At 39.3% G+C, this 57,671-nt stretch carries 57 protein-coding genes (1 of these 57 running past the window's edge); 2 read left to right on the plus strand and 55 right to left on the minus strand.

Going from position 1 to position 57,671, the window contains the following annotated elements; genetic code table 11:
• Positions 1-473 precede the first annotated feature (473 nt).
• The 36 genes from codY to AC1UFB_RS10155 all read right to left on the minus strand — a co-directional run bounded on the left by codY (position 474) and on the right by AC1UFB_RS10155 (position 36,728).
• On the minus strand, positions 474-1,253 hold the full coding sequence (gene codY / locus AC1UFB_RS09980) for a GTP-sensing pleiotropic transcriptional regulator CodY (protein WP_025908993.1): 780 nt from the start codon (positions 1,251-1,253) through the stop codon (positions 474-476).
• 34 nt (positions 1,254-1,287) lie between these two features.
• Positions 1,288-2,688, minus strand: a complete 1,401-nt coding sequence (gene hslU, locus AC1UFB_RS09985; RefSeq protein WP_025908994.1) for an HslU--HslV peptidase ATPase subunit — start codon at positions 2,686-2,688, stop codon at positions 1,288-1,290.
• Between the two features lie 15 nt (positions 2,689-2,703).
• Entirely contained in the window at positions 2,704-3,246 is a 543-nt protein-coding gene (hslV, locus tag AC1UFB_RS09990) for an ATP-dependent protease subunit HslV (protein WP_061784585.1), read from the minus strand.
• A gap of 18 nt (positions 3,247-3,264) precedes the next feature.
• Positions 3,265-4,167: a tyrosine recombinase XerC gene (gene xerC, locus AC1UFB_RS09995; protein ID WP_482589112.1), complete on the minus strand. Its 903-nt coding sequence runs from the start codon at positions 4,165-4,167 to the stop codon at positions 3,265-3,267.
• Positions 4,168-4,231: 64 nt separating this feature from the next.
• A complete protein-coding gene (gene trmFO / locus AC1UFB_RS10000) occupies positions 4,232-5,536 on the minus strand; it encodes an FADH(2)-oxidizing methylenetetrahydrofolate--tRNA-(uracil(54)-C(5))-methyltransferase TrmFO (protein WP_025908997.1) in 1,305 nt (434 codons plus the stop codon).
• A gap of 239 nt (positions 5,537-5,775) precedes the next feature.
• Positions 5,776-7,851, minus strand: coding sequence for a type I DNA topoisomerase (topA, locus tag AC1UFB_RS10005; protein WP_100346916.1), 2,076 nt, complete (start codon positions 7,849-7,851; stop codon positions 5,776-5,778).
• Positions 7,852-8,005: 154 nt separating this feature from the next.
• On the minus strand, positions 8,006-8,896 hold the full coding sequence (gene dprA, locus AC1UFB_RS10010; protein ID WP_061784588.1) for a DNA-processing protein DprA: 891 nt from the start codon (positions 8,894-8,896) through the stop codon (positions 8,006-8,008).
• A 61-nt stretch (positions 8,897-8,957) separates the two neighbouring features.
• Positions 8,958-9,860: a succinate--CoA ligase subunit alpha gene (sucD, locus tag AC1UFB_RS10015; protein WP_025909000.1), complete on the minus strand. Its 903-nt coding sequence runs from the start codon at positions 9,858-9,860 to the stop codon at positions 8,958-8,960.
• An 18-nt stretch (positions 9,861-9,878) separates the two neighbouring features.
• Positions 9,879-11,039 carry an ADP-forming succinate--CoA ligase subunit beta gene (gene sucC, locus AC1UFB_RS10020; protein ID WP_025909001.1) on the minus strand — a complete coding sequence of 387 codons (1,161 nt, stop codon included), beginning with the start codon at positions 11,037-11,039 and terminating at the stop codon, positions 9,879-9,881.
• 112 nt (positions 11,040-11,151) lie between these two features.
• The gene (locus AC1UFB_RS10025) at positions 11,152-11,430 is read right to left on the minus strand and encodes an EscU/YscU/HrcU family type III secretion system export apparatus switch protein (protein WP_025909002.1); all 279 of its coding nucleotides are present in this window, start codon (positions 11,428-11,430) and stop codon (positions 11,152-11,154) included.
• Entirely contained in the window at positions 11,427-12,944 is a 1,518-nt protein-coding gene (locus AC1UFB_RS10030; protein WP_100346915.1) for a hypothetical protein, read from the minus strand. Before AC1UFB_RS10030 ends, AC1UFB_RS10025 begins: the two co-directional genes overlap by 4 nt.
• 22 nt (positions 12,945-12,966) lie before the next feature.
• Positions 12,967-13,731, minus strand: coding sequence for a ribonuclease HII (locus tag AC1UFB_RS10035; RefSeq protein ID WP_100346914.1), 765 nt, complete (start codon positions 13,729-13,731; stop codon positions 12,967-12,969).
• 116 nt (positions 13,732-13,847) lie between these two features.
• Positions 13,848-14,714 (minus strand): ribosome biogenesis GTPase YlqF, encoded by an 867-nt coding sequence (gene ylqF / locus AC1UFB_RS10040; RefSeq protein ID WP_061784590.1) that lies wholly within the window; start codon positions 14,712-14,714, stop codon positions 13,848-13,850.
• 33 nt (positions 14,715-14,747) lie between these two features.
• The gene (gene lepB / locus AC1UFB_RS10045) at positions 14,748-15,299 is read right to left on the minus strand and encodes a signal peptidase I (RefSeq protein WP_482589116.1); all 552 of its coding nucleotides are present in this window, start codon (positions 15,297-15,299) and stop codon (positions 14,748-14,750) included.
• 120 nt (positions 15,300-15,419) lie between these two features.
• On the minus strand, positions 15,420-15,764 hold the full coding sequence (gene rplS, locus AC1UFB_RS10050) for a 50S ribosomal protein L19 (RefSeq protein WP_025909007.1): 345 nt from the start codon (positions 15,762-15,764) through the stop codon (positions 15,420-15,422).
• Positions 15,765-15,953: 189 nt separating this feature from the next.
• Entirely contained in the window at positions 15,954-16,688 is a 735-nt protein-coding gene (gene trmD / locus AC1UFB_RS10055; protein ID WP_025909008.1) for a tRNA (guanosine(37)-N1)-methyltransferase TrmD, read from the minus strand.
• Positions 16,688-17,206, minus strand: coding sequence for a ribosome maturation factor RimM (rimM, locus tag AC1UFB_RS10060; protein WP_061784591.1), 519 nt, complete (start codon positions 17,204-17,206; stop codon positions 16,688-16,690). The genes trmD and rimM overlap by 1 nt, the downstream gene beginning before the upstream one ends.
• A gap of 9 nt (positions 17,207-17,215) precedes the next feature.
• A complete protein-coding gene (locus AC1UFB_RS10065) occupies positions 17,216-17,602 on the minus strand; it encodes a YlqD family protein (protein ID WP_061784592.1) in 387 nt (128 codons plus the stop codon).
• A gap of 104 nt (positions 17,603-17,706) precedes the next feature.
• The gene (locus tag AC1UFB_RS10070; protein WP_025909011.1) at positions 17,707-17,937 is read right to left on the minus strand and encodes a KH domain-containing protein; all 231 of its coding nucleotides are present in this window, start codon (positions 17,935-17,937) and stop codon (positions 17,707-17,709) included.
• 11 nt (positions 17,938-17,948) lie between these two features.
• Positions 17,949-18,221 carry a 30S ribosomal protein S16 gene (gene rpsP, locus AC1UFB_RS10075; protein ID WP_025909012.1) on the minus strand — a complete coding sequence of 91 codons (273 nt, stop codon included), beginning with the start codon at positions 18,219-18,221 and terminating at the stop codon, positions 17,949-17,951.
• Positions 18,222-18,356: 135 nt separating this feature from the next.
• Positions 18,357-19,700, minus strand: coding sequence for a signal recognition particle protein (gene ffh / locus AC1UFB_RS10080; protein ID WP_100346913.1), 1,344 nt, complete (start codon positions 19,698-19,700; stop codon positions 18,357-18,359).
• 12 nt (positions 19,701-19,712) lie between these two features.
• Positions 19,713-20,045: a putative DNA-binding protein gene (locus AC1UFB_RS10085; RefSeq protein WP_025909014.1), complete on the minus strand. Its 333-nt coding sequence runs from the start codon at positions 20,043-20,045 to the stop codon at positions 19,713-19,715.
• 127 nt (positions 20,046-20,172) lie between these two features.
• Positions 20,173-21,168, minus strand: a complete 996-nt coding sequence (gene ftsY, locus AC1UFB_RS10090; RefSeq protein WP_061784593.1) for a signal recognition particle-docking protein FtsY — start codon at positions 21,166-21,168, stop codon at positions 20,173-20,175.
• 18 nt (positions 21,169-21,186) lie between these two features.
• Positions 21,187-24,747 (minus strand): chromosome segregation protein SMC, encoded by a 3,561-nt coding sequence (gene smc, locus AC1UFB_RS10095; protein ID WP_100346912.1) that lies wholly within the window; start codon positions 24,745-24,747, stop codon positions 21,187-21,189.
• A gap of 100 nt (positions 24,748-24,847) precedes the next feature.
• Positions 24,848-25,594 (minus strand): ribonuclease III, encoded by a 747-nt coding sequence (gene rnc / locus AC1UFB_RS10100; protein ID WP_025909017.1) that lies wholly within the window; start codon positions 25,592-25,594, stop codon positions 24,848-24,850.
• A 179-nt stretch (positions 25,595-25,773) separates the two neighbouring features.
• Positions 25,774-26,007 carry an acyl carrier protein gene (acpP, locus tag AC1UFB_RS10105; RefSeq protein WP_025909018.1) on the minus strand — a complete coding sequence of 78 codons (234 nt, stop codon included), beginning with the start codon at positions 26,005-26,007 and terminating at the stop codon, positions 25,774-25,776.
• A gap of 105 nt (positions 26,008-26,112) precedes the next feature.
• A complete protein-coding gene (fabG, locus tag AC1UFB_RS10110; RefSeq protein WP_025909019.1) occupies positions 26,113-26,853 on the minus strand; it encodes a 3-oxoacyl-[acyl-carrier-protein] reductase in 741 nt (246 codons plus the stop codon).
• Position 26,854: 1 nt separating this feature from the next.
• Positions 26,855-27,799, minus strand: a complete 945-nt coding sequence (gene fabD / locus AC1UFB_RS10115; protein WP_025909020.1) for an ACP S-malonyltransferase — start codon at positions 27,797-27,799, stop codon at positions 26,855-26,857.
• 29 nt (positions 27,800-27,828) lie between these two features.
• Positions 27,829-28,812 carry a phosphate acyltransferase PlsX gene (gene plsX / locus AC1UFB_RS10120; RefSeq protein ID WP_482589121.1) on the minus strand — a complete coding sequence of 328 codons (984 nt, stop codon included), beginning with the start codon at positions 28,810-28,812 and terminating at the stop codon, positions 27,829-27,831.
• Between the two features lie 21 nt (positions 28,813-28,833).
• On the minus strand, positions 28,834-29,397 hold the full coding sequence (gene fapR / locus AC1UFB_RS10125; RefSeq protein WP_482589123.1) for a transcription factor FapR: 564 nt from the start codon (positions 29,395-29,397) through the stop codon (positions 28,834-28,836).
• A 116-nt stretch (positions 29,398-29,513) separates the two neighbouring features.
• Positions 29,514-31,562 carry an ATP-dependent DNA helicase RecG gene (recG, locus tag AC1UFB_RS10130; RefSeq protein WP_482589125.1) on the minus strand — a complete coding sequence of 683 codons (2,049 nt, stop codon included), beginning with the start codon at positions 31,560-31,562 and terminating at the stop codon, positions 29,514-29,516.
• Positions 31,555-32,442 carry an L-serine ammonia-lyase, iron-sulfur-dependent, subunit alpha gene (gene sdaAA, locus AC1UFB_RS10135; RefSeq protein WP_025909024.1) on the minus strand — a complete coding sequence of 296 codons (888 nt, stop codon included), beginning with the start codon at positions 32,440-32,442 and terminating at the stop codon, positions 31,555-31,557. Before sdaAA ends, recG begins: the two co-directional genes overlap by 8 nt.
• 117 nt (positions 32,443-32,559) lie before the next feature.
• Entirely contained in the window at positions 32,560-33,222 is a 663-nt protein-coding gene (sdaAB, locus tag AC1UFB_RS10140) for an L-serine ammonia-lyase, iron-sulfur-dependent subunit beta (RefSeq protein ID WP_100346911.1), read from the minus strand.
• Between the two features lie 197 nt (positions 33,223-33,419).
• Complete coding sequence (locus AC1UFB_RS10145) at positions 33,420-34,451, minus strand: PTS sugar transporter subunit IIC (RefSeq protein WP_025909026.1); 1,032 nt, start codon at positions 34,449-34,451, stop codon at positions 33,420-33,422.
• A gap of 233 nt (positions 34,452-34,684) precedes the next feature.
• A complete protein-coding gene (locus tag AC1UFB_RS10150; RefSeq protein ID WP_482589128.1) occupies positions 34,685-36,349 on the minus strand; it encodes a DAK2 domain-containing protein in 1,665 nt (554 codons plus the stop codon).
• A 16-nt stretch (positions 36,350-36,365) separates the two neighbouring features.
• Positions 36,366-36,728 carry an Asp23/Gls24 family envelope stress response protein gene (locus AC1UFB_RS10155; RefSeq protein WP_025909028.1) on the minus strand — a complete coding sequence of 121 codons (363 nt, stop codon included), beginning with the start codon at positions 36,726-36,728 and terminating at the stop codon, positions 36,366-36,368.
• A gap of 251 nt (positions 36,729-36,979) precedes the next feature.
• Between AC1UFB_RS10155 and rpmB the strand changes: the two genes are divergently transcribed.
• Positions 36,980-37,168 carry a 50S ribosomal protein L28 gene (gene rpmB, locus AC1UFB_RS10160; RefSeq protein WP_025909029.1) on the plus strand — a complete coding sequence of 63 codons (189 nt, stop codon included), beginning with the start codon at positions 36,980-36,982 and terminating at the stop codon, positions 37,166-37,168.
• A 55-nt stretch (positions 37,169-37,223) separates the two neighbouring features.
• Here rpmB and spoVM read toward each other — a convergent pair whose 3' ends face one another.
• The 17 genes from spoVM to AC1UFB_RS10245 form a co-directional block, all read right to left on the minus strand.
• Complete coding sequence (gene spoVM, locus AC1UFB_RS10165; protein ID WP_062686209.1) at positions 37,224-37,304, minus strand: stage V sporulation protein SpoVM; 81 nt, start codon at positions 37,302-37,304, stop codon at positions 37,224-37,226.
• Between the two features lie 85 nt (positions 37,305-37,389).
• Entirely contained in the window at positions 37,390-38,043 is a 654-nt protein-coding gene (locus AC1UFB_RS10170; RefSeq protein ID WP_090752673.1) for a thiamine diphosphokinase, read from the minus strand.
• 88 nt (positions 38,044-38,131) lie between these two features.
• A complete protein-coding gene (gene rpe / locus AC1UFB_RS10175; RefSeq protein WP_025909031.1) occupies positions 38,132-38,782 on the minus strand; it encodes a ribulose-phosphate 3-epimerase in 651 nt (216 codons plus the stop codon).
• A 2-nt stretch (positions 38,783-38,784) separates the two neighbouring features.
• The gene (gene rsgA / locus AC1UFB_RS10180) at positions 38,785-39,666 is read right to left on the minus strand and encodes a ribosome small subunit-dependent GTPase A (RefSeq protein ID WP_062686210.1); all 882 of its coding nucleotides are present in this window, start codon (positions 39,664-39,666) and stop codon (positions 38,785-38,787) included.
• A gap of 13 nt (positions 39,667-39,679) precedes the next feature.
• Positions 39,680-41,641, minus strand: a complete 1,962-nt coding sequence (gene pknB, locus AC1UFB_RS10185; protein WP_062686212.1) for a Stk1 family PASTA domain-containing Ser/Thr kinase — start codon at positions 41,639-41,641, stop codon at positions 39,680-39,682.
• A gap of 5 nt (positions 41,642-41,646) precedes the next feature.
• Positions 41,647-42,390: a Stp1/IreP family PP2C-type Ser/Thr phosphatase gene (locus AC1UFB_RS10190; protein WP_328100914.1), complete on the minus strand. Its 744-nt coding sequence runs from the start codon at positions 42,388-42,390 to the stop codon at positions 41,647-41,649.
• A 4-nt stretch (positions 42,391-42,394) separates the two neighbouring features.
• Entirely contained in the window at positions 42,395-43,489 is a 1,095-nt protein-coding gene (gene rlmN, locus AC1UFB_RS10195; protein ID WP_062686216.1) for a dual-specificity RNA methyltransferase RlmN, read from the minus strand.
• 2 nt (positions 43,490-43,491) lie between these two features.
• A complete protein-coding gene (gene rsmB, locus AC1UFB_RS10200; RefSeq protein WP_025909036.1) occupies positions 43,492-44,832 on the minus strand; it encodes a 16S rRNA (cytosine(967)-C(5))-methyltransferase RsmB in 1,341 nt (446 codons plus the stop codon).
• Positions 44,825-45,763, minus strand: a complete 939-nt coding sequence (fmt, locus tag AC1UFB_RS10205) for a methionyl-tRNA formyltransferase (RefSeq protein WP_062686218.1) — start codon at positions 45,761-45,763, stop codon at positions 44,825-44,827. Before fmt ends, rsmB begins: the two co-directional genes overlap by 8 nt.
• Positions 45,764-45,772: 9 nt before the next feature.
• Positions 45,773-46,246 carry a peptide deformylase gene (gene def, locus AC1UFB_RS10210; RefSeq protein ID WP_061784601.1) on the minus strand — a complete coding sequence of 158 codons (474 nt, stop codon included), beginning with the start codon at positions 46,244-46,246 and terminating at the stop codon, positions 45,773-45,775.
• 69 nt (positions 46,247-46,315) lie between these two features.
• On the minus strand, positions 46,316-48,730 hold the full coding sequence (priA, locus tag AC1UFB_RS10215) for a primosomal protein N' (protein WP_062686222.1): 2,415 nt from the start codon (positions 48,728-48,730) through the stop codon (positions 46,316-46,318).
• Entirely contained in the window at positions 48,727-49,944 is a 1,218-nt protein-coding gene (gene coaBC / locus AC1UFB_RS10220) for a bifunctional phosphopantothenoylcysteine decarboxylase/phosphopantothenate--cysteine ligase CoaBC (protein WP_062686224.1), read from the minus strand. Before coaBC ends, priA begins: the two co-directional genes overlap by 4 nt.
• 150 nt (positions 49,945-50,094) lie before the next feature.
• A complete protein-coding gene (rpoZ, locus tag AC1UFB_RS10225; RefSeq protein WP_025909041.1) occupies positions 50,095-50,316 on the minus strand; it encodes a DNA-directed RNA polymerase subunit omega in 222 nt (73 codons plus the stop codon).
• On the minus strand, positions 50,317-50,931 hold the full coding sequence (gene gmk, locus AC1UFB_RS10230; RefSeq protein WP_025909042.1) for a guanylate kinase: 615 nt from the start codon (positions 50,929-50,931) through the stop codon (positions 50,317-50,319).
• A 13-nt stretch (positions 50,932-50,944) separates the two neighbouring features.
• Complete coding sequence (remA, locus tag AC1UFB_RS10235; RefSeq protein WP_025909043.1) at positions 50,945-51,205, minus strand: extracellular matrix/biofilm regulator RemA; 261 nt, start codon at positions 51,203-51,205, stop codon at positions 50,945-50,947.
• 56 nt (positions 51,206-51,261) lie between these two features.
• Positions 51,262-52,137 (minus strand): YicC/YloC family endoribonuclease, encoded by an 876-nt coding sequence (locus AC1UFB_RS10240; RefSeq protein WP_482589134.1) that lies wholly within the window; start codon positions 52,135-52,137, stop codon positions 51,262-51,264.
• 151 nt (positions 52,138-52,288) lie between these two features.
• On the minus strand, positions 52,289-54,967 hold the full coding sequence (locus tag AC1UFB_RS10245) for a calcium-translocating P-type ATPase, SERCA-type (RefSeq protein WP_062686226.1): 2,679 nt from the start codon (positions 54,965-54,967) through the stop codon (positions 52,289-52,291).
• 142 nt (positions 54,968-55,109) lie between these two features.
• Between AC1UFB_RS10245 and AC1UFB_RS10250 the strand changes: the two genes are divergently transcribed.
• A complete protein-coding gene (locus AC1UFB_RS10250) occupies positions 55,110-56,819 on the plus strand; it encodes an Rqc2 family fibronectin-binding protein (protein WP_482589136.1) in 1,710 nt (569 codons plus the stop codon).
• A 54-nt stretch (positions 56,820-56,873) separates the two neighbouring features.
• Here AC1UFB_RS10250 and pyrE read toward each other — a convergent pair whose 3' ends face one another.
• Both pyrE and pyrF read right to left on the minus strand, forming a co-directional pair.
• Complete coding sequence (pyrE, locus tag AC1UFB_RS10255) at positions 56,874-57,527, minus strand: orotate phosphoribosyltransferase (protein WP_025909047.1); 654 nt, start codon at positions 57,525-57,527, stop codon at positions 56,874-56,876.
• Positions 57,524-57,671, minus strand: the 3' portion of a protein-coding gene (gene pyrF, locus AC1UFB_RS10260; RefSeq protein ID WP_078989348.1) for an orotidine-5'-phosphate decarboxylase. 575 nt of this gene lie beyond the right edge of the window; only the last 148 of its 723 coding nucleotides appear in the window; its start codon lies off the right edge, out of view — the gene reads right to left on this strand; its stop codon occupies positions 57,524-57,526. The genes pyrE and pyrF overlap by 4 nt, the downstream gene beginning before the upstream one ends.

The following is a 57,671-nucleotide window of genomic DNA, read 5'->3' on the forward strand; positions in this document are numbered from 1 at the left end:
GAGGTAATTCGTGATCAATTACCTCTATTTGTATTGGTTTTGGATAGGGATCTGAGTAGTTACAAAAAAAGTATGCTTCTTGTCTATACCTAATAAGCAACTTTTGTACTACATTACTAAAATTTATCATTGAATTTACAAATCTATTTTAACACCTTCAAAATAAATCCGGGCGCTTTTTTCGACAAAATACACCAAATATAATTAATAAGTCTCTAATAAATGACATTAAAAGTAATTTAATTAATTCTTAAACACTAAAATAATCAAAGTTAATCGTTTTTTTGTATAGTCTTAAAGAATTATATTTATTTAAATTAACTAGTTCTTTATGGACTATTTATATTTTAATTAAAAATGGTAATAGTTCTATTAACTCGCATTTTATATAAAAGAGGTACTTTTTTAGGATGGCGATCTTAACAAAAAAAGAGACCTTTGACTGCTAATCAAAGATCTCTTTATTCTAACGATTAGTTTGATTTTAATTTTGCTAATTCAACAAGAAACTTGCTGTTTAATACTTTAATGTACGTTCCTTTCATTCCTAAAGAACGCGACTCAATTACACCCGCACTTTCAAGCTTACGAAGTGCATTTACAATTACAGAGCGTGTAATCCCTACACGGTCAGCAATTTTGCTTGCTACTAATAAACCTTCATTACCGTTTAGCTCTTCAAAGATATGCTCGATTGCTTCTAATTCACTGTACGATAGTGAACTAATTGCCATTTGAACAACCGCTTTGCTACGCGCTTCTTCTTCAATCTCTTCCGCTTTCTCACGAAGAATCTCCATACCGACTACAGTTGCACCATATTCAGCTAGAATTAAATCATCATCTGCAAAGTTACGATCTAAACGAGCTAATACTAGCGTACCTAACCTTTCCCCTCCACCGATGATTGGAACGATTGTTGTTAAACCAGCTTCAAAAAGCTCTTTGTTTTCAACAGGGAACGCTGTGTATTCACTATTAATATCTAAGTTTGAAGATGTTTCAGAAATGTTGAATAAGTTTTGTGTATACTCTTCTGGGAATTGACGCGCTTCTAACATGCCTTTCATGCGGTCATTTTCAATCTGTTGCTTAACTGCGATTCCTAATAACTTACCGCGACGACTAACAACAAATACATTCGATTCAATAACTTCACATAAAGTTTCAGCCATTTCTTTAAAGTTTACGGGCTTGCCTGCAGCCTTTTGTAACATCGCATTAATCTTTCTAGTTTTTCCTAATAAATCCATTATCTTTGTTCCTCCTGAAATATCTATTCTATACCTATAAAATAAATTGACTTAAATCTTTATTTTTTGCAATCTTCTCTAACTTACTTTCCACGTATTGAGGAGTAATAACAATCTTTTCTAACGTAACTTCTGGCGCTTCAAATGATAGGTCTTCAAGCAGTCTTTCCAGAATAGTATGAAGTCTTCTTGCCCCAATGTTATCCGTGTCTTGGTTAACTTGAAAGGCAATTTCTGCAATCTTACGTATAGCATCGTCAGAAAATTCAATTTGTATACCTTCAGTTTCCAATAATGCTACATATTGTTTTAATAGTGCATTATCTGGTTCAACTAAAATACTCATAAAATCTTCTACCGTTAGTTTTGTCAACTCAACACGAATTGGAAAACGCCCTTGTAATTCCGGAATTAAATCCGAAGGCTTGGAAACATGGAACGCTCCTGCAGCAATAAATAAAACATGGTCTGTCTTAATTGCTCCATACTTTGTTACAATTGTAGAACCTTCTACAATTGGTAAAATATCACGTTGTACACCTTCACGTGATACATCCGCTGAAGATGAGTTACCGCTCTTTTGAGCAATTTTGTCAATTTCATCAATAAAGACAATTCCATACTGTTCTGCACGATGAATTGCTTCTTGCGTTACTTCATCCATATCAATTAGCTTTTGAGCTTCTTCGTTTGTTAACACTTTACGAGCTTCTCTTACCGTAAGTTTACGCTTTTTCTGTTTCTTTGGCATAAAGTTACTTAAAGCATCTTGCATATTCATCCCCATCTGTTCCATACCCGAACCTTGCAGCATATCAAACATAGAAGGCTGTTGTTCTTCTACCTCAATTGTTACATAATGATCCTCAAGTTCTCCAAGGGCTAACTGATGGGCAATTTGCTTGCGCTTTGTTTCAACATTTACTTCTTCTTCTTGTTCTGCTTGAGTATCGGCTTGCTGTGAATTATTGGAGAAAATCATTTCAAATGGATTCTTAAATGTCTGCTGCTTTTTCTTGCTTGGAACTAAAAGCTCAACAAGACGCCTATTGGCATTTCTTTGAGCACTGTCGGATACAGAAACCATTTTTTCTTCCTTCACTAAACGAACGGATGTCTCAACTAAATCACGAACCATCGATTCTACATCACGACCAACGTAGCCAACCTCTGTAAACTTTGTTGCTTCTACCTTAACGAAAGGTGCACCAACAAGCTTTGCAAGCCTGCGCGCAATTTCTGTTTTACCAACACCAGTTGGCCCAATCATTAAAATATTTTTGGGAACAACTTCGTCTTTCAAAGCTTCGTTTAATAAACTACGTCGATAGCGATTCCTTAGCGCAACCGCAACCGCTTTTTTTGCACTTGTTTGGCCAACAATATACTGATCAAGCTTTTCAACAATTTGTCGAGGCGTTAAATGAGAATTCATAGAAAATCCCCTTTCCTACAGTTCTTCTACAATAATTTGATTATTCGTATACACACAAATCTCACTTGCAACATCCAAAGCAGCTTTTGCAATTTCTTTTGCAGTTAAATGTTCTCCAGCATGCTGTTTTAATGCACGGCCAGCCGATAATGCATAATTCCCACCAGAACCGATAGCTAAAATCCCATCATCAGGCTCAATGACCTCACCTGTTCCCGAAACCAATAGTAAGCTATCTTTGTTCATCACAATCAGCATAGCTTCTAGTTTGCGTAAAACTTTATCACTTCGCCATTGTTTTGCTAATTCAACTGATGCGCGCTGTAAATTGCCGTTATACTCTTCTAATTTACTCTCAAACATTTCAAACAGTGTGAACGCATCAGCAACTGAACCTGCAAATCCAGCCAAAACCTGTCCTTGAAATAAGCGACGTACTTTTTTAGCTGTATGTTTCATCACAACAGCATTTCCAAACGTCACTTGCCCATCACCTGACATAGCACATTGACCATTATGTTGAACGGCAAAAATCGTTGTAGCATGAAATGTAGACATAATAACTAACTCCTCCTTCTATGCACGAGGATGATGATTCATATATACTGTTTTTAACCGATCCTTCGTTACATGCGTATATATTTGAGTTGTGGATAAATTTTCATGACCAAGTAGCTCTTGAACCGTACGTAAGTCGGCTCCTTCATTTAATAAATGCGTAGCAAAGGTATGACGTAAAATATGAGGACTAATATGTATGTTCTCTGCCGTTTTATTCATGAGTTTTTCAATAACTAAGCGAATACCTCTATCCGTCAATGTTGTTCCGCGATTATTTAAAAAGAGCGCATTCGTATTGGTAGCGCTTTTGCTTTTCAACTGCACTCGCCCATTCTGTATATATGTATGAAGAGAGTCTTTTGCATATTTACCAAATGGAACGTAACGCTGTTTTTTTCCTTTTCCATGCACAAGAAGCGTTTGAAGTGAAAAGTCAATATCACTAAGCTGAATGGCTGCGCATTCGCTCACACGAATTCCCGTAGCATACATTAATTCAAGGAGCGCTTGATTACGCTGGCCAAGCGGCGTAGTAAGATCATTTAACTCAAACAGTTTCATCAGCTCTTCCGCATAAAGAAAGCGTGGCGTATACTGATCTTTTTTCGGCAATGAAACAAGCGCAAACGGATTTTCAACCACTATTTGTTCACGATACAAATATCGATAAAGGCTTCGTAAACATGAAATCTTTCTCGACATTGATTTTTTTGAATATGACTTTTCATATAACCTTGTTAAAAACAGTCTTGCATCTGCATATGTAACATCTTGTAAATTTTGTATTTGTTCTGCTTCTAAAAAAGAGATGAATGACTCAATATCTTTTTTATAGCAATCAACTGTATATTGTGAATAGTTCTTTTCAATTTGTAAATATTCTAGGAAGGAATTTAAAGAAACTTTAACAAATTCCACTCATATCACCTCACAAGGGCTACTAAATATTATCACAATTCAGTAGCCCTTGCAAACAATTTCGTTATTTTGTTGTAAAATTCTGAATAGTTTCTAATGCTCTTGTAGCGAGCGCTTCATTTCGCTCTTTTTTGTTTTTAATACGGACTTCTAGCTCTTTAAACAAGCCAAAGTTTGCGTTCATCGGCTGGAAATTTTTAGCATTTGTATGCGTGATATAGTGAGCCATACTTCCAATTGCTGTTTCTTGAGGTAGGACAACTAACTCTTCTCCTAAAACGTAACGGGCTGCATTCATTCCAGCCATTAGACCGCTAGCAGCAGATTCAACATAGCCTTCTACTCCCGTCATCTGACCAGCAAAGAACAAGTCTTCACGTTCGCGATATTGATAAGTTGGGCGAAGTAGTTTCGGAGAGTTAATGAACGTATTGCGGTGCATTACTCCATAGCGAACTACTTCAGCATTTTCAAGGCCAGGAATTAAGCTTAATACCTCTTTTTGAGCTCCCCACTTTAAGTGCGTTTGGAAACCAACGATATTATAAAGCGTTCCTGCTGCATCGTCTTGGCGTAATTGTACAACAGCGTAAGGTCGTTTACCGGTTTTGGGATCTTCTAACCCTACAGGCTTAAGTGGTCCAAACAACATCGTTTTTTCTCCACGCGCTGCCATTACTTCAATTGGCATACAACCTTCAAAGTAGATTTCCTTTTCGAACTCTTTTAAAGGTACTACTTCAGCATCAATTAATGCTTGGTGAAACTTCGTAAACTCTTCTTTTGTCATTGGGCAGTTTAAATAAGCTGCTTCACCTTTATCATAACGTGATTTTAAATATACCTTGTCCATATCAATGCTGTCTTTTTCAATGATTGGAGCCGCCGCGTCATAAAAATAAAGATAGTCTTCACCTGTTAAAGTACGTAGCTGTTCTGATAAATCTTTTGATGTCAATGGACCTGTTGCAATAATTGTTGGGCCTTTTGGAATTTCCGTAATTTCTTCGTGTACAACTTCGACATTCGGGTGATTTTTTACACTTTCCGTTACGCGCGCTGCAAACTCATGACGATCTACAGCTAAAGCGCCACCTGCCGGAACTGCGCACGCATCTGCTGATTCAATAATAATTGAGTCTAGCTTACGCATCTCTTCTTTTAATACTCCAACTGCATTTGTTAAAGTATTGGCACGAAGTGAGTTACTACATACTAATTCAGCAAATTTATCTGTATGATGCGCTGGTGTCTGCTTTACCGGACGCATTTCATAAAGTCTTACTTTTAATCCTCTTTTCGCAATTTGCCAAGCGGCCTCGCTTCCAGCAAGACCAGCACCAATTACGTTAATTACTTGTTCTGTCATGTTCAATCCTCCAGCTAAAATATCAAACAAAGAAGTATTATAACATACCTTTTTTCTGTTTGTTTAATCGTTTATCTCCACTCGCTGCTACTTTTTTCTCAAAAAAATGCGACGCCATGTAAATGAGTCGCTAAGAACGTTTCCATTTTAGCACACTACCTCATGTCGTCGCACTTATATCCTTCATAATAATCAATCATTCATCGTTACAATTTATTCCAAATAACTAACCGCGCTTCTTATTGCTGCGTTTCTTCCTTATAATCACAGCTTGTGCAAACTACTTGCGTTCCTTTTTTCTGCTTTTTCTCTACAAGTAAGCTCTCACATTTTGGACACTTTCTAGCAATTGGCTTATCCCAAGAAATGAATTCACAGCTTGGAAAACGATCACAGCCATAGAAAGTACGTTTTTTCTTGGACTTACGTTCTACGATGTTCCCTTCTTCACACGTCGGGCACTTTACGCCAATTTCTTTGACAATTGGCTTTGTATTACGACATTCTGGAAAGTTTGAACATGCCATGAACTTTCCATAGCGCCCCATTTTAAATACCATTGGTGATCCACAAGCTTCACAGTCTTCTCCAGCAGGTTCGTCTTTGATCTCTACTTCACGCATTTCTTTTTCTGCTTTTTCAAGCCTCTTTTCAAAATCGCGATAAAATTCGTCAATAACCTTAACCCACTGTACGCTTCCTTCTTCCACCTTATCAAGGTCCGTTTCCATTTTAGCTGTGAATTCAACATCTAAAATTTCAGGGAAAAATTCTAAAATAAGTTCTAACACAATCCCACCAAGTTCCGTTGGTACAAAGCGTTTGTTCTCTAAAGCAACATATCCGCGTTTTTGAATCGTATCAAGCGTTGGTGCATAGGTGGATGGTCTTCCTATCCCTAATTCTTCAAGCGTTTTAACTAATCTCGCTTCCGTATAACGCGGTGGTGGCTGTGTGTAATGCTGCTTTGGCTCAATATCTTTTGAATAAGCTGTTTCCCCTTCTTCTAAGTTTGGAAGCTGCTTTTCTTTTTCTTCGACTTGGTCATCGCTACCTTCTACATATAGCTTCATAAACCCAGGAAACTTCACTTTTGACCCATTTGCTCGAAACGTTACGTCACCATTTTTTAAATCAACAGCCATTGTATCCATTACGGCCGAAGACATTTGGCTTGCTAAGAAGCGTTCCCAAACAAGCTTGTATAAACGAAACTGGTCTCTTGATAAAAATTCCTTCACATCTGCAGGTTTACGCATTGCCGAAGTAGGACGAATTGCTTCGTGAGCATCTTGTGAGTTGGCTTGCTTCTTTTCTTTTTTCTTTTCTTGTGCTAAATAGTCATTGCCATATGCGTTTAAAATGTACTCTTTTGCTTCTTCTTGCGCTGTTTCAGAGATACGGGTTGAATCGGTACGCATGTACGTAATTAAACCAACGGTTCCTTCTTTCCCTAAATCAATACCTTCGTATAGCTGCTGAGCAATCATCATTGTTTTCTTTGCTCTAAAATTCAGCTTTCGTGCTGCTTCTTGTTGAAGAGAAGAAGTTGTAAAGGAAGGAGCTGGATTTCGTTTTCTTTCTTTTTTTGTTACTTTTGAAATCTTAAACTCGTTACCTTCCATCGTTTGAAGAATGGCTTTTACTTCTTCTTCATTGGAAAGGTTTGCTTTCTTCCCTTTGTACTCAATTAGCGATCCTTCAAACTGATCGTTATCTTTTTGGAAAGTTGCTTGTACCGTCCAATACTCTTCCGGCTCAAAGTCCGTAATTTCTTTTTCACGATCAATGATTAAGCGTACTGCAATCGATTGAACACGTCCAGCGCTTAATCCTTTTTTCACTTTCTTCCATAGTAATGGACTAATGTTATATCCCACTAATCGGTCCAAAATACGTCTTGCTTGCTGCGCATCAACTAAATCCATATTGATTGCACGTGGATGTTTAAAAGACTCTTTAATTGCATCTTTTGTAATTTCATTAAATACAACGCGACAGTCTGATGCAATATCTACATCTAGGCTATGAGCCAAGTGCCATGCAATGGCTTCACCTTCACGATCTGGATCGGCTGCTAGATAAATCTTTTTCGCTTTTTTAGCTGCTGTTTTTAAATCTTTCAGTACCGGTCCCTTACCACGAATGGTAATATACTTTGGATCATAGTTATGTTCAGTATCAATGCCCATTTGACTTTTGGGTAAATCACGAACATGTCCCATCGATGCTTTCACTTTATATTTTTTTCCTAAATAGCGTTCAATTGTTTTGGCCTTAGCAGGCGATTCTACAATTACTAGGTAGTCAGACATCTATTTGCTCCTCCTCAAGAGGTAAAATAAAACCTTCATTATTATTAATTAATCTTTTTTTTATCATATTGTATCAAATACTTTTCTCTAAATTTCGTTATGTTTCAGTAATACTCTTTCATCTTACAAATCATACATCTTTCCAAATAAAAAATTACCTATGACTTTGGAATCGATGTAATTCACTTATTATATCTGTAGGGTTCTGTACAAGCTTCGCACCCATTTGAATCAGTTTGTTTACTCCTTTTGAAGCATCATCTGTAATAGGGCCAGGTATAGCAAATACTTCCCTTCCTTGTTGAAGTGCTTGATCAGCTGTAATAAATGAACCACTTCGCTCTTTAGCTTGAACCACAACTGTACCACTTGTCAAGCCACTAATAATTCGATTCCGCTTTGGAAAGTGCCACTTGGCTGGTTTAGTCGGTGGCGGATACTCTGACACCAATAAATGGTTATGAGCAATTTCATTTGCTAATGGAAGATTATGCTTTGGATAGATATTATAAAAGCCACTTCCTAAAACTGCAATAGTTTTTGCTTGTTTAGCAATGGCTAGCTGATGAGCAGCTGTGTCAATACCCAAAGCTAATCCGCTTACAATTACAAATTGATTATGAAGCAACGGAGCTAAAACCGATTGTATAGCATCATATCCATACTGAGTAGGCTGTCTTGTTCCAACCACGCTTAAACAATCTTTATACTGAAATAATGACAAATCTCCTTTACAGAACAAAACCCAAGGTGGATCATAGATATTTTTTAATAAATGGGGGTATTCATCATCAATAATTGTTATACAGTAAATACTTTGCTCTTCATATTTATTTAGAATATCTTGTATTGGAATAGTTTGCAAATATTTTTTCACTTGACATGCTCGATTGAATGGAACCTGAAGGATTTGCTGAAGGTCATTCGGAGAATAATTGTACAGATGTTGAAGAGAAGAATCATACTGAAGAAACGAAAAGATTTGCTTCCAAGTCAATAGCTGACAATGCGATAAGTGAATTATTTTTTTGCGCAACTCATCCATATCATCGACTCCTTTTATGGCATAGAAAATAGTCCTCAGCAAGGAGGACCATTTTTATGCTTTAATGAGTTTTACATTTTTCTAATAAACCTTGTTCTTTTAACACACTAATTAATGTCTCACCCATTACAGACGGCGTTTCAGCGACTTTGATACCGCATTCATTCATTGTTTTGATCTTTTCAGCAGCCGTTCCTTTTCCACCAGAAATAATGGCACCAGCATGACCCATACGTTTCCCTGGAGGTGCTGTTTGCCCACCAATAAACCCTACAACAGGTTTTGTCATGTTTGCTTTAATCCATTCTGCAGCTTCTTCTTCAGCTGTACCACCAATTTCACCAATCATAATAACAGCATACGTCTCTTCGTCTTCATTGAAGGCTTTTAGAACATCAATAAAGTTTGTACCATTAACCGGGTCTCCACCGATACCAACAGCTGTTGATTGACCAATTCCTGCTTCAGAAAGTTGATGTACTGCTTCGTATGTTAACGTACCAGAGCGTGATACGACACCAACATGACCTTTTTTGTGAATATATCCTGGCATAATACCAATTTTACATTCTTCTGGCGTAATAACACCTGGACAGTTTGGTCCTACAAGTCTAGTCTTTTTGCCTTCCATATAGCGCTTTACTTTTACCATATCTAATACAGGAATACCTTCTGTGATACAAATAACAAGATCTAACTCTGCATCAACTGCTTCAATAATTGAATCAGCCGCGAACGCAGGTGGCACGTAAACAACAGAAGCTGTAGCACCTGTTTTTTCTTTGGCTTCTAATACCGTATTAAAAACGGGAACGCCTTCAACTTCCATACCACCTTTACCTGGCGTTACACCACCGACGATTTGTGTGCCGTACTCTAACATCTGCGTTGTATGGAAAAGACCTACTCCGCCTGTTATACCTTGTACAATTACTTTTGTGTCCTTATTAATAAATACGCTCATTCCTATCCCCCAGCCTTTCTATTTCACTAGTGAAACGATTTTTTGTGCGCCGTCTGCCATTGACTCAGCTGCTGTGATATTCAGCCCTGATTCTTGAAGAATCTTCTTACCTAGCTCTACGTTTGTTCCTTCTAAACGCACAACTAATGGTAAGCTTAAGCCAACTTGTTTTGTCGCTTCTACAACACCAGTTGCAATTACATCACATTTCATAATTCCACCAAAGATGTTAACAAAAATCCCTTTTACATTTTGGTCAGATAGAATAATTTTGAACGCTTCTGTTACTTTCTCTGCTGTAGCGCCGCCCCCAACATCAAGGAAGTTAGCCGGGTCTCCGCCATAGTGCTTAATGATGTCCATCGTGGCCATAGCAAGTCCAGCACCGTTTACCATACAACCGATGTTTCCATCTAATGAAATATAGCTTAGGTCATATTTAGACGCTTCAATTTCTTTCGCATCTTCTTCATCTAAATCGCGATACTCTAAAATATCTTTTTGACGATATAGTGCATTTGAGTCGAAGTTTAGCTTCGCATCAAGTGCCATTACGTTTCCATCGCCTGTTACAACAAGTGGGTTGATTTCAGCGATTGAACAATCTTTTTCAACAAATACAGTATATAAACCAGCCATAAACTTAACTGCCTTACCTACTAATTCTTTTGGAATATTAATATTAAACGCGAGTCGACGCGCTTGGAAACCTTGTAGACCAATTGCTGGATCAATGTATTCTTTGAAGATTTTTTCAGGAGTTGCTTCCGCTACCTCTTCAATCTCCGTACCACCTTCTTCAGAACCCATTAATACAACTTGAGAAGTAGCGCGATCTAATACTAAACCAATATAGTATTCTTTCTTAATATCGCAACCTTCTTCAATAAGTAAACGCTTTACTTCTTTCCCCTCTGGACCTGTTTGATGCGTAACGAGCGTTTTACCTAAAATATCTTGTGCATATGTACGAACTTCATCTAAGCTTTTCGCTACTTTTACACCACCCGCTTTTCCACGTCCCCCAGCATGGATTTGCGCTTTAACAACTGAAACTTGAGATCCAAGTTCTTTAGCAGCTTCAACCGCTTCTTCTACACTATATGCTACTTTACCATTAGGTACTGCTACTCCATATTTTCTTAGGAGTTCTTTCCCTTGATACTCATGGATATTCATTTCCCATCCTCCTAACGTAATCAACCAATAAAATAGACTGCGCTTTCATTGTATAAAAATAATTGTCTAGTTGTCTACTATTCAATTAAAAAATATTAAAATAATTGGAAAATTATTTTTTCTTTATCTCTTGGTCCAGCTGATAAACAAACGCAAAAACCTCTGCCACCACTTCATAAAGCTCGCTTGGAATCTTTTCATGAATAGTTAGCGTGCTTACTAGCTCGGTTAAAGAAGCATCTTTTTGAACAGGAACGTTATGCTCCTGTGCCTGTTCAATGATACGCTTTGCAACTTCTCCACTTCCTTTGGCAACGATCCTAGGCGCCTCATCTCTTTCTTGATTATACGTTAGCGCAACCGCCTTTTGTTTTCTATCATTTATGCTCATATCAAAAAGTCAACTCCTCCTCTATACGAATAAGACGATGTAGACATTTTCTTTTCAATTGAACTTTCTTGTTTCAAAGGACGATAACTAACTCCTGATAGCTGGTAATCCAACTCTTCCAGCTTTTTTACTAAGCTTTTTGTAAACTTTTCACCGCTCTCTTTCAACAGGTCGGCATATTGATTTATTATCTGCAAAGTAATGATTCGATTTTGGATATTTACACTAATGACAACGTCTTGTAACGCTTCAAGGTTCACATAAAACAAAATATGACAATAATTAGGATTAACCCCTTGGTTTTCTTGTCTTTGACCACTCCATTGTATAGAAACATCTCTCCACTGTTTGCCAACTAACAGTGGAACTTCCATGTAGAAGTTAGACAGTGGACCATTGGCCTGTGATAGAAGTTGAAAACCAGTTATTCGAGATATAAGCAGCTCCATCTTCTCTCGAATACCTGCATCGTCGACCGATTTGACTTCTGAAGCTAAAAGGTTCAGAAGTGCTCCTCCACCTTCTTGTGATAATCCAAACGCGTGAAAGAAAGCTGTTAAGCGCTGTACTCCCATTAGTTGTTTGATTACCTCGCTATTAGAGTACTGGTCAATTGCTTTCCATGCATTCGAGAATGCTTCATACTCCCCAGCCTGTTCGTACACTTCTTGTGATAGCTGACGCACCATGTCAAAACCTTCACGAAAAGATTCTTGCACCTTGGCTAAGAATACAGCTTTCACTTCGCTTTGCTGTAAGGTAAATAAGCGTGAGGCTACACTTAATACATCTTCTTCCCTTTTACTCTTAGGAAACAAATTCAAATGTTGCAGCATTTGATAGGCTTTTTCGTTATGATTCGTCGCTTGTAACCAATTCACGAATGTTTTTTTAAAAGGTTCATTTTGAGCACCGCTAGCCTGAAAAAAGATTGAATCAATTACCTTTCCAAGCCCTGAGTTTGGATTATATTCTTTAATCGCTTGTAACTCTTTTGAAAAAGAGCTGCTTCCCATAACATTTTTCAATGCATCGAACACTTCTTTAGACAAGGGAAGACGCAGCTTTAACATATAGGTTAGAATTTCCTTCGTTTGTTCTGTCAAGCTCTCTTTTGCAAGAATATTACCGAGGTTATTTACCTTTTCTTTAGTAAGCGCATGTCCTTGTTCTACAAGATTAGACAACCACTTTTTGCTCTCTTTATTCACTTCAATTCTCAGTTCTTGCACTAATGATTCAACTAATTCAGAACCTTGTTTGATGGGCGAAATCATTTTTAAGTGCGGCAATTCTCCTTCTGTCGAAGTAACTTGAAACCAGTAGTTTTGTCTAACTATTAATGGGGCTTCCAATTTTCCTACCATTGTCATTCCGTTGAGCTTTAAAAGTGCTGTTTGTTTCGGAAAAAGTTTGAGCACCCGTCCAAGAACATGATCGCCAGCAGTAAGTGTAAGCGGCCTGGTACTATGACTAGATGCTGAGAAAAGCTGTTGAAAACCTGAAATTTTCATCATTCTTCCCCCTCTTTACCACTTATATTTTCTCTTTAATAGGTGCAAAAGAACGGCGATGCTCCTTTAAAATTCCATAGGTATCAATTGCCTCTAAGTGTTGCTTTGTACCATATCCCATATGCTTTTCAAATCCATATTCGGGATAAATTAAAGCTAGTTCCTTCATCATTCGGTCTCTTGTCACTTTTGCAACCACAGAGCTTGCTGCAATAGAAATGCTTGTGGCATCACCTTTAATGATAGACTCCTGCGGAATATTAAGCGGCAACTCCATAGCATCTATTAATAAGACTTGAGGCTCAATGGATAATCCCTCAATTGCTTCTAACATGGCTTTTTTCGTTGCTTGATAGATATTTAATTTATCAATAGTTGCTGCATCTACAATTCCAACACCAACTGCTACTGCTTGCTGACAAATCTGTTCGTAAAACTCTTCTCTCTTGGCTTCTGATAACTTTTTAGAATCTGTTAATCCAGGTAAAAAGAAGTCCCTAGACAAAATAACTGCGGCGGCAACTACCGGTCCTGCTAAAGGTCCTCTCCCTACTTCATCAACTCCTGCAATAAACTGTAAGCCTTGGTCATACAGTTTGTTTTCATATGCTAACATTTGATAGAATTGCTCTTTTAAGCTCTCAGAGGCTTGTATTTGTTTCTTTCTTTGTACAACAGCTTGTTGTACACCCTTGCGCTCATCTTGCTCATACTGCGCAAATAAGGGATCCTGAAGGTTGTCGATTGCTTGCAACGCCTGCTTAATGTCATTAATGTTTAGTTTCATCTTTTCCTCTCTCCTTACCATCCTTCTATATCGACTGTTCTGTTATTATTTTCAATCAATAAAAAAGCCGCCTTTACCTTACATAGGTAAAAAGCGACCTTAACTTTTTTTACAGCCTATTCTTCTGACGAAAGCTCAGCTGGATCATCAAACGTTAGCATTCCTAGCTTATCCGTTCGAATCTCTCTCAGCACCAGTTCGGCTGTTTTATCATAATCAACCATTCCACCGCTCATAATACAACCTCTTTTTGCTGCAATCGCATCAAAAAGCTCAACAATATCCTCTGGTATCTCCTCAAGACCATAACGCTCTTTAAGATTAACGGGATAATAGCGAGAAAGGAAGCGAAGTGCATAAACACAAATGTCCTGCATGTTAACGATTGTATCTTTAATTGCACCTGTTGTCGCTAATTTATAGCCTACCGTTTGATCTTCAAACTTCGGCCAAAGAATTCCTGGCGTATCTAAAAGCTCTAGCTCACTTCCCACTTTAATCCATTGCTGTGCTTGAGTCACACCAGGACGATCTCCTGTTTTGGCAATCTTTTTGCTTGCTAAGCGGTTGATAAGCGTAGACTTTCCTACGTTGGGAATTCCAACAATCATCGCTCGAATCGCACGAGGTTTTTTAATTCCTTTTGCTTTCATTCTCTCAAATTTTTCATGGAGAATTTCTTTTGATAAAGAGACAATTTGTTTCATCCCTTTTCCTGCCTGTGCATCAATCGCTAACGCTTGTACACCCTGTTCACGATAGTAACGCAACCATTCTTCTGTCATGCGCGGATCCGCTTTATCTGTTTTATTTAATAAGACAATGCGAGGCTTATTTACAATAATCTCATCAATCATTGGATTTCTTGATGATTGTGGAATACGAGCGTCTACTAGCTCATATACAATATCAATTAATTTTAGTTTTTCCGTAACTTGACGTCTCGCTTTCGCCATATGTCCCGGAAACCATTGTATTGTCATGTTCTACTCACCTTTTATCAATTACTACATTTTTTAATTAGATAGTCGAGCTTCAGATAGCGGCCAGTAAACTAAGCTTGTCTTTCCAAGTACTTGATCCATACTTACAAACCCAATTTGTCTACTATCCTTACTGTAGCGACGATTATCTCCCATTACAAACAAATGGCCTTCAGGTACTTCTCCTTCACCTGTTAAACCTTCTAGGGTAAAATCTTCTGTTAAGTTACCATCAATAACTTCTTTTTTATATTCATCAAGATATGGTTCTTCATACGGCTTTCCGTTCACATATAAAACATCATCACGATATTCAATATGATCACCCGGTAGACCAATAATTCGCTTTATGTAGTCCTTTTGTTCATCTGCATGAAAGACGATAATATCAAAACGATCAGGATCCCCAATTTTATACGAAAACTTATTTACAATCATGCGGTTCTGATCATGTAGAGTTGGCATCATTGATAATCCATCTACTACAATCGGCGCAAATAAAAAGTAGCGAATAACTACAGCTAATAAAACAGCAATACCAATGGCTTTAATCCATTCAAAAAATTCATTTTTTCCTCGGGCCATTCTCAGTCCCCCAACCTTTATATACTACATCTTTTATTGTATCTGAAAGTCACTGAAACACCTAATAATTATAAAAAAAATTTGAAAAAAGGAGCTTGTTTAACAAGCTCCCCTTCACGATTATCGAATTTCTTTAATACGCGCAGCTTTACCACGTAATTCACGTAGGTAATAAAGTTTCGCACGGCGTACTTTACCACGGCGCATTACTTCGATTTTTGCAATTTTTGGCGTATGAAGTGGGAATGTACGCTCTACACCTACACCGTAAGAAATCTTACGTACTGTAAATGTTTCGCTGATACCACCACCACGACGCTTGATAACAACACCTTCAAATACCTGAACACGTTCACGGCTACCCTCAACGATATTTACGTGTACACGTACAGTATCACCAGGACGGAACGTAGGAAGATCGGTTTTAAGTTGTTCTTTTGTAATTTCTTCGATTAATTTTTGCATCGCGTGTTTCAACTCCTTCCAACAGACGCTCATAACAATGCTTATAGATCATTGCAGCGGAACACCGTTATAAGTGACAAAAGCCTAGCAGCTCAAGCCACAAGATTTATCTTAGCACACTCTCATGGCGTATGCAATAAGAGAAATTATTTTTCTGTATCTTTTAAAACACATTGGGAACTCTTCGTCTTATTCACTTTCTTCATTTTGCAATTCAGCTATTATTTTCTTTTGCTGTGAAGAAAGCTCAAGCTGTTCTAGCATATCTGGCCTTCTTAGCAGCGTTCGCTTGAGAGACTCTTTTTCGCGCCATGCTGCAATTTTTTGATGGTCACCGCTCATTAAGACATCAGGAACCTTAAATCCTCTGAAATCAGCAGGACGTGTATAATGTGGGTGTTCTAACAACCCTGTGCTATGCGAGTCCTTTACAGCCGAATCCTGATTCCCTAATACGCCTGGCAATAGACGTACTACGCTGTCAATTACAACCATTGCCCCTAGCTCTCCACCGGTTAACACATAATCACCAATTGAAATCTCATCAGTTACAACGTGCTCACGGATTCGCTCGTCATATCCCTCATAGTGACCACATACAAAGATTAGATGCTCTTCTTGCGCTAGCTCTTCTGCTTTTTTTTGCGTATAGCGCTCTCCTTGTGGACACAGTAAAACAACGCGTGGCTTAGAGTCTTTTGTCAGCGCATCTACCGCATCAAAAATTGGCTGAGGTGTTAATACCATCCCTGCTCCGCCGCCATACGGATAGTCATCAACATTTTGATGCTTATTCGCTGAGTATTCTCTAAAATTTACCACGTTTAACTCTACAGCTTGCTTTTCTTGCGCTTTTTTTAAAATGGATTCACCAAACACTCCTTCAAACATTGAAGGAAATAAAGACAGGACATCAATCTTCATCAGTCTAATAACCCTTCCATTACTGTAATAATAATTTCTTTATTCTCAACATCAATCTCCTGAACAACTGCGTCGATATAAGGAATTAAAATCTCTTTTCCATCTTTTCCTTTTACAACCCACACATCATTCGCACCAGGAACTAAGATTTCTTTTATCTTCCCAAGCTCTTGACCTTCTTCCGTTTTAACAATGCAGCCAATAATTTCATGAAAATAAAACTCACCGTCTTCAAGCTCAGACAATTGATCTTCCGATACTTTCACCATGCTGTTCTTAAATTTCTCAACGTCATTTACATTTGGATACCCTTCAAATGATACAAGGTCAAAATTTTTATGCTTTCTATGCGTAGCCACAACTACCTCAACAGGTTCAGTTTGCTTTTCTTGGAACAAATAAAGTTTGTTTCCTACTTCGTAGCGTTCATCTGCAAAATCTGTGGTTGAGATAATGCGCACTTCACCTTTAATCCCATGTGTATTAACAATTTTACCTACTTTAAACCAATTATTCATTGTTCACCTCTATCGAATTTCAACGACAATGCCGTCTTTGATTACAATCTCTTTTTTTTGCTTTATATCATTCCAATTATCACCGATTTTCACTTCAAGCAACGAATCCATTTCTGATTCAACAAGCTCACTTCCTAACGCCAGGCGCTCTAGCTGTTCAATTTGAAAATCAATTACGTCTATTTTTTCAAGTCTGGATGAACGCTCTTTTTCAAACTGGGTATGAAGCAAAGATGATTGAGTTTTTTTTGTTTTCTCTATTTGTTTCAGTTGAAACTTAAGCTGCTCTAACTCTTTTTGCAGCTCGACTTTTCGCTGAGAGAAACGATTATGTAGTAACGCCTTGCTGCTTTCCGTCACAACTTGCTTCACAACAACCTTTTGAATAATTTGCATCAAACCCCTCCTCTTCATCCTACGATTCTTATTAAACCATTTCTATCCGTCATTTGAGAAGTAGTTACATAAAAAAAAGGGGGAGGTTATCCCTCTCCCTTTTTTCACTCTTGAATTTTCACATGCACTTTTTTATCTAATTGCGATGCCGCCGCAGAGACAACAGTCCGAATCGCTTTGGCAACCCGCCCTTGCTTTCCAATAATCTTTCCGATATCTTCTTTGTGAACTTCAATGAAGTACGTCACTTGATGTTCTTCACTTACTTCTTTCACTCGGACTTCATCTGGATAATCAACAAGTGGCTTAACAATCGTTTCAATTAGTGATGTCATCGCGAGTATAATTATTTTCCTAATTTAGCGTTATGGAATTTCTCCATGATGCCTTCGTTAGAGAAAAGGTTACGTACTGTATCAGATGGTTTTGCACCATTTTGTAACCATTTAAGAGCTAACTCTTCATCAATTTTAACTTCAGCTGGTTGAGCTACTGGATTGTAAGTCCCAACCACTTCGATGTAACGTCCATCACGTGGTGAACGAGAGTCTGCTGCTACGATACGATAGAAAGGAGATTTTTTAGCTCCCATACGTTTTAAACGAATTTTTACTGCCATTTTTAAAGCACCTCCGAATATGTTTCAACAAGATAATATAATATCAAAAAGATAAAATGTTTGTAAAGGTTTTTTTCTTAACAGTATAAAAAATATTTTATTCTGTTTATTTTTACAACTAAATTTAGTGACAAATTAAGAAAAGAAAGGTAATTTCATGCCCTTTTTCTTCCCTTTAGACATGTTTGTCATTTGCTTCATCATTTTCTTCATGTCTTCAAACTGCTTCAATAGTCGGTTAACCTCTTGAACCGATCGACCGCTACCTTTTGCAATGCGTTTTCGTCGACTAGCGTTAATGATTTCAGGATTTGTTTTTTCAGCTTTTGTCATGGAACGAATAATCGCTTCTACATGACTAATTTGCTTTTCATCTACCTGTAAGTTCTTAAGGCCTTTCATTTTATTAGCACCTGGAAGCATGCCAATAAGTTCATCTAACGGCCCCATTTGACGAACTTGAGCAAGCTGCTCTAAAAAGTCATCAAATGTAAACGACTGCGTACGCAGTTTCGCTTCAAGCTCTTTAGCTTTTTCTTCATCTACGTTAGCCTGCGCTTTTTCAATCAGCGTAAGAACGTCTCCCATTCCTAAGATACGAGAAGCCATACGCTCTGGATGGAATGCATCGATTGCATCCATCTTTTCACCCAAACCAACAAACTTAATCGGTGTATTGGTAACTGCACGAATTGATAAAGCCGCACCACCGCGCGTATCTCCATCTAGCTTCGTTAATACCACACCTGTTAAGCCAAGCTGTTTATTAAAGCTATCAGCTACGTTTACAGCATCCTGACCCGTCATTGCATCGACAACTAAGAAAATTTCATGAGGGTTTGTGAGCTCTTTAATTTGCTCTAACTCTTCCATTAAATTTTCATCTACATGCAAACGTCCGGCTGTATCAATTAATACATAATCATGATGCTCTTCTTTAGCATAAGCAATGGCCTGCTTTGCAATTTCAACGGGACTTACTTGATCTCCCAGTGAAAAAACAGACATACTTAACTGCTTTCCAAGCGTCTCAAGCTGTTTAATCGCCGCAGGGCGATATACATCAGCTGCTACAAGCAATGGGTTGCGGTTATGTTTCTTACGCAGTAGGTTAGCTAGCTTACCAGTAGTTGTCGTTTTACCTGCACCTTGAAGTCCTACCATCATAATAACCGTAGGAGCCTTTGGAGCCACTGCAATTTTGCTTTGTTCGCCGCCCATCAGTGCTGTTAATTCTTCTTGTACAACTTTAATAACCTGTTGACCAGGCGTTAAGCTTTTTAATACGTCTTGACCTACTGCGCGCTCACTTACTCGCTTAATGAAGTTTTTTACTACTTTAAAGTTTACATCCGCCTCTAAAAGGGCTAGGCGTACCTCACGCATCATTTCCTTAACATCTGCTTCAGTTACTTTACCTTTTCCCTTTAGCTTTTGTAACGTGCTTTGCAAACGGTCGGCTAATCCTTCAAATGCCATATATGCCGCCCCCTAATCTAATTTCTCGAGCGAATCAAGAAGAGAAGAAAGCTTGTTGTTTGTTTCAAGTTCGCCTGTCAGTTCATTTTTTAGTTGTTGAACAATTGATTGACGCTCTTGAAACCGTTGAAATAACAATAGCTTTTCCTCATATTGTTCAAGCATTTGCTCTGTACGTTTTATATTATCATAAACTGCTTGACGACTCACATCAAATTCCTCTGCTATTTCACCTAGGGAATAGTCATCTAAATAATAAAGAGACATATAACTTCTTTGCTTTGGTGTAAGCAACGCTTGATAGAAGTCGTATAAAAAGTTCATTCGCGTCGTTTTTTCTAACATACGACCGCCCCCCTTGTTAAGTGAAAAGCCTTTACATGTCTTTAGTTTACAAAGAAGCAATTAGAATGTCAAGTTTTTTCCTTAACAGCAAAAACGCGACGAAGAAAGGCTTCATCGCGTTTTTAAATTAACTGTTTTGCACTTCATCTTCTACCGCATTAGCAAATAACCCATAGATGTATTGTTCCGTATCAAACGGCTGAAGGTCGTCCATCTTTTCCCCTAGCCCTACGAATTTCACTGGTAAGTTCAGTTCGTTTCGAATAGCCAACACAATACCACCTTTTGCAGTACCATCTAGCTTTGTCAGAACAATTCCCGTTACGTTTGTTGCTTCTGAGAAGATTTTAGCTTGGCTAAGAGCGTTTTGCCCAGTTGTTGCATCCAACACAAGTAGCACTTCATGTGGAGCTCCAGGCACTTCACGCTCAATTACGCGTTTTACTTTCTCTAGCTCCTTCATTAAGTTCACTTTATTTTGCAAACGACCCGCTGTATCACATAGTAAGATATCCGCTTTACGAGCTTTTGCTGACTGAATAGCGTCATACATTACAGCAGCTGGATCTGACCCAGCTGATTGCTTAATAACATCTACTCCAACGCGTTCGCCCCATACTTCAAGCTGCTCAATAGCACCTGCACGGAATGTATCGCCTGCTGCCATCAGAACGTTCTTGCCTTCTGACTTAAACTTATGAGCAATTTTACCAATTGTTGTTGTTTTCCCTACGCCATTAACACCAACAAACAGAACAACAGTAAGGCTATCTTGCTGCATATTAAGGCCTGCCAGCTGTTCCTCGCCTGACTCATAGATATCAATTAATTTTTCAGAGATGACCGCTTGAACTTCTTGAGGATCTTGAATGTTCTTTCGTTTTACTTCATCTTTTAATTCATCAATCAAATCCATAACAGTCGAAACGCCAACGTCTGCGCCGATTAGAATCTCTTCCAACTCTTCAAAAAACTCTTCATCCACTTTTCGATAGCGAGAAACTAAATCATTGACGCGTTCCGAAAACGAATCGCGCGTTTTTGAAAGTCCATCTTTAAACTTTTGAGTAACGGAGTCTGTTTGATTTGTAATCTTTTCTTTTAATCGCTTAAAAAAGCTCATGTTTTAACACCCTTTCTACTAAACATATTGCTTCGAATCTTCTAAGCGTACGGATACAAGTTTTGAAACTCCCGATTCCTGCATCGTTACGCCGTACAGCACATCTGCTTCTTCCATTGTTCCTTTACGATGCGTAATGACAATAAACTGTGTTTGCTCACTATAACTTCTTAAGTACGTAGCAAAACGGTGCACGTTCGCCTCATCTAAAGCTGCTTCTACTTCGTCTAATACACAAAACGGTACAGGACGAACCTTTAAAATGGAGAAGAGAAGAGCAATGGCTGTTAAAGACCGTTCTCCTCCAGAAAGAAGCCCTAAGTTTTGAAGTTTTTTACCTGGAGGCTGGGCAATAATGTCCACCCCAGTGTTCAACAGATCCGTCGCATCCGTTAGCTTCAGCTCTGCTTTTCCTCCACCAAATAGAGACTGGAATACATGGTTAAACTCTTCCCGAATTCGGTAGAACGTATCAGAGAAACGCTTTTTCATCTCTTCATCCATTTCATCAATAACCTGATAAAGCGTGTTTTTAGCTTCATCTAAATCATTTTTCTGGTTGCTTAAAAATTCATAGCGCTCTGCTGTTCGCTCATATTGTTCAATAGACCCTAAGTTAACCGTACCAAGCTCCTCGATACCTAACTTAATAAGCTTAATCTTTTTACGAGCTTCGTCAATTGGAATCGTTAGCTGATACGAAGCTTTTGCTGCTTCAAAGCTCGTTTGATATTCTTCATTCAGCTGATGTAAACGACTGTCTAACTCAACGTCAATTCGGTTCAGTTTTACTTCTTCGTCTTTTAACGCATTTGCAATTTGCTTATGCTGGCGATGCAACTCTTTGACAAAGCGCTCTGCATCTTCTAGCTTGTTTTGTGATTTCAAGCGCTCTGCCCGACAGTCATCCATTTTCTTCAACGTTTCTGCTTTTTCTTTAACCTTTTCTGCAGCCGCTTCTTCTAGTGAAAGCTCTCCAGAATCATTTGATGTCATCTCATTCGTTAAAAGTGCCAAGTCTTCTGTTACTTCTTCTAAGCGCTTCGTTGTTTGATTTAGCTCAAAGCAAATACGATCATATTTTTCACGCTTATTTTTAAGAGACTGTTCTTGTCCAGCCAGCTCTACTTTTACTTCGGTTAGCTTCTGGCGCACTTCCTCTCGGGAAGTTTGTTGCGTACGCTTACGATGAGTAAGCTCTTCAATAACTCCCTCTAGCTCTGAAGTCTGTTCTTTTGCTTCACCTAGCTGCTTTTCTAACACTTGAATTCGCTTGATCAAATGTTCTTGATCGCTTTTAAAGCTAACCATGTCTTGATCATACATCGCTAATCGATCGTTTACCGCTTGCTCTTCAATTTCTACTTGCTTCACATCTCGATCTAACGCTTTTTCTTGCTCTTCTAGACGCTTAACAAAAGACTGTTCTTTACCAATAGCTTGTTCCAACTCTTCAATCGTTTCTTTCTTAGTTTTCACATTTTTCTCAAGTTGAAGCGTTTTTTCTTCCATTTCCTTCAGCTTCGCAGTAATTGTTTCAAGCTCTCGCTGACGACCAAGCAATGAATTGGTTTTTTGCTTAACCGATCCACCTGTCATGGACCCGCCTGGATTCACCACGTCTCCTGTTAAAGTAACAAAGCGGTAGCGATGCTGAATCAGTCTAGCAAGCTCATTTGCTCCTTTTAAATCTTTTACAATAATAACCGTACCAAGCAAGTTCTCTGCAATACTACGATACTTCTCATCATATTTTACAAGCGAAGAAGCGACGCCCACAAACGTATCGTGAGTTTCAATTAACGAAATGGTTTGTGGCGGTATAAAACGCGAACGCACGGATGTTAATGGTAAAAATGTAGCGCGTCCGTAATGATTTTGTTTTAAAAAGCTAATTGCTTGTCGCGCACTCTGCTCATCAGACGTCACAATATGCTGAGTTGCACCACCGAGCGCAATTTCAATCGCTGTCTCATACTCTTTCGGCACGCTAACTAGTTCAGCAATAGCTCCTTCAATCCCGTGAAGCTTCTGGCTTCTCGCTTTTAAAATTTCCTTTACACCATGGAAATACCCTTCATAGTCCTCCTGCATCTCTTCAAGCATTTGCTTTCTAGACTTTGTTTGCTGGACGTATTGATAGGCTTGATACAGGGTTGACTCTTGCTTTCGATATTCCTCTCGCAGGGAATCGAGCTTTGCAAGCTGCTCTTTTAATTGACGCGTGGCATCCTGCAATTCTTGTTGAAAGTTTTGCAGTTTATCAATAAGAGCTCCTTTTTTCCGCTCTAGATCCACTCGTTGCTGAACATATTGCTCGTTTGCTTTTAAAAGCCGCGCTTCTTTTTCAGACGTTTGATGCTTTTGCTGCTCTAGAAAAGCAATCTCATTTCGAGAAGCTGTCTGTGCATTTGCCAACTCAAAATATTCGCTTTTTAACTGTTCTAACTGCTCATCCAGGTTTTCACTATACGTTGCAAACAGACGCTCTTGTTCGGCTACTTCTTCACGCGTTTTAGCAACGTCGTTTTCAAAGGTAGTTAAGTCATTCTCTTCTTTTTGCTTCGCTATCAGCAACTCTTTTTTTGTTTGAGTATACTCTTTTACAAGTCGCTCTAACTGCTCTTTATTTTGCGAAGCGTTCTTTTTACGCTCTTTTAACACTTCTTTCTTACCTTCTAGCTTTTCAACTTCTTCACTAACAAAAAGAAGGTGTTTATGTAGCGCGTCGATTTCCTCATCCGCACGCTGAATATACACGCGTAAACAATTAATCTCTTGCTCACGCTCTCCAATGTTGGCAGAAAGCGATTGCTCCATTTGCTGATGAGATGCTATGTCTCGTTTAAGCGCTTCCCACTTACCATGAAGCTCTTCAATTTCAAAAACCGTTACTTCAATATCAATCTGTTCTAATTCTTCTTTTTTCTGCAAGTAATCTTTTGCAATGGAAGACTGTATTTTTAAAGGCTCTAACTGACCCTCAATTTCATGTAAAATGTCAAGCACGCGATTTAAGTTTTCTTGTGTTTCAATTAACCTTAACTCAGCCTTACGTTTACGCGTTTTATACTTTAAAACGCCCGCTGCTTCTTCAAATATTTTACGACGCTCATCTGGTTTGCTGCTGAGAACTTCTTCAACTTTACCTTGACTAATAATGGAAAAAGCTTCTCTTCCCAAACCTGAGTCCATAAATAAATCCACAATATCTTTTAAACGACATGGTTGGTTGTTAATAAGAAATTCACTATCACCTGAGCGATTTACTCGCCTTGTAATGCTTACTTCATGATAATCAAGCGGTAGGAACTGATCGTCATTTTCTAGCGTAATCGTTACGTCTGCTACATTAACAGCACGCCTTGATTCACTTCCCGCAAAAATAACGTCTTCCATTTTCCCACCACGCAGTGACTTTGCAGACTGCTCGCCCATTACCCAGCGAATTGCATCTGTAATGTTACTTTTACCACTACCGTTTGGTCCAACAACTGCTGTAACCCCTGGTACAAAGTCAATTGATACTTTCTGAGCGAATGACTTAAAGCCAGTAATATCTAAACGCTTGAGGAACATATAGATTCCCCCTTTTCCTTATTTTCATAGTAAATCCCCCTTTGCAACAACCATTCGTTGCTTGGGGGGACTCGTTCCTACATCAGACTAATACTCTCTTTTACTTTGCATTCGACGCTTTTATTTTCGAGATGGCTACTTGAGCCGCTTTTTGCTCAGCTTCTTTCTTAGATCTACCAACTCCAACACCTAGCTCTTCACCATTAAGTGATACACGTGACATAAATTCACGATTATGAGCCGGGCCTTTTTCTTGTAGCACCTTGTACTCTAGCTGACCAAACCCATCTCGTTGAATAATTTCCTGTAACTGACTTTTAAAATCCATCACATGAGAAAAAGCACCCTCATTAATCTTCGGGAATACAACTTTTGTTAAAAATTGATTTACTGTTTCAATTCCTTTATCTAAATACAATGCACCAATAAATGCTTCAAATACATCCGCCAGTAAAGCTGGACGTTGACGGCCACCCGTCATTTCTTCACCTTTACCGAGCAACACTAGTTTACCAAATTCGAGCTCATTTGCGAAAGTCACAAGAGATGGCTCACACACTACGGCTGCACGTAGCTTTGTCAGTTCTCCTTCGCTCATCATTGGGTATTTTTTAAATAGAAATTGTGAGACGGTCAACTCTAACACGGCATCCCCTAAGAATTCTAAACGCTCATTATCTTCATGAGGTTTTTTACGATGCTCATTCACATACGATGAATGTGTAAAAGCTTGAAATAAGAGCTTTTCATTTTCAAACGTCACGTTGATTTCTTCTTGAAACTGTTTAAAGTTTTTTACTACTTGAGAATTATTTTTTCGGTCTCGATTCGAATAATGTTTAGGCATAAAATACCTCCGCTTACCAGCCACAATTAGTTCATAGTTTTTTCATAACATAACCCATTATAAAACGAGGTATCCTAAAAGATACATCGCATTTTGAAAAAAAAATTATTTTTTTCAAAAATAACGCAAAAAACACAGAAAGCCCCGCTATTAACGGGGCTTTTAATGATACAACAGAATTAAACTTGACTCTGTATGTAATTAACCGCATCTCCAACAGTTGCGATTTGTTCTGCTTGCTCATCAGAGATTTCCATGTCAAACTCATCTTCAAGCTCCATTACAAGCTCAACTACATCAAGAGAGTCAGCACCTAAATCTTCTTTGAAATTAGATTCTAATTTCACTTCGCTTTCATCTACACCAAGACGATCAACAATGATTTTTGTTACGCGCTCTAGTACTTCTGCCATTGTTCTTCACCTCCCCTCAAGTCATTATAGTAGATTTTCCTTTAAAATACTATGGCTGAATAATAAAGTTTGTCAAAACCCTTACTTTTCAATTCTTTTAAGATATTACATAACCATTCCTCCGTCAACATGGATGGTTTGTCCCGTAATATAGCGGCTTGCATCTGTAGCTAAGAATGAAACAATATTGGCAATATCTTGTGGATCACCAAAGGATGCAAGTGGAATTTGCTTTAGCATTTCAGCTTTTACTTCTTCTGGAAGCTCATCCGTCATATCAGTTGCGATAAACCCTGGTGCCACTGCATTTACTGTAATATTACGACTTGCAAGCTCTTTTGCAGATGTTTTTGTTAATCCGATAACACCAGCCTTAGCAGCTACATAGTTTGCTTGTCCTGCGTTTCCGCTAACACCCACAATAGATGAAATGTTGATGATTCGTCCATGACGTTGTTTCATCATTTGGCGAGTTGCTGCTTTCGTACATAAAAACACGCCCTTTAGGTTTGTTGATAAAACATCATCCCACTCATCTTCCTTCATTCTCATTAGCAGGTTATCTCTTGTAACACCAGCATTGTTTACTAAAATATCTAAAGAGCCAAACGTTGAAATTGCTTCTTTAATCATGCTTTGAACAGAATCTGCATCCGCTACGTTTGCTTGAATCGCAATGGCATCTGTTCCATAACCTTTAATTTCATCAACGACCTCAAGTGCTTTCGCTTCGCTACCTGCATAGTTTACAACTACTTTAGCTCCTTGCTTTCCTAATTCAAGCGCAATCGCACGTCCAATTCCACGAGACGCTCCTGTAACAACCGCTACTTTTCCTTCTAACATTTTATTCTACCCCTTTTACCGCTTCAATTGTTGCTTGTAACGTTTCAACATTACTCACTGAATAAACCGTAGCACGGCGATTCACCTTCTTCACAAGCCCTGATAATACTTTTCCTGGACCAATCTCAATAAATGTATCTACGCCTTCAGCAAGCAATAACTCAACCGTTTCTTGCCAGCGAACTGGAGAATATAATTGTTCAATCAACAGCGCTTGTACAGCTTCTTTTTGGATTGTTGGCTGCGCCGTTACGTTAGCTACAACAGGAACTTTCGCATCTTTAAAATCCATTATGCTAAGCGTATCCTGCAGTTTAGCAGCAGCGGGCTTCATTAAGCTAGAGTGGAACGGTCCGCTTACATCTAAAGGAATCGCTCGTTTTGCTCCTTTTTCTTTCGCTAGTTCACTCGCTTTTTCAACACCCTCTGCTGTTCCAGAAATTACAATTTGACCTGGACAATTAATGTTAGCAAGCTGGACAGAAGCTCCTAAAGCCGTAATTTCGTCCGTTACAGCTTTTAACTCTTCAGCACTCATTCCTAAAATGGCAGCCATTGTTCCTTCACCAGCAGGAACAGCTTCATCCATATAGCGTCCACGCTTGTTTACAGCAACAACAGCATCTTCAAAAGACATTACTCCAGCTGCTACTAACGCACTGTATTCTCCCAAACTATGACCTGCTACATAATCAGGTGTAATCCCACTTTTGTTAAACTCGTTTAAAAGCATTGTGCTAGCAGTAACAAGAGCAGGTTGCGCATGATACGTTAACGTCAGTTCATCTTGTGGACCTTCAAACATAAGGTTTGATAATGAAAAGCCTAGCACTTCATCTGCCTTTGAAAGAAGTTGCTTTGCTTCTTCAGATTGCTCATATAAGTCTTGCCCCATACCTACGGCTTGTGAGCCTTGGCCTGGAAACATAAAAGCTATTTTCCCCATTCTTATCCTCTCCTCGTTTATTCGTTATTTTATTCACTTTCAACGGAAGCTTGAATGGTAGAAGAGACGTTATTTTCTACCATATTTACGGTTTGTTTAATCGCATTAAAGATGGCCGTAGCGTCTGACGAACCATGAGCTTTAATAACCGGTGCATTTAGACCGAACAGGCCTGCGCCGCCATACTCGCTATAGTCCATTTTTGCTTTTAGCCCTTTAAGCTGAGGCTTTAACACGGAAGCAGCTACCTTGCTTTTAAAACTACTCATTAACTCTGCTTTTAACATTGAAAATAGTGAAAGTGCCGTTCCTTCAATAGTTTTCAATGCAACATTACCCGTAAAACCATCCGTTACTACAACGTCTGCAACGCCGTTTAAAAGATCTCGTGATTCTACGTTTCCGATAAAGTTAATGTTGGTTTCTTGAAGCAATTTAAACGTTTGCTTTGTTAACTCATTACCTTTTTTCTCTTCCGTTCCAACGTTTAAAAGCCCAACTTTAGGCGATTGAACACCTCTTACCTTCTCTGCGTATACCGAGCCCATAATTGCATATTGTACAAGGTGCTCAGGTTTCGCATCAACGTTAGCTCCTACATCTAGCATTAAGAAACCTTTGCCGTCCAAAGTTGGCAGCGTCGGAGCTAGAGCAGGACGCTCAATTCCTTTAATACGACCAACAACAAATAACCCAGTCGTCATTAAAGCACCCGTGTTACCTGCAGAAATACATGCATCAGCACGCCCCTCAGCTACTTCAGTAGCCATAAGCACCATTGATGCATTTTTCTTTCTGCGTACTGCACGAACTGGTTCATCTGTTGCTTCAATTACTTCTTCAGTATGAAGAATTGTGATACGCTCTGGATTTGTTAGGTACTTCTTTATTTCAACTTCATTACCAACAAGTGTAATATGTAAGTTTTCAAACTGCTGAATGGCTAATTCTGCACCTTCAATAACCGTTTTGGGAGCGTTGTCCCCTCCCATAGCATCAATTGCTATTTTCATGTTCTTTCTCATCCTTTAGTTTTATTTATCAGATGTAAATCGGTACATATTAAACGTTCCTGAAAACACCTGCTCTTGTCCTACAAAACTATTTACCTCTACGATTGTTCGAGTTTCATCTGTAGACATAACCTTTGCTTTTGCTATCACGCGCTCATGAATCTTTACCGAACGATGATAGCGAATTGTAGCCTCAATTGTTAATGCTAATTCATCATTAATAACCGCTACTGCAAGTGAGTTTGCTTGAGCAAACAAGTGATGTCCTCTTGTAATTTGATTGCGTTGAAAAACGTGTTCTTCACGCACATCAAAGATAGAAATAGCGGATTGGTCTAGTTCAATATCGATAATTTCCCCAATTACTTCTTCAATAGGCAGAGAACGCACTTCATCTTCTAATTTCTTAGAAGCTACATATTTAATTCGCTCGCGTAATTCAGGGATAGACAATTCTAGGCGGTCTAAGCGAATTGTTTGTACGCTAACTGAAAAACGGTCGGCTAATTCTTCATCTGTGATAAATGGATTCTCGTCAATTGTAGCTTTTAATAACAGCTGTCGATCTCTTTTATTACGCTTCATAACACACCATCCGAACTTTTAATACTAGGTACTAACAGCAGTATATAATTATTGCAATTGAAATGCAACATTTTTAGTAAAGTTACACCTCAATTGCAACGCCGATTCACTGACTATTAATCAAATTTTTCACCTGCTAATACACCTGTTGCTTCCAAATAAGAACGCATCAACTGATATTGCTCATCTTGCCAAAACGCCTCCGAATTCACAAGCTCAGTAGCATCTGTACGGGCTACTTCAAGCGCTCGATAATCGTGGACCATATCCGCTATTTTGAACTCAGGCATTCCGCTTTGCTTTCGGCCAAAAAAGTCCCCAGGCCCTCTAAGCTCAAGGTCTCTTTCTGATAATACAAAACCGTCATTTGTCTCCGTCATAATATTCATGCGCTCTTTTCCAACTTCAGACTTTGGATCTGCTAACAAAATACAATACGACTGCGCGTCTCCTCTTCCTACTCGCCCGCGAAGCTGATGGAGCTGTGATAGCCCAAAGCGCTCCGCATCATAGATGACCATAACCGTGGCGTTTGGAACGTTCACCCCTACTTCAACAACCGTTGTCGAAACAAGAATTTGCACATTGTTTACGCTAAACTCTTTCATGACTTCTTCTTTTTCATCTGGTGTTAAGCGCCTATGCATCAGTCCTACATTCCATTGCCCTTTAAAATATTGAACAAGGGTACTATGAACATCAATGGCATTTTGAACGTCCAACTTCTCTGATTCTTCAATCAATGGACAAATTACGTAGGCTTGCCGTCCTTCACTCAGTTCTTTCTGGACAAATTGCAAAATACGCTCTAGCATATCATGCTTTACCCAATACGTTTCGATTGCTTTTCGACCAGCTGGCATTTCATCTATAATCGACACGTCCATCTCACCAAAAGCAGTAATGGCAAGCGTTCTTGGAATAGGAGTCGCCGTCATAAATAATACATCTGGACTTTCACCTTTCTCACGAAGAACTCTACGCTGACCCACACCAAAGCGATGTTGCTCATCCGTAATGACAAGACCAAGACTTTTATACACTACTTCATCTTGGATGAGCGCATGAGTACCGACTAACACGTCTATTTCTCCGGCCTGAACTTGTCGCAGAAGCTCACGCCTTGCTTTCCCTTTAACTGAACCCGTTAACAACCCGACGCGCACTTGAACTTTTTCAAGCATGGCACTTAAGGATTCAGCATGCTGTTCGGCTAAAATTTCAGTTGGAACCATTAGAGCACCTTGATGCCCTGCCAATACCGTTGCATATAGCGCAACGGCAGCAACAACCGTTTTACCTGAACCTACATCTCCTTGTAATAGGCGATTCATTCGATAAGGCGACTTCATATCAGCAGTAATTTCATTCACTACTCGTTTTTGAGCGTTTGTTAACGGGAATGGCAGTTGATTTGTAAACTCAACTAAATCGCTTGATTGAAACACTTGAGACATACCAGCCGTTTCTTCTCGCTCACGCTTTCGAAGCGCCTGCATCTTTAGCTGAAACAGCAAAAACTCTTCATATACAAATCGCCTGCGCGCTTGTTTTAAATCGCTATGGTCTCGAGGTAGATGAATCGTTCGCACCGCATCTTCTCGTGCCATTAACTTATATCGATTTCGGAGCGATAAAGGGAGCATGTCTTCAATTTGACTTCCATACTGATTTAAAGCCAGGGTGATAAACTTACGAATTGCTTTTACAGTAAGCGCTGCTTTTGTGGAATAAACCGGCTCAATGGTTTGATTTTTTTTGAAAGGTGAAAACTGTAGTTCTTGAAGAGTAATCGTTTGGCGGTGCTGATCCCATTTTCCCGTCACAGTAACCGTTTGATCAATTTCAAGCTTTGATTTATAATAAGGTCGGTTAAAGCACGTAACGGTAACAAGATAGCGACCAACCAACAAGCGAAAGGTTAATCGAGACCGTTTTTTTCCGTAATAAGTAAGAGAGGGAACGCTGTGAACCTTTCCCTCTACCGTTACTTTTTCATCATGTTTAGCATCCGCTAAATCCTTCAGCTCATAGTCCTCATAGCGATAAGGAAAATGCTCAAGTAAATCTTGTACAGATTGTATCTTCATTTCTTCGAGAAGAGTCGCTGTCTCTTCTCCAATCCCTTTAATGGTTTTAATGGAAATTTTATTTAATTCATTCACTTTTGTTTAATGCAATACCAAAGATCTTTGCTTCTAGCTCGCGACCTGTTGGTGTTGCCGCTAAGCCTCCTTGTGCAGTTTCTCGTAACGCTACTGGCATTGTTTGACCAATTCGATACATTGCATCAATTACTTCATCACACGGAATTCGACTTGTAACACCTGCTAACGCCATATCAGCAGCAATCATTGCATTCGCAGCGCCCATCGCGTTTCTCTTTACGCACGGTACTTCTACTAATCCTGCTACAGGGTCACATACTAATCCTAGCATATTCTTAAGCGTAATTGCCATTGCTTCAGCTGCTTGACTAGGAGTACCACCCGCCATTTCTACAATCGCTGCCGCTGCCATGCCAGACGCTGACCCTACTTCAGCTTGACACCCTCCCGCTGCACCTGAAATGGAAGCATTGTTTGCCACAACAAATCCAAATGCTCCTGATGTAAATAGAAATTCAATCATTTCTTCACGCGTTGGATTTAATTTATTTTTCACTGCAAATAACGTTCCAGGCACCACTCCAGCTGAACCGGCTGTCGGTGTTGCACAAATCGTTCCCATCGCAGCATTTACTTCGTTCGTTGCTACCGCTTTACTTACTGCATCTAAGATTAAATTACCAGATAAAGCATTTCCACTTTCAATATACTTTTGTATTAAAACAGCATCGCCACCTGTTAGACCAGTAACGGACTGAACGCCTCTTAACCCACGCTCCACCGCTTCTTCCATAACCGTTAAATTGCGATCCATTCTTTCAAAGACCTCTTCACGGTTTAAGCCAGTAACTTCTACTTCTTGTTCAATCATAATTTCCGCTATTTTGACCTTTTTACTTTCTGCTAACTCTACTAATTCCGCTACATTTCGAAACATAGTATCCTCCCATTTTACAACATGATGTCATTCTATCTAAGCCAATATCATCTTGCTAAGCATTTATTTAAACGATAGATTACTTCCTTTTTCCCAAAAAGCATAAAAAGCAGTACGCTACTCAACCATTCTTGTCACTTTAATAATGTGCGGTAATCCTTGTAGCTCTTCAATTACTGCATCTTCAATGTTTGTGTCCATTTCAATGGCCATTAATGCAACCTGTCCTTTTTCCTTTCGAGATACTTCCATATGGCCAATGTTAATAGAATGCTTCATTAATATATTCGTCACCGTTGCAATCGCTCCAAAACGATCGTTGTGTACAACAAGGATAGCAGGATTCATGCCTGATAAATTTAATTCAAATCCATTTAATTCTGTGATTTGAATTTTACCACCACCAATTGAGATACCAACAACTTCAATTTCTTTATCACCATCAATCATTCGCACGCGCGCCGTGTTTGGATGATCAGTAATCGCTGTTTCTTCAATAAACGTCACGTCCATGCCCGCTTGTTTAGCTAATGTAAGAGCCTCAGGAATTCGAGGGTCAAACGTATCAAAATCTAATACCCCTCCAATGATTGCTACATCTGTCCCATGGCCTTTATATGTTTGAGCAAAAGATCCATAAAGTGAGACGATGACTTTTTCTGGCTGTTTGCCAAACAACGTTCTTGCTACCCTACCAATACGCGCAGCACCTGCTGTATGTGAACTTGATGGACCAATCATAATTGGACCAATAATATCGAATACGGATTTATATTTCATGGTTACTCTCCCCCTGTAAAAAGGATATTAAACTTTAATGTTATCGCTATCACTTTATATGTTACTTGACGTTTTCTATTTTTGGAACCCTAGAAATTCGTTATAATAAAGTTTTAAAATTCGAAATAATAAGCTAACATTTTTCTCTTTATTCTCCGATAAAAAAAGCTGACTCTTCATTCGAGTCAGCTTTTGAGTTATGCTGCTTCTTTTGTTTCTTGTTCAAGCTCTGCAACTGTTTTGATATTAAAGTTTTTAAACACGTTTGAACCAATATACCCAATAACTGCTCCACCAACTGCACATAGTGCTGCGCAAATTGTTACTTTTATTGGATCGTTAAAGCCATACATAACTGCTAAACCTGCAATAGGAGTAGCTGTTCCTGTCGCATCGTTTACCAATCCAAATAGGGAAACAATGACACCACCTACTGCTCCACCAACAAAATTTGTTACATAAATTGGAATTGGGTTAGCCGATATTATATTAGCTTGCGTTAATGGCTCTACAGCTACTGAAATTGTGGTACGACGATCTCCAAATTTCAAACGATCGAATAATACATAATTCATAAATGACGAACCGAAAACCGCTAGTGCACCAATTGCCATCGGAAGACCCGTTAAGCCAAGCATAGCTGTTAAAGCCATTGAGCTTAGAGGTGCCGTAGCAACAACCGTGATAACGCCACCGAGTATAATTCCCATTAGAATTGGATTAGCATTTGCTGTTTCCTTAATGATGGAACCAATGTTCAATAGCGTGGCATCCACCAAAGGCGAAATCCCTGTTGCGATTAAGCGTGTTAACGGTGCAATAACTAAAATTGCTCCCAATAAATCTAAACCTGCAGGCGCTTTTTTCTCTACTACTTTCATAGCAAAAGCCATGATATAGCCAGCAAAGAAGCCAGGTAACAGGCCTAATCCTGAACAGACAACCCCCATCATTAATGCGTAAACGGGAGATACACCTAGTGCCAACGCTACTAACGCAGCAGCAGCGACGCCACCCATACCCCCAGCAGCTTCTCCTACTTCACCTAAAAATTTGATGTTTAATAAATCGCCACCCACATACAGTTGAAATGCTTCAACGAGAAACGCCGCAACGGCACCGCTTGCCAAAGCACCCATAGCTTTCATCCCATACGGTGCTTTGTTACTGAAAAGCCAAAATAAAAATAAGACCAATAAAAGCAGTGCCGTACCTTTCAAAATCTCCATTGTAAATTCCCCCTATGCTGCATTCATCTTCACTTAAGTATTCACTTTAAAGTAACGCACGATGTACGCCCCCTTTAAAAACTATCACAATATAGTGGGCTTTTCAACCGAAAGAACCATTTATACGAACAAAAGAATAAATATAAAATAAAATGTTCGTATTCTGTAAATTCCAACAGTTTAAAAATCAATAAAAAAATGCAAGTTAGTCATAAAACTAACCTGCATTTATATCATTCAATCGCAAAGATATATGAGTATAATGGTTGCCCACCTTTATGGACTTCAACTTCAACATCGTCAAATTGACTTTCAACAAATGATACTAACTCATCCATTTCTGTATCAGCTACATCTTCACCTTGCAAAATCGTGATGATTTCTGAGTCTTCATCAACCATATGTTGCAGTAACTTTTTAGCAGCTTCAAGCTTTTCAGTATCCTTTACAACAATTTGCTTTTCAGCAATTCCCATAAAGTCACCTTTTGCAAGCTCTAAGCCGTCGATATTGGTATCACGTACAGCGTACGTAATTTGCCCCGTCTTCACATGACCAAGGGCTTCTGTCATCGCTTCTTCGTTCGTATTTAGATCTGATTGAGGATTAAACGATAGAAGCGCTGTCATTCCTTGTGGAACTGTTTTAGAAGGAACAACGGCAACGTGATCTCCTACTACAGACGCAGCTTGATTTGCAGCCATCACGATATTACCATTATTAGGAAGGATAATCACTTTTTCAGCGTGTGTTTCTTCGATTGCTTTGACAATATCTTCTGTACTTGGATTCATCGTTTGGCCACCTTCAATTACAACAGTAGCTCCGATACTTTTAAACAGCTCTGCAATGCCACTTCCCATTGAAACCGTCACAATACCGTATGGCTTTTTCTCAGCCTTTACAGGAGCAGGTGCTTCTTTCGAAACAATTTCGCTATGCTGTTCACGCATGTTTTCAATTTTCATTTTTATTAAGCTACCGTAGCGCTGGCCATAATTTAATACTTCACCCGGATACTCAGCATGAATATGCACTTTTACGACTTCATCATCAGACACAACTAATAAAGAATCGCCCCATTCGCTTAGATCCTGGCGAAATGTCTCTTCTGAGAATGCGTGCTTTTCCATTTTGTCTGCTTCTAACCGAACCATAAATTCTGTACAGTACCCAAACTCGATGTCTTCAGTGTTCATATGGCTTTGAGCGTGCTTATGGTGTTCAGCGTTTACAAGCTCATTCATTGATGGAATTGCCAGAGGTACACCTGGAAGCTTTTCTCCCTTTAGCTCTGCTAGGAATCCTTCATAAATTAAAACTAAGCCTTGTCCACCGCTGTCTACAACGCCTACTTCTTTTAAAACAGGCAGTAATTCTGGGGTGCGATCAAGAGAGGCTTTTGATGCTTTTAGCACTTCTTCCATAAATGGAATCATTTCTGGTTGCTTTTCAGCTACTTCAACTGCTTTTTTAGCCGTATCTTTTGCAACGGTTAGAATCGTACCTTCAATTGGCTTCATAACAGCTTTATAGGCTGTTTCAACGCCCATCTCAAGCGCGTGTGCAAAGTCTACTGTCGTAATAAATTCTTTTTGTTCAATCGCTTTGCCAAAACCTCTGAAAAGCTGTGATAAGATCACGCCTGAGTTACCACGCGCCCCCATTAATAGGCCTTTTGATAAAGCTTGTCCTACTTGTCCAATATGATTTGATACATTTCTTTTTACTTCTTTAGCACCTGATGTGATCGACAGGTTCATGTTGGTACCTGTATCTCCATCTGGAACTGGAAAAACGTTTAGTGCATCTACATAGTCAGCATTGTTTGACAGATGCTGTGCTCCTTGAAGCACCATTTCCGCAAAACGCTTTCCGTTCAATGTTGTCATTGACACGAATCTTCCTCCTTAATTACACGTTCGTTACACGAACACCCTGCACGTAAATATTTACTGAGTCAACCGTTAGACCCACTGTTTGTTCTAGCGTATATTTCACTTTAGTCTGTACGTTATGAGCAATTTCTGAGATTTTCGTTCCATAACTAACAATGATATACATATCAATATGTACTTCATCATTTTCTTGCCTTACGATAATACCCCGTGTAAAGTTTTCTTTACGAAGAATGTCAGTAAGACCATCTTTAATTTGATTCTTAGAAGCCATGCCGATGATGCCATAGCAGTCAATAGCTGCCCCTCCAGCAATCGTTGCAATTACGTCTGTGGAGATATCAATTTGACCGTACTTAGTTTTCATTTCGATGGACATACTTTTTCCCCTTTCTATACATAGGCTAATAAATATTTTACTATAACCAATCTCTTTTTAAAAGAACATTCCCTAATTACCCAAATTTAACTCTCTTTATTATTGAACATACATTCAATTTATATGTCAAGGAAAATTTCTTGAAAGCTTTTGTTGAGAAGTATTGCATTATAAAGAATGCTGTGATAAATTAATATAGTATTTCTCAAAAAGCAGAATTGAGTAGTTTTTTTGTGTTAGGAGGGAAAACTATGGCACGCAAATGTGTAATCACTGGCAGAAAAGCTCGTTCAGGTAATGCACGTTCTCACGCTATGAACGCTACAAAGCGTAAATGGGGTGCTAACGTTCAAAAAGTACGTATCCTTGTGGACGGTAAACCAAAACGTGTATACGTATCAGCTAGAGCCCTTAAATCAGGTAAAGTTGAGCGCGTTTAATTTTCGATAACGAAAAAGCACCATGTATATGGTGCTTCTTTTATTATCTTGCTTTTTAATCTTTTTTAAATGAATTTAGCACGACCTTTACAATACCACCTAAAAACTTTGGAAGTTTAATCGTATAAAATTTCATACTACTCCTCCTCACCATTTCCACCATTCATCTACTTTTAATGGACTACCTTCATCCATTCTTCCATCAACATTATTAAAGTCTTTTACAAGCAATCTGCATCATTGCTTCTTATCATCATTAATATGCCTGTAGTAAATGAAAAAGTACCTCTTTGTGCAAGAAGTTCGTTACTTATACATAAAGTAGAGCCAAGTTCTACATAGTGGTTTGTTAGGGGATACTTAAAGCCTGTTAGCGTAAGGTTTTCAACACCGCCAGCATAAGGAACAAACGAGACGTATTTCGCTTGAGTTCTTACTTCAATTTCATGCGTTCCAGGAGAGAACAATTGAATGCTATTTTGCTTGTCAATTAGCTCTACCTTCACGTTTTCTTGCAGGCTTTTATACAGAAGCTGAATGGCTCCAAACGTATGATCAATTCTACCGCCCGTAGCTCCAAAAACCCGAATGTACGCAGGTTTTTTAGACACAGCCCACTCAACCGCCAGCTCTAAATCCGTTGCATCTTTTTCAGAAGGATAAACATGTAAATCTTGCAGCCGATCCTGAATAGCCTTCAGCTGCTCTTCATTGATGGAGTCAAAGTCTCCAAACGCTTCATCAGGAATAATCCCCTGCTCAAGAAGAGTGAACACACCGCGATCTACACCTATCCACTTATCACACGCCTTCCACTTGTGAAGTTCCGGCACATAATTATCCGGACCTCCTGCCAAAATATGAATAATAATGATAAGCCACCCTTTCTATTTATGAATTATTTAAAAAAGTTGCCAAGGAAAAGCAGATTTCACTCCTCCTTTGACAACTTTTGTAGACTCTTTATATAGTTGAACGAATTCGATCAATTGCCGCTGCGCGGTCTTCTTGATCATAAATAGCTGAGCCAGCTACTAAAACGTTTGCTCCAGCTTCTACGCATTTTTTTGCTGTTTCTTCGTTTACTCCACCATCTACTTCCACTTCAATAGATAGCTGACGAATTTCAATAAGCTGCGAGATTTGTTCAATTTTCGGTAGTACGCTATTAATAAACTTTTGGCCTCCAAAACCTGGATTAACCGTCATTAATAAAATTAGGTCGATGTCTTCTAACACGTGCTTTACAACATCAATTGGAGTAGCTGGATTTAACGCAATTCCAACTTTCATACCATGTTCTTTAATCAATTGAATCGTACGATGTAAATGCGTACAAGCTTCTGCATGCACAGTTAAAATATCAGCACCTGCTTTTGCAAACATCGGAATATACGCATCAGGGTTACCAATCATTAAGTGAACATCTAGCGGAAGAGATGTAATTGGACGAATTGCTTCTACAATTAAAGGACCAATTGTAATGTTAGGAACAAAATGGCCATCCATTACATCCACATGAATATAATCAGCTCCACCAGCTTCTACTTCACGAATTTCTTCTCCTAATTTAGAAAAATTAGCTGATAAGATGGAAGGTGCAATTTTTGTCATGTTTAATACCTCGGCTTTCTTTGCTTGATTTCTTCAACAAACTGCAAATAATGCTCATAACGGTAAGCAGGAATTGCTTGGTTCTCCACTGCCTGCTTAACTGCACATTTTGGTTCTTTCACATGCAGACATCCTCTGAACTTACAGTCTTCACTTAAGCGAGACATTTCTGGAAAGCAGTGAGAAAGTTCTTCTACCTCTAGAGTTAGAAACTCCAAGGAGCTAAAGCCCGGTGTATCTGCTACGAGTCCTTCACCAAATGAAATAAGCTCTACATGTCTGGTTGTATGCTTTCCTCGCCCTAGAGATATTGAAATATCATTTGTCTTCAGCTCTAACTCAGGCTTCAAAACGTTTAGTAACGAAGATTTACCAACTCCTGATTGTCCTGCAATGACCGTTATTTGATTTTCAAACAGCGGCTTAATTTCTGCAATACCACTTTCCATTACGGTTGATGTTAAAATTACCTCATATCCTATTTTACGATAATCTTCGGCATATTGCTCAATTAATTGTTTTTGTTTCTCTGACAACAAATCAACTTTTGAAATACAAATAACCGGCTGAATATCATTTGACTCTACCAAAGCTAAAAAGCGATCCAAAAGCACCGTACTAAAATCAGGCTCGATAGCTGAAAATACTAACAACGCTTGATCAACGTTTGAGATTGGGGGTCGCACTAACTCATTTTTACGTTCTTTAATTTCAAGTATATACCCTTCAAGCTCATTATCAGCTTGAAATACTACTTCATCGCCTACTAATGGAGTAACTTTCTTCTTTCGAAACACTCCTCTTCCGCGACACTGGGTTACTTGTCCATCATGAAGAACATAATAAAATCCACTTAAGGATTTAATAATTCTTCCTTCTGGCATAACCTCACTCCTATCATTCTTCTGGATATTCTACAGCTTTTTCTTCAATTACTTGACCATCTCGAACTACTTTGTACTTGGCTGGCTCGCCTTCTTTCACTAACACATCGAATGATTCAGTAACCGTTTCTGTAATTGTTAGTTCTTTAATAGGCACAGACATTGTATTATCTGCATCTTCTACGTAAATCTCTACTTTTTGCTCAGGATTTTTTCCTTCACTATTCTTTTCCTCATAGGGAATTGTTACTTGTACATTGACAGTTTGAGGAGGTACTTCTTCCTTCCCTAAGGAAACTTTAAACGTTAGCTTATCACCTTTTTTAATAACCGAACCAGCTTTCGGGGTTTGAGAAATAACCAAACCTTTTTCAACAGTATCAGAATATTCGTTTTCTACTGCAATTTCAAATTCTTCTTCTGCTACATAATCTCGAACGCTTTTTTCCGTCCATCCTGAGAAATCCTTCACTTTAATTTCCGGAGGTCCTTTGCTTATCCATAACGTAACGGCCGTGCTTTCTGGAACAACCTCTTCACCTTCTTTTGGACTTTGATCTAATATTGTTCCTTTGGGCTCCTCACTGTCGATTTCAATTGTTCGCACTTCACTATAATTCTGACTTTCAAGCAGCTTTTGAACTTCACTTACATCTCGGCCATTAAAGCGATCAAACGCTACTTTTGCTTTCCCAGTACTTCGATAGATAATAACAGCTGTACCTTCTTTTACCACATTTCCCGCTTTAGGTAATGTTTTAACGACATCTCCTTCTTGTACTTCGTCATCAGCTATATCCTTTGGATCTTTCACATTAAACCCTAATGATACAAGCTCAGTCACGGCTGACTCATAGTCTTCATTATGTAAATCAGGTACCGTAATATCCTTAGGCAATAGTAAAGAAGGAATAAAAGTCACAGCAGCGACGCTCGCTGCCGCTAACAATAAAAAAATGAGTGCAAGCGTTAAAATAACTTTACTTTTCTTTCTAGGCTTTTTCTTAGATTCTACTTCATTTTGATGTGTATTAGAAGGTTTACGAACAGCCGTCTTTTCCAATTCATGACCATACGGCTCATCTTTTATAATTGGAATTGCTTTTGTTACTTCATCATCATCTGGTACAATAAACTTTTGTTCATTGTGTCGAGTGGGATGAATAGCAGAGCGTAAATCTTCTTCAAATTCTTCTACCGTATTATAGCGATAAAAAGGGTCTTTTGTTGTTGCTTTCAATACAACGTTTTCTACGCTTTGTGGGATAGAAGGATTCCATTTCCTTGGTGAGGGTGTTTCCGTTTGTAAGTGCTTTAGTGCAATGGAAACAGCAGACTCTCCCGAGAATGGTACTCGCCCAGTTAACAATTCAAATAAAACAACGCCTAATGAATAAATATCGGACTTTTTATTCGCTAGACCTCCTCTTGCTTGTTCTGGAGATAGATAATGAACAGACCCTAATACAGAGTTTGTATGTGTAATAGTTGTTGAGCTTAAAGCCACGGCAATTCCAAAGTCCGTTACTTTTGCCGTATCATCATGGTCAATTAGAATATTTTGTGGTTTAATATCTCGGTGAATAATTCCATATTGATGAGCATGAGCAATTGCGGATGTAATTTGAGTCATAATATGTATCGCTTTCTCTAAAGATAACGGTGACTCTTGTAAAATATATTGCTTTAAGGTCATTCCAGGGACATATTCCATTACAATATAGTAGATGTCCTCTTCTTCTCCAACATCATAAATACTCACAATATTTGGATGAGCAATGCTTGTTGCAGATTGTGCCTCACGGTGGAAACGCTTAATAAAAGCATCGTCATTAGCAAAATCTAGCCGCAGAACTTTAATTGCCACGTCGCGATCTAAAATCATATCACGTGCTAAATAAACGTTGGCCATGCCACCTCCACCAATGACATGTAGAATTTTATAACGGTCGTTTAGCCGTCTCCCGATTAGCAACGTTCTCACCCACTTTCAGATGTAAAGTCCACAATTGCGAGTGTAATATTATCTTCTCCACCTAATTCATTAGCTAATGTAATTAAGTGTGTACCTGTTTCGTTTAGGGACGTTCCAGGTTGTAAAATGTCTTGGAGCTTCTCTTCGCTTATTTTATTGGAAAGTCCATCTGAACACAATAATAATAAATCTGTTGATTCAACTTCAACTGTTTTTACATCAAGATCTACTTTTTCTTCAGTACCTAATGCACGTAATAAAATATTTTTGCGAGGATGATGTTCCGCATCTTCTCGTGAAATTTGACCGTTTTTCACCAGCTCATTGACAAGGGAATGGTCTTCTGTAATTTGCCTAAAACCATCTTCACTGAATAAATAGCCCCGGCTATCTCCAATATTACCAATTGTACAAAATTCGGATGTGCAAATAGCTAATACGATGGTTGTGCCCATTCCTTTACATTCTTCATGTTTACTTGCATGTTGATGAATAGCTTCATTTACATTCATCACTTGTTCACGTATCCAAATAGTAGCATCATTCGGTTCATTTATAACTGGGCTACTCGTCCAGACGTCTTGCAATTTTTGAACTGCCATCGCGCTGGCTACATCTCCAGCGCGATGACCTCCCATACCATCTGCTACAATTGCAAGCACCTGGCCATGAGCATTCAAAAATACCCCTCCGTTATCTTCATTGTGTTGACGTATTCTCCCTCGGTCTGTCATAAAGACAGTTTCCATACAATCACCTCGTCTCTTCTTTACGCTCCTTCGCACGCAATTGACCACAAGCTGCATCAATATCATGACCTTGCTCACGGCGAATTGTTACGTTAACACCATGTTTTTTCAACGTACTTTCAAATTCAAAAATTTGTTCACGCGGTGTACGAACGTAATCACGCTCTGGAACATAGTTCACAGGAATTAAATTCACGTGACATTTAATGTTTTTAATAAGCGCTGCTAACTCTTCAGCATGTTCCACCTGGTCATTTACTCCACCAAACAAACCATATTCAAAACTGATACGACGACCTGTTTTGTCTGTATAGTATTTAATTGCTTCCATTAAATCAGGTAGCTTGTACGCACGGTTAATAGGCATCAATTTCGAACGAATATCGTTGTTTGGTGCATGTAGTGAAATGGCAAAATTAATTTGCATTTGCTCATCAGCAAATTTATAGATTTTAGGAATGATTCCACTTGTTGATACCGTAATATGACGCGCACCAATATTAAGACCGTTATCGTGATTAATAATTTTTAAGAAGCCCATCATTTGATCGTAGTTATCAAACGGTTCACCAATACCCATAATTACGACATGACTTACGCGTTCTCCTTGTTCATCAAGCGCTTTTTGTACTTTCACTACTTGAGCAACAATTTCGCCAGCTTCTAAGTTACGCTTTAATCCACCAAGCGTAGATGCACAGAACGTACAGCCAATGCGACAGCCAACTTGTGTTGTTACACAGATTGAGTTTCCGTACTCATGGCGCATAAGCACTGTTTCAATTGTATAACCATCGTGAAGCTCAAATAAAAATTTCATTGTTCCATCTGCAGAGGTTTGTTGAACAGCTGTTTTTAACGTAGTTAAAACAAACGCTTCATTTAACTTATCACGCAGTCCTTTTGACAAATTTGACATATCGTCAAATTCAGTTACACGCTTTACATATAGCCAGTCAAAAATCTGTTTCCCACGGAATTTTTTCTCTCCCTGAGATACTAACCATGCTTCTAACTCATGTAGTTGTAATGAGTAAATTGACGGTTTTTTATTTTCCACTTTTGTATCTTTCGTTCTTTCACTAACAGTTCCTTCCATTTTTACACCTTCTTTTGTAAACACGCAATATAAAACCCATCGCTTTCCTCGCTTGGAAGCAGTTGAATTTGTCCATGTTTAACGTTTTGTTTAAGCTTTTCTGGCATGCGTTCTGCCAAGGTAGAGTCTACCATAAATTCTGCATGATTATCGAGAAATGCATCCACTACATCTCCATTTTCATCACGATCAATCGTACATGTACTGTATACAAGCGTCCCACCCTTTTTTAAAAGTGGCGCAACAGCTGATAAAATATCAAGCTGGATTTTTGCCAATTGCTGAACGTCACGCTCGGTCTTAACATACTTTAAATCCGGCTTTCTTCGCATAACCCCGAATCCTGAGCACGGAGCATCGACTAAAATGCGATCAAACGTTTCCGCTTCAAAGCGCTCTGCCACCTTACGACTATCTTGCACCGTTGGTGAAACATTCGTAAGCTGCAAGCGCTCTGCTTGCTCAGAAATTAACTTGACTTTATGATCATGAATATCTAAAGAAATGACTTGTCCCGTATTGTTAAGCTTTTCACCGATATGAGTTGATTTCCCACCTGGTGCTGCACAGCTATCTAATATCATTTCTCCTTGTTCGACACCAAGAGCATGAGCGACAAGCATTGAACTTTCGTCCTGTACAGTAAACATCCCTTTTCTAAATGCATCTGTATATGCAGCATTTCCTTTTTGAACTTCTAAAGCTTCCTCAACAAGCTCACCGCTTTCTACAGAAATACCTTCTTCTTTAAGCTGAGCAACTACTTCAGAAACAGTGAACCTCGCTGTGTTTACGCGAAGCGTTTGCTTAGGGGACATTAGATTAGCTAAACAAATTTCACGCGTTTTGTCCAATCCATATTGTTCCACCCACCGTTTTACCAACCATAAAGGATGACTCGTTTCTACCGATAAGCGCTCGATAGGATCTTTAATCTCTTCTACGCTTGGAACTCCGTTTCGTTGCACATTACGTAAAACACCATTCACCATCGAAGCAATTCCTTTATGGCCACGCTTCTTAGCAATTTCTACTGCTTCATGAATAACTGCGCGATCAGGTACACGATCTAAGTGCAGCATCTGATAAAGAGACAAACGAAGCAATACTTTGACCCAAGGCTGAAGCTTTTTGGCTTTCGCTAAAAATGGAGCCAAACTATAGTCTAGCGTATCTCTTCTTTGAATTGTACCATATACAATCTCTGTTAAGAGACCGGCATCTTTCCCTTGAACACCGTACTTTTGAATACTTTTATTTAACAACAAGTTACTGAAAGCCTGATTTTTTTCAATCGAAAGTAAAATATCAAGCGCGATATCACGAACGTTATATTTACTCATTATGAGCTCCTAACACAGCTCCTACTTCAATGCCATTCCCGCGTAAGAACTGCGCGGCTTCCATTCTCTTTTTCCCAGATGGTTGAAGCTCTGTAATTTTAATTCCTGTACGGTTTCCTGTCGCCACGATAAATCCATCTTTTTCAAGGGATACTACCTTCCCCGGATCTCCTTCTGCAGCAACTTTTTCTCCCCACCAAACTTTCATCACTTGACCATCTAGCGTCGTATACGCCACTGGCCAAGGGTGAAGACCGCGGATGTGGTTATAAATTTCCTCACCGCTTCGCGTCCAATCAATTTTTTCTTGTTCGCGCTTTATGTTAAACGCAAATGTGGCTTCATCTTCGTTCTGCTTTATTGGCGTTAGATTGCCTGATACGAGGGCTGGAATAGTTTCAGATAATAATTTAGCTCCCGCTTCGCTTAGTTTATCGTGCAGTGTTCCAACATGGTCTTTTTCTTCAATAGGCACTTCGACTTTCGTCAAAATATCACCGGCATCTAGCTTTTCGACCATATACATAATCGTTACGCCAGTTTTGGGCTTCCCTTGTAAAATAGAATAATGAATCGGTGCTCCTCCTCTAAGCTCAGGCAGCAACGATGCATGGACATTAATACAGCCATATTTCGGCGCTTCTAAAATTTGTGTTGGTAAAATTTGTCCAAACGCTGCCGTTACAATTAAGTCAGGGTTATATGCCAATACTTCACTGTACGCTTCTTCTAAACGAATTTTTTCTGGTTGCAGCACTGGAATGCCATGCTTTTGTGCCTCTACTTTCACTGGTGGTGGAGTCATAACTCTTTTTCTTCCTTTTGGACGATCAGGCTGTGTTACAACGGCCACTACTTCATATCCATCTTTAATTAAAGTCTGCAATACCGGTACGGAAAAATCCGGTGTTCCCATAAACACAACTTTCATTTTAAATTCCTACCCTTCTAGTTCTCCATCTTCATAATAACGCGATACTTTCTCAGTAAAAAGTACCCCGTGTAAATGGTCAATTTCATGCTGAATGGCACGAGCTAAAAAACCCTTTGCTTCCATTACAAATACTTTTCCACGACGATTATGTGCTCGTACTTTCACATAATCAGCGCGAGTTACGTCACCAAAAAGGCCCGGAAAACTTAAGCAGCCTTCAGGACCAGTTTGTTGACCATGCTTTTCAAGAATGACTGGGTTAACCAATTCAATTTTTCCGTGTCGATCTCCTATATCAACCACTGCTACTTGCTGTAATACACCAACCTGTGGAGCAGCAAGTCCTACTCCATCTGCTTCAAGCATTAAATCATACATGCCATTGATTAACTTAGCTAATTTATTATCAAACACTGTGACAGGTTCACACTTTGTCTCTAATACTTCATCGGGATGGTAAACTAGCTTTAATTTAGCCAAATTACTCCCTCCTTCAACTCTTTCTATTTATATCCAAAACTGCAGTCATTTAACGTTTTAGTTGTCGATTTACATCATTGAATAAGGGTGTAAATCAATCGTAATCGTTAATTGTTCCTGCTGCATTTGATCTTGGTACTGGTTCACTACATATTTTAAAGCTGGTATCATATTTGGTTCCAGCTTGTATTTTATCATGCATTGATATCGATATCTATCTTTTATCTTAGCAATTGGAGAGGCAACAGGTCCTAAAATAACGGCTTGCGGAGAGAGCTTTTGTCTTAAATACTGCGATATTTTCCCAGTCACAGACACCACTTTTGCCACGTTTTCATGTGAGACAGTTACCAACGCCAAATAAAAGAACGGTGGATAACGATGAGCTTGTCTAAGCTTCATTTCCTCAAGATAAAAAGTATCATAGTCGTGCTGACTTGCTAACTGAATGCTGTAATGCTCAGGAGCATAGGTTTGAATAACGACTTCACCAGGCAAGTGGTGACGTCCCGCTCTTCCGCTTACTTGTGTAAGGAGCTGAAACGTTTTTTCAGCAGCTCGAAAGTCAGGAAGGTTCAACATCGTATCTGCTGATAACACCCCAACAAGCGTTACGTTTGGAAAGTCTAAACCTTTAGCAATCATTTGCGTACCTAATAAAATCTGCGCTTCTCCATTTCCAAACTTTGTTAGGAGCTTTTCATGCGCCCCTTTTCGGCTTGTTGTGTCAACATCCATTCGAATGACAGACGCTTCAGGCAACACCTTTCCAAGCTCTTCTTCCACCTTTTGCGTCCCTGATCCAAAAAAGCGAATATGGTCGCTTTCGCACTCTGGACAAGCCGTTTGAGTTAGCTCTTCATAGCCACAGTAATGACATTTCATTCGGTTTTGGTAGCGGTGATATGTCAATGAAATTTCACAGTGCGGACACGAAGGAACATATCCACAGTCACGGCACATAACAAAAGATGAGTGCCCTCTCTTATTTAAGAACAATACAATTTGTTCTCGTCTTTCAAGGCGCTCACGTATTTTTTCAAGAAGAAGCGTAGAGAACATTGACCGGTTTCCATCGCGGAGCTCTTCACGCATATCTACAATATCTACTTTTGGAAGAGCTGATTTATTCATTCGTTCGCGTAGTGGCAGAAGTTTATAAACCCCTTTTTGAGCACGTGCAAATGACTCTAGTGTCGGGGTTGCACTTCCTAAAATTACTGGACAGTTGTGAAATTCTGCGCGTTTAATTGCCACATCGCGCGCGTGATACCTGGGATTCTCCTCTTGCTTATAGCTCGTTTCATGCTCTTCATCAATGATGATGATGCCCACATGTTGAAACGGAGCAAAGATAGCCGACCTTGCCCCTACGACTACGGATACCTCTTTGCGCTGAATTTTACGCCACTCATCGTATTTCTCACCGGCCGACAAACCGCTATGCATCACAGCTACCTTCGAACCGAATCGCTCTTTAAATCTTTTGACCATTTGAGGCGTTAGTGATATTTCTGGAACAAGCATAATTGCTTCTTTCCCCTGTTTCAACACTTGATCAATTGACTGTAAATACACTTCCGTTTTACCGCTTCCAGTTACACCATACATGAGAAAAACATCGTGTTCATGGTTCTCAATATCGCGCAGGATTGGCTTGATAGCAGCCGATTGCTCATCTGTTAACGAAAAAGGTTTTGAAGGAATAAAATCACGATTGGCATACGGGTCTCGATAAATCTCCATATCAACCTCGTGAAGCAATCCTTTTGAAACTAATCCTTTAATAGGTGCACTCGTTACGTTAAGCACAGTCATAATGTCTCTTTGTGCTACTACTTCTTCTTGCACAAGCATAAATTCAAGCACTTGCTTTTGCTTTTCAGCTTGTTTAGGCAACTCTTGGAGCAGCTGTTTGACATGTTCAGGCGGCTGAGCTAAACGAAGAGCTTTCACGGTCTTTTTATTCCCTTTACTTTTGACTAAATATACAACTTCTAAGAGTCCTTTTTGAATATCGCGATAAAAGCTATTTACAGACTCTGATTTCTCAATGTCGCTCCACATCACTTCGGAAGTATGTTGAAAGTACGGCTGAACCTTTGAGTGAAGCTGTGAACTTTCTACTCCTGGTTGAAGCAATATCTTTTTGTCATATTTTGCTTTCATCGCAGCAGGGAGCATTACTTGAAAAGCAGATATTTTAAAGCAAAGCGTTTTTTCAGTGAGCCAATGACCTAGCTCTAATAGTTCAGGCGTTAACACAGGTGTTAAATCAAGCAGCTCAGCGATTGGCTTCGTTCGCTTTACATCTGTTTCTAATTTAACGTCTACAACAAACCCCTGCACCTTGCGCGGGCCAAACGGAACGATTACCCGCATTCCTGGGACAAGAATTTCTCTCCACTGTTGAGGAATCGAGTAATCGAATGCTCGGTCTGTCTGCTTCGCTGCTACGTCAACAATTACGCTAGCAAAATTCATTGTCGAACACTCTCTAGCAGCTGCTTCACTTCTTCTAATAAAACTTTAGCGACAGATGATTTAGACATAAGAGGAAGCTGCCTTTGCTCACCGTTTCGCTTATAAAATTTTACGATATTCGTATCTGTTCCAAAACCTGCACCTTCACTTGTTACGTTGTTAGCGACAATCATATCTAGATTTTTGCTTTCGAGCTTCTTTTGAGCATATAAGTCTACCTGTTCTGTTTCTGCTGCAAATCCAACGAGCACCTGATTGTAATCTTTATAATCTCCGAGCGTTTTTAAAATGTCAGTAGTGCGCTCCAACTCTAGTACTGCCTCTCCCGTCTGCTTCTTCATCTTTTGCTGATGAACATGCTTTGGACGATAGTCAGCAACTGCCGCGGATTTAATGACAACATCCATATCCGTATAATGCTTCATCACCGCTTCAAACATCTGCTGTGCACTCTCGATTTGAACTGTTTTGACGTTAACGGGTGGCGTCAGCTGTGTTGGCCCAGATATAAGCGTTACGTTGGCTCCTTGCTTCGCTGCTTCTTCTGCGATAGCATAGCCCATTTTCCCAGTCGAACGATTAGTAAAGAAACGTACAGGATCCACTCGTTCAACCGTTGGCCCTGCTGTAACTAAAACATTCGTACCTTTTAGCGCTTGAGGTGGCTTTTGGTCATAAAAATAAGACTGTAGAAGACTAACAATTGTTTCAGGTTCTTCTAACCTTCCTTTCCCAACATAACCACATGCTAAATAACCCTCTCCAGGCTCCACAAACTGATAGCCAAATGAAGCTAATGTTTGCATGTTCTTTTTTACAGCTGGATGATCGTACATATGAACATTCATTGCTGGAGCAATCCAAACTGGAGCTGTGGCAGCAAGAAGAGTAGTTAAAATCATATCATCAGCAATTCCATTTGCTAATTTCCCTATCATATTAGCAGTAGCAGGTGCGACAAGAATTAAATCTGGCCAATCTGCTAAGTCAATATGTGCAATAACAGCCGGATCTTTTTCATCAAATGTATCTGTGTATACAGGATTTCTTGAAAGTGCTTGAAATGTTAACGGCGTAACAAACTCACGAGCAGAATCTGTCATAATGACTTTCACTTCGGCTCCTGCTTGTACTAACTTACTGGTTAAAGCCGATGCCTTATAAACAGCAATTCCACCACTAACACATAATAAAATTCGTTTTCCTTTCAACATCGTTACCCATACTCCCATCTTTTTATCTACTGAACAACCTTTACAATGTCCATATTATAACATGTTCAAGAATAGAAGTTGATTTTGACAAACCCTCTTTCTAACAGAAAAAAATAACAACCTACTGCGAATAGGTTGTTATTTTAACAATTATCTTTCTTCATTCTCATCTTTTGAAGGTACGTGCGTATACGTAAGTTGTTCTGAGTTGATTTCTTCTAATGCACAACCTACTAATTTATGAGATACAGGTCTTTGGATTGTTGTATCATTATGCATTTGAAGTTGACGTGCGCGCTTTGCAGCTACTGTTACTAGCGTATATTTAGAATCTAAACGTTGCATTAATGAATCAATTGACGGATAAAGCATTTATTCTACCTCCAACATTCTTTTATAGCGTGCAGATACACGGTCGCGGCGGCAATGCTCTGCCGTGACAATTGCTTGAATACGTGCACATGCATTTTCTACCTTGTCATTTTCTACTACATAATCGTATGCATCCATAAGCTCAATTTCTTCTTTTGCTACACGCATACGGTTGTTAATTAAATCTTCTGTTTCTGTACCGCGGTTTACAATACGACTCTTCAACTCTGATAAGCTTGGTGGTGCTAAGAAAATAAACAATCCTTCTGGAAATGCTTCTTTCACTTGAAGAGCACCTTGAACCTCAATTTCTAAAAAGACATCTTTCCCTGAAGCTAACGTTTCTTCGACGTAGTCAATTGGTGTACCGTAGTAGTTCCCTACGTACTCTGCCCACTCTAGAAGCTTTTTATTTTCAATCATGTGCTCAAATTCTTCGCGCTCTTTAAAGAAATAATCCACACCATCAACTTCGCCTTCACGTGGACGACGCGTTGTTGCTGAAATAGAGTACTGAAGTTTAATATCTTCTTGTTCAAATAATGCTTTTCTTACCGTTCCTTTTCCAACACCTGACGGTCCGGAAAGAACGATTAATAAACCTCTTTCAATCATTGGTTTATACGCCCTACCCTTCTACTAATTCTTCTTTATTCACAAGTCTTTGTGCTACAGTTTCCGGTTGAACAGGAGCTAAAATAATATGATTACTGTCCATTACAATCACAGCTCGGGTTTTTCTTCCCTGCGTGGCATCAATTAAACTTCCGCGATCCTTCGCTTCTTGCACAATTCGTTTAATTGGTGCTGATTCCGGCTGAACGACAGAAATGATGCGATTAGAAGAAATAAAATTTCCAAATCCAACATTAATTAATTTACCGCTCATACAAAGCCCCCTACTGTATCCATATTGTGTCCGTCTATTCTGAAGGCTACTAGTAACTATTCAATATTTTGAACTTGTTCTTTCAAACGCTCTAGCTGCGTTTTCATATCGATGACACATTGAGCAATCTTACCATTATTCGCTTTCGCTCCAATTGTGTTCATTTCTCGATTTAACTCTTGCACAAGAAAATCAAGCTTTCTCCCGATAACATCGGTTGTATCAATTGTTTGAAAGAACTGAGTAAGATGACTGTGAATACGGGTTAATTCTTCATTAACGTCTGCTTTTTCAGCGAAAATAGCCACTTCTGCTAGCACTCGCTGTTCATCGATTGTACCTTCAAGATAGTCGGTTAATCTTTTTCTCAAGCGATCCTCATATTGCTCACTAACAGTCGGTGCAAGCGATTCTACTTCGTTGCGAAGCTGCTGGATGTTGGTGAGGTGCTGAACTAAATCTTGATATAATTCTTGCCCCTCTTTTTCACGCATCGTTAGCAGCTGACCTACTGCTTGTTCAACCGCTGTAAAAACCAGCTGGTGAATTGATGTTTGGTCTACTTCTTCTTCAGAAGTCGTCATTACGTCAGGCATATGCAGAATATCTTGAATTTCAACAGACTTGGAAAGCTGGTGACGCTCGCTAATTTCTTGGAAAGCTTTCATATACTCACCTAGCAACTCCCAATCCGTTTGTAACGTCTTTTTAGCTAATCCTTCACCTGAAATCGTAACAAATACTTCTACTCTACCACGTTTTATGTATGTTTGAATGATTTTTTTTATTTTATCTTCAATTTCCATTAATTGCCTTGGCATTCGCACAGTAATTTCACAAAAGCGATGATTTACCGATTTCATTTCTACCGTTACCGCTTGAACCTCATTATCTGCTCGTCCTCGGCCAAAACCTGTCATACTTCTTATCATTATCATCACATCCACTATGTACATCTTACAAAAAAAAAGAAATAAAAGAAAGTGTTACTCAAAAAAAGAGTAAAAGCAATGTACCTCACTCATTAAAAGCTGGTGAAAGCAAACCGTATGCTTCCACCAGTGCTTATTACTATATCATTAATTACGATTTTTTTCTTGTTAAAAGTGATCCCGCTAATAAAAATGTTGGAACACTTGCTAAACCTAAAATAATTAACCATTCCCTTGGCGCAATAGCCATCGTATGGAAGATTGGTTGTAAAGGTGGATAATAAATAACAACTAGCATTAGCAAAATTGATGAAATAACCGCACCAACTAAGTAAAGATTTTCAAAAGGATTCCGGTCGAAAATGGACTTCTCACTTCGACAGTCAAACACATGAATTAGCTGGGCCATGACAAGCGTAGCAAATGCTATCGTTTGAGCGTATTGTAAGTTATCAGGGTTGTTATCATAGACAATAATAAACGCAGCAAGGGTCGCTATTCCAATTAAAAACCCTCTACTTACTACCTTCCAACCAAGTCCGCGTGCAAACACCCCTTCTTTTGGATGCCTTGGTCTACGCTTCATTACATCGTCTTCAGGTTGATCTAACCCCAATGCCATCGCCGGAAGGCCATCCGTCACTAAGTTGACCCATAATATTTGAATGGGTACTAATGGAAGCGGCAGAGCTAGAATCATGGCAAACAACATTACAAGTATTTCTCCTACATTAGAAGCAAGTAGGTATCGGATGAATTTTCGAATATTTTCATAAATGTTTCGCCCTTCTTTAATCGCTGATTTAATCGTTGCAAAGTTATCATCTAGTAGCACCAGCGCTGAGGCTTCTTTAGCAACGTCCGTTCCTGTAATTCCCATTGCTATGCCAATGTCGGCTGCTTTAATTGCAGGTGCGTCGTTTACACCGTCACCTGTCATAGCCACAACGTGGTCTTTTGCTTGTAACGCTTTAACAATCTTTAATTTATGCTCAGGCGATACGCGTGCATAAACATATACATCATCTACTACGTCTTCAAGCTCCGACTGTGACATTGTATTTAACGTATGGCCTTCTAGTACTCGTCCTCCCTTTGGTAAAATCCCAAGCTGCTTGGCAATCGCTTCAGCGGTTATCACATGATCTCCTGTAATCATAACCGTTTTAATGCCAGCATCTCGGCATTCTTTTACAGCCTGCTTTACTTCAGGTCGTGGAGGGTCAATCATCCCTTGAAGTCCTAAAAACACAAGCTCTTTTTCAGCTGCTTGTTCAGTAGTAATGGTTTCGTACGATTCAAGCGGGCGATAAGCAACCGCAATCGTTCGAAGTGCCTGGCTCGCTAGAGAATGGATGGCGTTTTGCACTTCTTCACGACCGCTAGGAGACAGCTGTTGATGACGATTTTCCCATACAATTGACTTGCTATTTGTTAGTAGAATATCTGGTGCACCCTTTGTCACCACATAGCGCTTGTTATCCTTGCCTTCTATCACCACACTCATCATCTTCCTAGTAGAATCAAAGGGAAACTCTTCAATAACTTTAAAGTCTCCTTTTACATTTTGACGGGTAAAGTTCGCTTTCATTGCGGCTACAACTAAAGCGGCTTCTGTAGGATCACCATCGACTACATAATCTTTGTCTTTTTTCGTAACCGTTGTTTGATTACATAATAGGCCGAACAGCAACAGCTGCTGCAGCGGTTTTTCTCGACTAACATTAACTTCTTTCCCCTCAGCAGAAAACGTACCGCTTGGGTCATAGCCTGTTCCAGATAAATTCCACGTTTTCCCACCTGACCACAAGTGAGTAACGGTCATCTTGTTTTGAGTAAGCGTTCCCGTTTTATCTGAGCAAATAACAGATGCACAGCCCAGTGTTTCAACAGCTGGAAGCTTCCGAACAATGGATTTTTGTTTAATCATTCGCTGAACGCCCAATGATAAAGCAACGGTTACAATTGCTGGCAATCCTTCTGGAATTGCAGCAACGGCTAGTGATACGCCTGCTAAGAACATCGTATATAAATCATGCCCTTGCAAGACACCAATTCCCACTACAAGAACAGTTAATAAAAGCGCAACAATAATGAGAATTTTCCCAAGCTGCTCAAGTTTTCGTTGCAGTGGGGTAATGACTGCTTCTGCATTTTGTAATAAGTCGGCGATTTGTCCCATGGCAGTCTTCATACCTGTCCCTACTACAACTCCAACACCGCTTCCACGCGTCACAAGCGTCCCCATAAATGCCATGTTCTCTTGATCTCCAAGTGGAATTTCATTTCCTTCTAATACGCGCGTATACTTTGGAACAGGGACAGATTCACCTGTCAGCGCTGATTCTTCAATTTCTAAACTTTTAGCATCAATAAGACGAATATCAGCACCAATCCGATCACCACTTCCAAACTTGACAATGTCTCCCACTACCAGTTCTCTAGAAAGAGTCTTTGACCACTTACCGTCTCGTAAAGCAAGTACCTGCGGCGCCGATAATTCCTTCAGTGCATTAAGGGACTTTTCAGCACGACGTTCTTGAAAGAATCCAAGAAACCCATTAATCACGACAATCGCAATAATGGCAATAGCATCAATATACTCTCCTAATAAGCCCGATATTAGCGTAGCTGCTAATAAAACCAAAACCATAAAATCTTTAAACTGTTCCAAGAATACGAGCAGCGCAGACTGCTTTTCACCTTCAGCAAGCTCATTGAAACCTTCTTGCTTTTGCCTCAATGCGACTTCTTTTGCAGTTAATCCATTTTCTTTATCTGTTTTTGTCACTTCTAATGTTGCTCGCTCACTCAGCTCATACCATTTCATCGCATTCCTTCACACCCTTTTGTTTGTAAATGAGTCACATAGATTGTTACAATGTTATATCGTATGCTTATTCAGACTCGTCCTAAAAAATGCTATACTTTTACGAAGGACTATTTTTGAAACATTAAAGGATGTGAACAACATGTCATTTGACGGAATCTTTACATACGGAATCTTACAAGAATTAGATAACGCATTAACATCCGGTCGAATCGCAAAAGTCTATCAACCATTTCCAAATGAACTAATTTTACAAGTTCGAGCGAAGGGGGAAAATCGGAAGCTATTTATTTCAACTCACCCCAATTACGCACGCGTTCACTTTACAAATGAAACATATGAAAACCCGGCTGAACCGCCAATGTTTTGCATGCTTCTTCGTAAACATCTAGAAGGAAATATTATTGAACGAATCTACCAGCTAGGGCTCGATCGTATTCTCGTTATTGAAACAAAAGGTCGCAACGAAATTGGAGATGTAACATCTAAGCAGCTTATTATTGAAATTATGGGTCGCCACAGCAACATCATGCTTGTGGATAAAGAAACAAATATCATTATCGATAGCATCAAGCACATTCCAATGGCGTTAAATCGTCACCGTACGCTACTGCCTGGTGCAACTTATGTACTGCCACCAAATCAAGAAAAGCTAGATCCTTTTGAAGCGGATGAAGAAATGGTTTTAAGAAGTTTAGACTTCAACAGTGGAAAGATTGGCAATCAGCTCGTTCAAGCTTTCGCTGGGTTCTCACCGTTGCTTGCCAATGAAATTGTCTATCGCGCTGGTCTGGCCAATCAAACTACGTTACCCAAAGCGTTTATTAATACAATGAGTGCCATTCAAAACGGCAACATGCAGCCAACCTTCACTTCGGTGCAAGGAAAAGATTACTTTCACCTTCTGGCTCTTAGCCACTTACAAGGTGAAGAAAAGACGTTCCCAACCATTAGTGAACTTTTAGACCGCTTCTATTATGGAAAAGCAGAGCGCGATCGCGTTAAGCAACAAGCACATGATTTACTTCAGTTCATGACAACTGAAAAAAAGAAAAATGAAAAGAAAATTAATAAGTTGCAAAGAACGCTACAGCAGGCTGAAAAAGCCGGTGAATACCAACTTGCAGGAGAGCTTTTAACGTCGCATTTACACCTCGTTAAAAAAGGAGATACAACCGTTGATGTCATAAACTACTATGATGAAAAGGGTGGGACGCTAACAATTGAGCTTGATCCTCAAAAAACGCCTGCTCAAAATGCGCAGAGCTACTTTACTAAATATCAAAAAGCAAAGAATTCAGTAGCAATTGTTCATGAACAAATTGAAAAAGCCCAACAAGAAATTGTCTACTTTGAATCTTTACTGCAGCAAATGGAGACAGCTTCTCACAAAGATATTGCTGAAATTCGCGAGGAGCTTGTAGAAGAAGGCTATCTACGCAATCGCCAGCAAAAGAAAAATAAAAAGCAAAAGAATTCAACTCCAACGCTTGAGCAATATAAAGCAAGTGACGGTACCGTTATCTTGGTCGGCAAAAACAACAAACAAAACGAATACTTAACGAATAAGCTGGCAGCCAGAGACCATCTTTGGTTTCATACAAAAGATACACCTGGGTCCCACGTCGTTATTCGTGACGCTGAGCCAACAGAAGAAACCATTCTTGAAGCTGCTCACCTTGCAGCTTACTTCAGCAAGGCGAAAAATTCCAGCTCCGTACCGGTTGACTTTACAAAGATTCGCCATGTAAAGAAACCGAATGGTGCTAAACCTGGTTTTGTTACTTACGACAATCAGCAAACGGTTTACGTAACGCCAAATGAAGAGCTTGTATTAAAATTAAGAGATTAATTTCAGCATAAAAAAGCGTGTCCGTCATATCATGGACACGCTTTTTCATTTAGGTTAAACCGTTTCTTCAGCTGTCATCCAAGCTGGATCTGAAGGGTTTTCTCTCCATTTAAAGAGCTTTTTCATTGCAGCTTCCTGGATGTATCCTGCTTCACTTGCCGCTTCTACAAGCGTTGAATAATCCGTTAATGAGTAAACCTGCAAACCTTCTTCTTTAAATAACTGACGCGCTTTTTCCAGTTCGTATGTAAAGATAGATACGACACCCAGTACGTTGCAGCCTTGTTCTTTTAACGCATTCACTGCTGTCAGAACACTGCCCCCAGTTGAGATTAAGTCTTCAATTACAACGACCTTTTGACCTTCTTTTACTTTTCCTTCAATTTGGTTACCACGACCATGTCCCTTCGCTTTACTGCGAACATAGCACATCGGTAACTCAAGCGCTTCGCTCACCCACGCTGCATGTGGAATTCCAGCCGTTGCCGTTCCTGCAATTACTTCTGCATTTGCAAAATATGTTTTAATCAAACTTTGCAAACCTTTAGCAATCTCTTTTCGAACACCTGGATAAGATAGCGTTAGGCGATTATCACAATAGATGGGAGATTTAATTCCAGAAGCCCATGTAAATGGGTGATCTGGTTGAAGGCTAACTGCCTGGATATCAATTAGTTGTTTGGCGATTTCTTTTCGTAAGTTTGTCATTGTGATACATGCTCCCCTTTCCATTGCTTTAACATTTGGTAATAAGCTTCTACTGGATTGCTTGCGTTTGTCACAGAGCGTCCTACTACAATAGCACTTGCCCCGTATTCTCTCGCAAGCTCAGGTGTTGCTACTCGTACTTGA

The organism is Priestia sp. KCTC 13724, assembly GCF_056820425.1.

Coding starts and splice junctions, on each gene's coding strand:
- codY (WP_025908993.1), bottom strand. CDS start 1,253: ATGGATTTATTAGGAAAAACTAGAAAGATTAATGCGATGTTACAAAAG.
- hslU (WP_025908994.1), bottom strand. CDS start 2,688: ATGAATTCTCATTTAACGCCTCGACAAATTGTTGAAAAGCTTGATCAG.
- hslV (WP_061784585.1), bottom strand. CDS start 3,246: ATGTCTACATTTCATGCTACAACGATTTTTGCCGTTCAACATAATGGT.
- trmFO (WP_025908997.1), bottom strand. CDS start 5,536: ATGACAGAACAAGTAATTAACGTAATTGGTGCTGGTCTTGCTGGAAGC.
- topA (WP_100346916.1), bottom strand. CDS start 7,851: ATGTCTGACTACCTAGTAATTGTAGAATCGCCTGCTAAGGCCAAAACA.
- dprA (WP_061784588.1), bottom strand. CDS start 8,896: ATGGATGAGTTGCGCAAAAAAATAATTCACTTATCGCATTGTCAGCTA.
- sucD (WP_025909000.1), bottom strand. CDS start 9,860: ATGAGCGTATTTATTAATAAGGACACAAAAGTAATTGTACAAGGTATA.
- sucC (WP_025909001.1), bottom strand. CDS start 11,039: ATGAATATCCATGAGTATCAAGGGAAAGAACTCCTAAGAAAATATGGA.
- AC1UFB_RS10025 (WP_025909002.1), bottom strand. CDS start 11,430: ATGAGCATAAATGATAGAAAACAAAAGGCGGTTGCGCTAACGTATAAT.
- AC1UFB_RS10030 (WP_100346915.1), bottom strand. CDS start 12,944: ATGAAAATTTCAGGTTTTCAACAGCTTTTCTCAGCATCTAGTCATAGT.
- AC1UFB_RS10035 (WP_100346914.1), bottom strand. CDS start 13,731: ATGAAACTAAACATTAATGACATTAAGCAGGCGTTGCAAGCAATCGAC.
- ylqF (WP_061784590.1), bottom strand. CDS start 14,714: ATGACAATACAATGGTTTCCGGGACATATGGCGAAAGCGAGACGTCAA.
- lepB (WP_482589116.1), bottom strand. CDS start 15,299: ATGGCCCGAGGAAAAAATGAATTTTTTGAATGGATTAAAGCCATTGGT.
- rplS (WP_025909007.1), bottom strand. CDS start 15,764: ATGCAAAAATTAATCGAAGAAATTACAAAAGAACAACTTAAAACCGAT.
- trmD (WP_025909008.1), bottom strand. CDS start 16,688: ATGAAGATTGATGTCCTGTCTTTATTTCCTTCAATGTTTGAAGGAGTG.
- rimM (WP_061784591.1), bottom strand. CDS start 17,206: ATGAATAATTGGTTTAAAGTAGGTAAAATTGTTAATACACATGGGATT.
- AC1UFB_RS10065 (WP_061784592.1), bottom strand. CDS start 17,602: ATGCAAATTATTCAAAAGGTTGTTGTGAAGCAAGTTGTGACGGAAAGC.
- AC1UFB_RS10070 (WP_025909011.1), bottom strand. CDS start 17,937: ATGACATCACTAATTGAAACGATTGTTAAGCCACTTGTTGATTATCCA.
- rpsP (WP_025909012.1), bottom strand. CDS start 18,221: ATGGCAGTAAAAATTCGTTTAAAACGTATGGGAGCTAAAAAATCTCCT.
- ffh (WP_100346913.1), bottom strand. CDS start 19,700: ATGGCATTTGAAGGATTAGCCGACCGTTTGCAAAGCACGTTACAAAAG.
- AC1UFB_RS10085 (WP_025909014.1), bottom strand. CDS start 20,045: ATGTTAGAAAAAACGACGCGAATGAACTTTTTATACGACTTCTATCAA.
- ftsY (WP_061784593.1), bottom strand. CDS start 21,168: ATGAGCTTTTTTAAGCGATTAAAAGAAAAGATTACAAATCAAACAGAC.
- smc (WP_100346912.1), bottom strand. CDS start 24,747: ATGTTCCTCAAGCGTTTAGATATTACTGGCTTTAAGTCATTCGCTCAG.
- rnc (WP_025909017.1), bottom strand. CDS start 25,594: ATGCCTAAACATTATTCGAATCGAGACCGAAAAAATAATTCTCAAGTA.
- acpP (WP_025909018.1), bottom strand. CDS start 26,007: ATGGCAGAAGTACTAGAGCGCGTAACAAAAATCATTGTTGATCGTCTT.
- fabG (WP_025909019.1), bottom strand. CDS start 26,853: ATGTTAGAAGGAAAAGTAGCGGTTGTTACAGGAGCGTCTCGTGGAATT.
- fabD (WP_025909020.1), bottom strand. CDS start 27,799: ATGGGGAAAATAGCTTTTATGTTTCCAGGCCAAGGCTCACAAGCCGTA.
- plsX (WP_482589121.1), bottom strand. CDS start 28,812: ATGAAAATAGCAATTGATGCTATGGGAGGGGACAACGCTCCCAAAACG.
- fapR (WP_482589123.1), bottom strand. CDS start 29,397: ATGAAGCGTAATAAAAGAGATCGACAGCTGTTATTAAAAGCTACAATT.
- sdaAA (WP_025909024.1), bottom strand. CDS start 32,442: ATGTTTCGAAATGTAGCGGAATTAGTAGAGTTAGCAGAAAGTAAAAAG.
- sdaAB (WP_100346911.1), bottom strand. CDS start 33,222: ATGAAATATAAATCCGTATTCGATATTATTGGTCCAATTATGATTGGT.
- AC1UFB_RS10145 (WP_025909026.1), bottom strand. CDS start 34,451: ATGGAGATTTTGAAAGGTACGGCACTGCTTTTATTGGTCTTATTTTTA.
- AC1UFB_RS10155 (WP_025909028.1), bottom strand. CDS start 36,728: ATGTCCATCGAAATGAAAACTAAGTACGGTCAAATTGATATCTCCACA.
- rpmB (WP_025909029.1), top strand. CDS start 36,980: ATGGCACGCAAATGTGTAATCACTGGCAGAAAAGCTCGTTCAGGTAAT.
- spoVM (WP_062686209.1), bottom strand. CDS start 37,304: ATGAAATTTTATACGATTAAACTTCCAAAGTTTTTAGGTGGTATTGTA.
- rpe (WP_025909031.1), bottom strand. CDS start 38,782: ATGACAAAAATTGCACCTTCCATCTTATCAGCTAATTTTTCTAAATTA.
- rsgA (WP_062686210.1), bottom strand. CDS start 39,666: ATGCCAGAAGGAAGAATTATTAAATCCTTAAGTGGATTTTATTATGTT.
- AC1UFB_RS10190 (WP_328100914.1), bottom strand. CDS start 42,390: ATGGAAACTGTCTTTATGACAGACCGAGGGAGAATACGTCAACACAAT.
- rlmN (WP_062686216.1), bottom strand. CDS start 43,489: ATGGAAGGAACTGTTAGTGAAAGAACGAAAGATACAAAAGTGGAAAAT.
- rsmB (WP_025909036.1), bottom strand. CDS start 44,832: ATGAGTAAATATAACGTTCGTGATATCGCGCTTGATATTTTACTTTCG.
- fmt (WP_062686218.1), bottom strand. CDS start 45,763: ATGAAAGTTGTGTTTATGGGAACACCGGATTTTTCCGTACCGGTATTG.
- priA (WP_062686222.1), bottom strand. CDS start 48,730: ATGAATTTTGCTAGCGTAATTGTTGACGTAGCAGCGAAGCAGACAGAC.
- coaBC (WP_062686224.1), bottom strand. CDS start 49,944: ATGTTGAAAGGAAAACGAATTTTATTATGTGTTAGTGGTGGAATTGCT.
- rpoZ (WP_025909041.1), bottom strand. CDS start 50,316: ATGCTTTATCCGTCAATTGATTCATTAATGCAACGTTTAGATTCTAAA.
- gmk (WP_025909042.1), bottom strand. CDS start 50,931: ATGATTGAAAGAGGTTTATTAATCGTTCTTTCCGGACCGTCAGGTGTT.
- remA (WP_025909043.1), bottom strand. CDS start 51,205: ATGAGCGGTAAATTAATTAATGTTGGATTTGGAAATTTTATTTCTTCT.
- AC1UFB_RS10240 (WP_482589134.1), bottom strand. CDS start 52,137: ATGATAAGAAGTATGACAGGTTTTGGCCGAGGACGAGCAGATAATGAG.
- AC1UFB_RS10245 (WP_062686226.1), bottom strand. CDS start 54,967: ATGAAATGGTATGAGCTGAGTGAGCGAGCAACATTAGAAGTGACAAAA.
- AC1UFB_RS10250 (WP_482589136.1), top strand. CDS start 55,110: ATGTCATTTGACGGAATCTTTACATACGGAATCTTACAAGAATTAGAT.
- pyrE (WP_025909047.1), bottom strand. CDS start 57,527: ATGACAAACTTACGAAAAGAAATCGCCAAACAACTAATTGATATCCAG.